This window comes from Granulibacter bethesdensis CGDNIH1 (genome assembly GCF_000014285.2).
GTDB classification, from domain to species: domain Bacteria; phylum Pseudomonadota; class Alphaproteobacteria; order Acetobacterales; family Acetobacteraceae; genus Granulibacter; species Granulibacter bethesdensis.
In genome coordinates this window covers 626820-682761 of the sequence record NC_008343.2, presented here as the reverse complement: position 1 = coordinate 682761, position 55942 = coordinate 626820, and the positions used below count along the sequence as shown (strand labels likewise).

Here is a 55942-nt window from a genome sequence, read left to right as displayed (position 1 = left end):
ATGCACATCACTCCTCACATAGGCATCAGCACGACTGCCGAACTGCTGTTCGATATGTGCGGCCTGGGCAGCATGCGTCTGTGTCATCATAATTCCTGTGCGGAAAGACGGGCGGCCTGATCCTCTGCTGTCAGGGCATCGACGAAATCATCAAGCTCGCCGAGCATGACACGATCAATCTTGTACAGCGTCAGATTGATGCGATGATCCGACACGCGCCCCTGCGGAAAATTATAGGTGCGGATGCGCTCGCTGCGATCCCCCGTTCCCACCTGGGCACGGCGATCAGCGGCCCGGCTGGCATGCAGGGCGGCACGCTGCTGTTCATAAAGACGTGCTTTCAGAATCTTCATCGCCTTGGCGCGGTTTTTATGCTGGCTCTTTTCCTCCTGCATCGCCACGACGATACCGGAGGGAAGATGGGTAATCCGCACGGCGCTTTCGGTTTTATTGACGTGCTGGCCGCCCGCGCCGGATGCACGATACACGTCGATGCGCAGATCGCCTTCATCCACCTGCACATCCACATCCTCCGCCTCCGGCAGCACCGCGACGGTCACGGTGGAGGTGTGGATACGTCCCTGTGATTCCGTGGCCGGAACACGCTGAACACGATGCACACCGCTTTCATATTTCAGCCGCGCAAAAACCGACCGGCCGGTGATTTCCGCCATACCGCCCTTCAATCCACCCAGACCGGTATCGTCATATTCGAGAATCTCGAAGCGCCAGCCTCGGATTTCCGCATAACGCTGATACATGGAAAAAAGCTGTGCCGCGAACAGGCTTGCCTCATCCCCCCCCGCCGCAGGACGAATTTCCAGAATGGCCGAACGCTCATCCGCCTCGTCCTTCGGCAGCAGGGCGATCCGGATTTCCCTTGTCAGGGACGGCAATTTTTCACGCAGGATTTCGGCTTCGCTCTCGGCCAGTTCCCGCATATCGGGATCGGCCAGCATGGCCTCCGCCTCAGCCAGACCGCGTTCCGCCGCCCACAGCTCCTCGATCCGGGCCACAACCGGCTCCAGCTCCGCCAGTTCCCGCGAGGCCGCTGCGAAGCTGTCGCCATTCAGCCCTTCGGACAGGGAAGCCCGCAACTCCTCGGCCCGCGCAACAATCCGGTCGAGATTTGCTGTAAAACTCATGCCACCCCACGCGCCAGCAGCCATGTGGCGAGACCATCCAGCGCCACTTCCTGCTGTTCACCGCTGCGCAGGTCCTTGACCTGCGCCACGCCCCGCGCCCGCTCCTCCGTGCCGAGGATAACCGCGGCCCAGGAACCTGCCTTGTTGGCGCGTTCCATGCGGCGCTTCAGATTGCCGCGATAGGCCATTTCCGCCCGCAATCCAGCCGCCCGCAAGCTCTGCACAACATCCAGCGCCGCTTCTTCTTCCTCACCCACCGGCACCACTGCCACCGGTGCCGGTGCAGCAGGCGGCTCAGCCAGCAGCATGGACAGACGCTCGATCCCGGCAGCCCAGCCCACGGCGGGGGTAGCAGGGCCACCCATCTCCGCCACCAGACCGTCATAACGGCCACCAGCCAGCACAGTGCCCTGTGATCCCAGCGCATCCGTGACGAATTCAAAGGCCGTATGATTGTAGTAATCCAGCCCTCGCACGATGCGCGGATTTTCCCGGAACGGCACGCCAAGCTGCGTCAGATGGCGCTTCAGCCCGACATAAAACGTAGCGGCCTCTTCCGTCAGATGATCGTAAATCACCGGCGCATCAGCAATCAGCGCACGGTCTCCCTCATTCTTGCTGTCCAGAATCCGCAGCGGGTTACGCTCCAGCCGGGTGCGGCTCTCTTCCGACAGAGCCTCCCGATGCGCCGAGAAATAGGCCACCAGCGCCTCGCGATAGGCATCGCGGCTGGCTTTATCGCCCAGCGTGTTCAGTTCCAGCGCCACGCTGCCACCAATGCCCAGCGCGTTCAGGATCTGCCAACCGCAGGCAATCGCCTCCGCATCCGCCAGCGGTTCGGCCGCACCGATCAGTTCCAGCCCGATTTGATGAAACTGGCGATAGCGCCCTTTCTGGGGCCGTTCATAGCGGAACATCGGCCCGGCATAGAACACTTTCTGCGGCAGGGACTGGGTCAAGCCATTGGTGACCAGAGCACGGCAGATAGCCGCCGTGCCCTCCGGCCGCAGGGTCAGCCCTTCTCCGCCGCGATCGGTAAAGGTGTACATCTCCTTCGTCACCACGTCAGACGTTTCACCAAGAGTGCGGCTGAAGACTTTCGTATCTTCGAAAACCGGCGTGGCCCATTCGTCAAAACCATACAGCCCTACGATCCGGCGGGCGGTCTCCACGACATGGCGATAACGACGCTGATCTTCTCCGATCAGATCATGAGTGCCTCTGGGGGGTTGCAAGGCGGCCATATGCGGTCTCGATACACTCGGGTGATGGATAGACACGAAAAAGGCGCGGAGCCTGCGCCCCGCGCCGGAAACAGAACGGAGCCGGACTAAACGGTTTCGTGCTGAAGCGCGGCTTCCTGAGCGGCTTGCTCGGCCGCGGCCTTGGCGGCAGCCTCTTCTTCAACAATGCGGGCGGCTTTTTCTTCCACCAGCGTGACGATGTGATCGACCATACCGTCAGCAGCAATGGTATGATCGGTCTTACCCGCATTGTAGATCATGTGGCGGCCACCGCCGCCGCCGGTCAGGCCGATATCCGTCATCAGCGCCTCACCGGGACCATTGACCACACAACCAATGATCGAGAGCGTCAGCGGCGTCTGGATATGCGCCAGACGTTCCTCCAGCGCAGCCACGGTCTCGATCACGTTGAAACCCTGACGGGCACAGGACGGACAGGAGATGATCTTCACGCCACGATGGCGCAGGCCGAGGCCCTTTAGAATTTCCCAGCCGACATGCACCTCTTCCTCCGGCTCGGCGGAGAGAGAGACACGCATCGTATCGCCCACGCCCGCCCAGAGCAGATTGCCGAGTCCAATGGCGGATTTAACCGTGCCGGTACGGCGGCCACCGGCCTCGGTAATGCCGATATGCAAGGGATGGTCACAGACTTCGGCCAGTTGCTGATAAGCCGCCACCGCCAGAAACACGTCAGAGGCTTTCACGCTGATCTTGAATTCGTGGAAATCGTGATCCTGAAGAATCTTGGCATGTTCCAGCGCGCTTTCCACCAGCGCATCCGGATTGGGTTCGCCGTATTTCTCCAGCAGATGCCGCTCCAGCGAACCGGCATTCACCCCGATACGGATGGCGCAGCCATGATCGCGGGCGGCTTTCACCACTTCCCGAACACGCTCGGCACTGCCGATATTGCCGGGATTGATACGCAGACAGGCTGCACCGGCTTCGGCCGCCTCAATGGCGCGGCGATAATGGAAATGGATATCCGCCACGATGGGCACATTCACCTCGCGCACGATTTCCTTCAGCGCAATGGTGCTTTCCTGATCGGGGCAGGAGACCCGGACGATATCGACGCCCGCGAGTTCGGCACGGCGAATCTGGGCAATCGTCGCTTCCGCATCGGTCGTCAGCGTATTGGTCATGGTCTGCACGCTGATGGGCGCATCTCCACCCACGGCTACCTTGCCGACATGGATCTGCCGGGATTTACGCCGCTCAATCTGCTGATAGGGACGATAGCTCATTGAGCCTGCTCCAATTCACGCCAATACGACAGGATGGCGCCCCAGTGGACGCACCCCCTTAAAATGGGTCACTTCCATGGATTGTGCCACAAAAGCCACGTCATGGCTGCCCCTAATCCGCTGAATTATCCTGATCCTGACCTTGTGGTGCCGGAGAAGACACAGTGGATGATGGATCATGGGCAGGTTCAGGAGGAACAGAGGATCTGCCGGAGGATCTGACGGAAGAACGAGACTGGCCCGGTATGGCTGACGGTGCCGCTTTCTGAAGCGCCTCGGTTTCCAGCGGCACGTTGCGGCGGACGGCACCATTGTTACCCAGAGGAGGCAGATCATGCCCATCCATCACAATCTGAGTGCCCCCGGCATTGCCGGTGGTCAGCAGAAGCGGTCCCTGCCCGGCCTGAGCCTCCGGCACGGCCCAGCTTTCGCCGGCATGCATAACCTTGTTCAACAGGATCGTGCCATTCTGGGATTTTACCTGCATCCATGCATCGGCACTGGCTTTCAGCACAATGCCATGCAGCGTTTTATCCGCCCCCGACGCGACAGGCTTTACCCCGTCCGGCCCAGAGGATTGCCCAGGGGATGGGGTGGTTTGGCCCGCAGCAAGAGAGGGCTGCGATGAAGCAGGGGGCATAGCAGACGGAGACATAATGGGAGCATCCGCTGCCCGCTCCGATGTCTGGTGCCCGGGTGCCTGATGCTCAGCCGGGCGGGATGGCGGTGATGCACCAGCCGTTTCAGCCTGTGCGCCGGCCGGTCCATTCGATGCCGGTCCGTTCGATGGTATCTGGGCCGCATGCGTCTCTGCGCCAGGCACCGGGGCAGGAGACGCAGAGGACGCCGAGAGCGGTGCAGAAGGCTGCGCCTGCGAAGTCGCAGACGCCACTGGGGGGCTGGCGACCGGCGTCTTTGCTTCCTCTTTGCGGGCCAGCGGCGCGAGATGCTCGGGAACTTCCTGCACCGCATCCGGCACAGGATGATTGGCCGATAGTTTGTACCAGCCGATGTAACCTGCGACAGCGATCACGGCCCCAAGCAGCACAACCGCTCCGGCGGGAACACCCCGTTCCGGCACGGGCGCGGGAAAATGAAGCTCCTGCTGATGATGGCCCGCCCCCGCCTCGGTCTTGAAGCGCTGTACCGTCTCATCAGGATCGAGCCCGAGACTGGCGGCATAGGTGCGCACGAAGCCCATCGCATAGGTGGTGCCGGGCAGATCCCCTATCCGGCCTTCCTCAATGGCCAGAAGATAGGCTGTCCGTATACGCAGTGAAGCCGCTATGTCTTCCAGCGCCCAACCCAGATGTTCACGCACAGCGCGCAGTTCGCCGCCAATAGTCTGGGCATTCCCGGTTATGGCGCCACTGGACGGTCCTCTCATACCCATGTCGCAGAGCCTCCGACCTCAGGCATGGAAACAGCCAGCCCCGATGATACCCGATATGATCGCTCGCACGGCTTTGAAAAACTTGGCATCCGGATCAGGCCCAGCATGAGGGAACGGGGAGAGTAGAGCCAGCACGTAAAACGACGCCTCTCCTGGATATCCCCTCGTGGATACTGATGGCGGAGAGACCACCTTCCACAGGCGCTGCATCTAATCCCAGTCCGCGATGCTTGCCAACAGGCTGTCATAATATCGGGCATGCCCGGTCTTTCCCATTATCGCGAGCAGATATCACCAACAATCAAATATCCAGCCCCTGTTCCCGACACCATGAAACCAGAGGTTCGCGATAGGAGGATGCCCCCTTCTCTCCCCCGCGAATAGACATCAGAACGCGCCGCAAGGCCGGAAGATCACACAGCGATACGGCTTCCTTCACCGCGGGGAAAGCAGAAGCAGCCATGGAAAATGTTGATATACCCAGCGCTGCCATGACCAGCACCTCAAGAGGTCGTGATGACGCCTCACCACAGACAGAGAGGCGGCAGCCTGTATTATGGGCAGCAATACTGACTTCTTCCAGCAGATCAAGCATGGCAGGAGACAGAAAATCATATCGTCCGGCCAGCGCCGGAGTACCGCGATCCGCCGCAAACAGAAACTGAAGCAGATCGTTGGTGCCAATGGACAGAAAATCGACCTCTGCCAGAAGATCAGAAAGCTGCCACAGCAGGGATGGCACTTCCAGCATGGAACCGACTTCCAGCGTTGCAGGCGGACTATCGGCCCGCTCTATTTCGGCTTGCAGCAAGGCTCGCGCGGCGCGGAATTCAGCCAGTGTCGCCACCATCGGGAACATGACCGATAAAGGCCGCCCGCGAGCCGCCTGAATCAAAGCACGCAACTGACGCCGCATCACCGCCGGACGATCCAGCCCGACACGCAGGGAGCGCCAGCCCATGGCCGGGTTTTCCTCAACCGACACACCAGACTCGGCCAGCATCTTGTCACCGCCCAGATCCAGAGTACGGAACATGACGGGACGATCCCCCGCCTGTGTCAGGACGCGATCGTAAATCTCCGCCTGTTCCCGCGCATCCAGCATACGGCCATGGGCCAGCATCGCGATTTCGGTCCGAAACAGGCCGATACCAGCAGCGCCGGTAAGGTCAAGCTGATCCAGCTCCAGCGTCAGTCCCATATTCAACATCAGGGTGAACGGCGTACCGTCCTTGCTGCGGGAAGGGCGCTCCCGCAGCTCCGCCCAATGCGCCAGTTTCGCCTGTGATGCCTCCCTTGCCCGCAAATAGGCGATCCGCATTTCCTCCTCGGGCCGGAAGATCAGCAGCCCCTGCTCGGCATCGACAATGGCCGTATCGCCCTCGTCCACCGCATCCATCAGATTGGGCAGATCACCCAGCGCAGGCAGGCCAAGCGCACGGGCGATGATCGCGGCATGACCGCCTGTCGTGCCTTCCTCAATCGCGACCCCCGCAATACCCCTGCCGTGCCAGTTGAGAAGTTCCGCTGGCCCAAGACGCCGTGCCACCAGAATGGCACCGGGTGGTACCGGGCCATGCTCCGCCCCATCCAGCACCGCCAGCAGACGCAGGGCCAGATCCTCCATATCGGCCAGACGCTCCCGCATATACGGGTCGGCGATCTTGCGCATTTTCTCACGGATTTCACCGCTGACCCGATGTACCGCCGCCTCTGCGGTCAGGCCGCTGCCAACTGCATCCCGCACCCTGCGCAGCCAGCCGCTATCCGCAGCCAGCAGCCGATAGGCTTCCAGTACCTCCCGCGAGGCCGCTTTCGCACCCTCGGAAAGAGCGCCTTCATCCAGGGATACGCCATCTTCAGCACTTTCCGCCTCACTGACCGAGGACAGGGATTGCTCGATCAGCTCATCAAGGCCGCTTTGCATACGACGAGCGGCTGCCATCAGCCGTTCCATCTCAGCCTGCGGATCAGACGCCAGAAGATTACGCGGCGGAGGCCCGGCGCCGTGCAAAATCACCGGCCCGACCGCAATTCCCCCCATCAGGCGGGTACCGACAAAGCGACGCTGGACCGTCGTGGTGAAAATCGTCTCCGCACCATCCTGCGTGGTGGCGGCAAACAATTCCGCCAGCACCATGGCGACGGTTTCCAGCACCTCCACCTCATCCTCGGTGTAACGCCGGACCGCCCTGTTCTGCACGGCAAGCACGCCCAGAACCCGGCCTCCCCGACGCACCGGAACCGCCAGCAGGGAGGCATAAAGCTCCTCCCCCGTTTCAGGCCGATAGGCAAAGGCCGGATGATTCTGCGCATCGGGCAGATTGAGCAAGTGACCGGACGCGGCCACGATGCCGACAATGCCTTCGCCCAGCCGCAGCCGGGTGCGCCCGACCGCATCGGGATACAATCCCTCAGTCGCCACCAGTTCCAGAATTTCGCCGGGCCGCAGTGCGTAAATCGAACAGACTTCGCTGACGAGTTCTGACGCGACAAGACGCACCAGCTCTGCCAACGGTGCTTCATCACCAGCCATAAGCGCCCGCAACCGGGCCAGCAGGCGGCGCGGTGCGGCAGGAGGGCGCATCACCATGGCAATATCAGGGGCAATATCAGGCCCGGCCCCAAAGGCCCATAAAGGCGCCGGGCGTGCAGCAGGAGGAACAGGAAGCTGTCGCTCCCCGGCTCCGCCCAGCGCATCCACTGCCGCCCTGTCCCGTCCATCGCCGCGTCCTGTCGCGAATCACGAAAGACAATGTTGCATGACCGATCGGTCAACGAAAGCCATATGGCAGTCTCTCACAGGAGAAGATGCTGCCGAATAGCCCGTATCTGGTGAAAAGCCCCGCCTGGATTACAGGCTGCGCAGCGCGATGGCGGAAACAGCCTGCTCCACCAGTTCTGCGATGACCTCGGGAATGGCCTGCTCACCCGTCACCATACCGACAGACTGCCCGGCCATGACCGAGCCATGCTCCACATCGCCATCAATGACGGCGCGACGCAGCGCCCCGGCCCAGAAATGCTCGATTTCAAGCTGGGCCTGATCCCGCGTCAGTTCCCCGGACAGGAAGCGATCACGGGTTTCCAACTGATGGCGCATGAACTGGCGGGTACCTTCATTGATCAGCCCCCGCACCGGAATGACCGGGAAGCGCTCATCCAGCTGTACGCTCGGCAGGGCATCACGGGCATTGGCGCGGTAGAAAGCCCGCTTGAAATTATCGTGCGCGATGCTTTCACGCGTGGCGGCAAAGCGGGTGCCTAGCTGTGCTCCAGAGGCCCCCATTTCCAGATAGGACAGGATCGCTTCACCCCGTCCCAGACCACCCGCGACAAACACCGGAACATCCCGCAGATGAGGCAGAATTTCCTGCGCCAGAACGGTCAGCGAAACGGGACCGATATGTCCCCCGGCCTCTGCCCCCTCGATCACCAGCGCATCGGCACCAGAGCGGACCAGACGCTTCGCCAGCACCAGGGCAGGCGCAAAGCAGATCAGCTTCGCGCCGCCATCCTTGACCGCTCGCACGGCGCCGCCCGGCGGCAATCCGCCCGCCAGCACGATATGGCCGACTTTCGCCTCCAGACACACGCGGATCAGATCATCCAGCGCCGGATGCATGGTAATGAGGTTGACGCCAAAAGGCTGGTCGGTCAGCGCCTGCGTGGCGGCAATCTCCGCCGCAAGCTGATCCGGCATCATGGAGCCGCAAGCGATCACGCCGAAACCGCCCGCATTGGAAATGGCGGAGACAAGGTGCCGCTCGCTCACCCAGCTCATTGCGCCGCCGAGAATGGCGTACCGGGAACCAAGAAATTCCGTCCCGCAGGACCATAATTCTTCCAGCCTGACATTGGCGGCAGCCAGACTGCGAGGATCGAGAGCGGCTGCGTTACTGGCCTGAGTGATATCCGTCATGCGATCAGGCCGCATCCAGACCATACGCAGTATGCAGGGCACGCACTGCAAGCTCCGCATATTCCTCGGCGATCAGCACACTGACCTTGATCTCGCTGGTGGAGATCACCTGAATGTTGATCCCTTTTTCCGCCAGCGTGCGGAACATGGTGGTTGCCACGCCGACATGGCTGCGCATGCCGACACCCACCACGCTGATTTTGCACACCTGCGGATCAGCACTCATTTCCGCAAAGCCAATCTCCACCTGTGCCGCCGACAGTGCGGCCTGCGCGCGCGGCAGATCTGAAGTGCCAACGGTGAAGGTCATGTCGGTGGTGCCGTCTTCCGCCACGTTCTGGACGATCATGTCCACATTCACATTGGCTTCCGTCAGCGGTCCCAGCACATGGGCCGCCACGCCTGGCCGGTCCGGCACACGCCGGACAGTGATCTTTGCCTCGTCCCGCGAATACGCAATGCCGGACACGATTTCCTTTTCCACGATCTCGTCCTCATCCACTACCAATGTGCCGACATTCTCGCCTTCAGGATCCGCGAAACTGGATAGAACCCTGACGCGTACCCGTTCCTTCATCGCCAGCTCGACACTGCGGGTTTGCAGCACCTTGGAGCCGACAGAAGCCAGCTCCAGCATTTCCTCATACGAAATACGATCCAGCTTTCTGGCGCGGGCAACGATACGCGGATCGGTGGTATAGACCCCATCCACGTCGGTATAAATATCGCAGCGATCCGCCCGCACTGCCGCCGCCACCGCCACCGCCGACGTGTCGGAGCCGCCACGGCCGAGCGTGGTGATACGGTGATCGGGGCCAATCCCCTGAAAGCCCGCCACGACCGGCACCTGACCGGCCTGCATGCGGTTGATCAGTTCTCCGCCCTCAATGCTTTCGATACGGGCCTTGCCATGGGCATTGTCGGTGCGGATCGGCAACTGCCAGCCAAGCCAGGAGCGGGCATCCACCCCTGCCTCCTGCAACGCGATCGACAGCAACCCGGTGGTGACCTGCTCCCCGGTGGCTACGACCGTGTCGTATTCCCGCGCATCATGCAGCGGCGACAGGGACTGGCAGTAGCCGACCAGCTGGTTGGTCACACCAGACATGGCGGAGACGACGACCGAAACTTCATTCCCGGCATCCACCTCGCGTTTGACCAGACGCGCGACATTGCGGATGCGGTCGAGATCACCGACGGATGTGCCGCCGAATTTCATGACAATGCGGGCCATGTTACTTCCAGGAACAAGCGACCAACGGGTGGGAATGCCCCTTTCCCGCTGCGGCGGAGGGCAATCCCGTCACAGGCGGGTTGCCTCCCGGCGCGCGGGCAGACACATAACGAGGACACGCAGCGGGGGCAACCTGTCCCGCACGAAGGAGAGAGTGATGGCCGAGGTCGATTCGCATGACAGACATGCCGCTCATGCTCCGGCAGCGAATGTCTCGGAGGAAGAGGTCTCCCGCTTCGATGCGCTGGCTTCCCGCTGGTGGGATCCGTACGGCCCGATGCGACCACTGCATATGATGAACCCGGCGCGGATCGGCTGGGTGACCAGGCACCTGCCGGATAGGGCCACCATGCAGGATGCCACCATTCTGGATGTGGGGTGTGGCGCAGGCCTCGCCGCCGAAGCGCTGGCCCATCAGGGCTACAGGGTTTTAGGACTGGATGCCGCGGCGGAAGCCGTTGCGGCGGCACAGGAACATGCCGCCCTTTCTTCCGGGCTGATCCTGTCCTACCGCGCCGGAACCGCTGAGGAATTACTGTCCGAGGGGCAGCATTTCCGTGCCATCACCGCGCTGGAAGTGATCGAGCATGTGCCGGATCCTGCCGCCTTCCTGTCACTGCTGCATGATCTGCTGGAACCGGGCGGGCGGGTCTTCATCTCCACCCTGAACCGTACCGCACGATCATGGGCGGTGGCGAAGCTCGGGGCGGAATATCTGCTGCGCTGGCTGCCGGTCGGCACGCATGACTGGCAGCGCTTCATTGCTCCACACAAGCTGACCGGCCTGCTGCGTCAGGCGGGTCTGCGTCCCCTCGACAGTGCCGGGCTGAGCTTCCAGCCATTGCGGGGGTGCTGGACGATCAGCCGGGATCTGTCCATCAACTACATCATCGCCGCGCAAAGAGATCGTTAGCTCAGCTGTCGGAGCGGGGAACCCAGGGAATGGCGGCAAAGGAAACACCTTCATCCTGAAGCATCTCGGCTTCCTCGGCCGTGGCCTGACCGTAAATGCCGCGTGCCTCTGCCTCGCCACGATGGATACGCAGAGCTTCTGCGGCGAATTTCTCCCCCACCGGGTCGCAATGCTTTTCCACCTGCGCCCGCAGCGCCTGCAAGGCCGCCCGCAACTGGGCAGGAACGCCTGCGGCAGAAGCCGTTGCAGGCGTGGGCACGGACACAGCCTGCAACGGATCATCAGAGGCTGAATCAGGGGGCAGGGCGACAGGCGCATGTTCGGATAGCGTATTGCCTTTACGACCCAAGGAAGGCGTCATCAGGCCACGCTCCACCTGCGTATCACCGCAGACAGGACATTCAATCAGACCAGCCTCAACCTGACGGTCAAAGGCGCCGCTGCTGGCGAACCATCCGTCGAAGCTGTGCCCATGCCGGCACCGGACGCTATAATGTATCATTCCGCGTTGTAACCCGGCCACCGCCTGCATTCTTCCCGGTTCCCAGAGGCAGCCATCAAACTGGACCAGGGGTATGAAAAACCAGTTTATGCAACCTCAGGCAGCTTGCAATAACGGGTCCAGCTCTCCGGCCGCTTCCAGCGCCATCATGTCATCACAGCCGCCGATATGGCGCCCCCCTATGAAGATCTGTGGCACGCTGGTACGACCGCCAGAGCGCTGCCTGGCCTCCGCCCGTGCGGGAGAGCCGGGAAGGGCCTGAATTTCCTTGAAAGGCACCTGCTTCCTCTCCAGCAAGGCAAGCGCACGCGAGCAATATGGGCAGTAAGGCTGCGTATAGATTTCGATCAACGGTATTGTCTTCCTTGACTGGATCAGGGGAAACAGGAACAGGCTTCATCACATCGGGGTTTTGACCTGTCCTGACAAGGGTATTTCATCCGGCAACTCCACCCGCGCCGCAGTCAGAACATCAACGGAAGCAGCCCCTGCCGCATAGAGCGCCCTGACACAGGCAGAAATGGTCGCACCGCTGGTCATCACATCATCCACGACGACGATTCGGGCTGCACGCAGCTTCTGTCTTCTGGCGGCGCGTGTCTGAATGGCTCCCCGCATCATCTGTTGCCTTTGCCTGGCGGTCAGTGTGCCGAGGCTCGGCGTGCGGCGAATACGCTGCAATCCGTCCAGCATCACAGGCACGCCGGTCAGACGCGACAGCGCCCGGCACAACAGAGCCGACTGGTTGTAGCGCCTTTGCCGCAGGCGGGAAGGATGCAGCGGAACCGGTACCAGCCAGTCGGCCTGCCGCAGCAGATCGCCCCCGGAATCCGCCATCCAACGTGCCAGCAAGGAGGCATGCGCCATGCGATCAGCATGCTTGAACGGCAGAATGATCCGGCGTGATCCATCATCATACAGCAGCGCCGCACGCGCATGACGGAACCGCGGAGGTTTGATCCGGCAAACCTCGCACACGCCATCCGGTGCAATGCCCTCCGCCGCATCCATCGGACGTCCACAACACTGGCAGACCGGCGGCACGATGAAATTCAGCGTGGCGAAGCAGGAAGCGCAAAGCAGACCGGACAGGCCATCCGGCCCCGTCATGGAAGTTTCGGCATGACAGACCGGGCATGTCGGAGGGATCAGCCAGTTCAGCAGATGCAACCCTGCCGAACGGATCAGGATTGGCATAGCGGTCAGAAACCTGCTCGCTCTCGCGGCATGGATGGAAAAATCAGCCAAGGCACAGTGATGCCGTCAGCAATGTGCCCGGCTCGACACCCAGCGCCTCAGCGATCCGACCCAACACCGTGATGCTCACCGACACGTCCGCGCGCTCGATCGCGCCAATATACCGGGTACTCAGGCCAGCACGGTCTGCCAGCTCTTCCTGCGTCATCTCTCTGGCATGACGCACCCGACGCACATTGACCGCCATGACCTCTTTCAGGTCCATGCCGCACAGAAGCCCACGTCAGAACGATCGCTCCAGGAATAATCGTTCCGATTCGTCGTTTTGGGCGATAAAAGCGGTCATCGTCTGCCACCGACGAATGGCCTGCCGCGTGGAAGGAAATACGCTGCCAATCGTCCATTTCTCCGGGCATTTAAGGACAGGCGTAGACCACCGTCATAGTACCGCACAAACCGAATGATCAAAACATTCGAAAACGGCACTATCCTGTTGATTTTAAAAATTATTTTAAGGGATTTTTATCCTGAAAAAAGTACATTATAACGAAATCGTTATTATTTTTATCATGTGTTTATGAGCACAAAACCAATGCGATATGTAAGGTCTATTCCCTCTCTTCTGCTGGTCACCTTTCTGGCTGCCTGTTCTGCGCCGGGAGCAAACGGGGTCCACGGCTCATCCCCCTCCAGCGCTGAGCGACCGACATCCGCCAATACGGTTTTTGCAACACAACTCGCCGGACCTTCGACCTTTCTTGTGCCGATGCCGACCGCAGTGGTGATTTTGAAACCAGGTGATCTCAACCGTAACCGCAGCTTCTGCCAGGCTTTTACCAGCCGCCTGCCGACGGCCCAGGCCGCCAATGCCGCCTCTGTCGTAGCCCCCAACCTGATTCTGACACGCTGGCTGATACAGATGCCGGAGGTTCCAGCCGACCGCGCCACCGACTGCGATTTCCTGACAGGAACCTATGACTATGCCCGTGCAGCCCGCATCATCAGCGCCCTGAAGCTGACAGAGGGTCATTTGCAGGGTAACGGACCGTTTCTGCTGATGGTCATCCCCGATAATACCGGGCTTCATGTCGTTGGTCTCGATGGCTCCTCGGCCAATCCAGAGGATTTCAACCGCTATATTGATAGCTGGGGCAATCTGCTGACCCAGACTCAGGAACAGATTACGCGCGCACCGGATCAGCCCGGTCTGATCAGAAGCGTTTTCAATCTGGTCTCCGCCATTGCCCGCACAACGGTTGGAGCTATCGGGGGCCTGATTCAGGGAACCGTTTCAACATTCTGAGACAGCGTTTCCTGAACGGCCAACTCGGCTTATGCTGGGCGCCATGTCCGATGACGTCCTTATATTCGACCGCCATGCCGTCCGGCTGCACCGTGATCGGGCCGCACGGCATGGCATCACGTCAGTCGCCGGTGTACTGGATGAGCTGGCCGGTCGTCTGCTGGACCGGCTGGACGATGTCACTCGCCCGTTCAGCCATGCGCTGGACATAGGCGGGCGGGGCCGCATCGCCCCTCTGTTGCGGGCACGCGGGATCCATACCGTCAGCTGCGACCTGTCACCCTCCATGGCGTCCCTGTCCGGCACGCCCTGCGTCGCGGCAGATGAAGAATGGCTGCCTTTCGCCCCGGCCTCGTTCGATCTGATTGTCGCGAGCATGTCGCTGCACTGGATAAATGATCTTCCCGGAGCGCTGGTGCAGATCAGGCAGGCCCTGAAACCGGATGGGCTGTTTTTGGCCAGCATGCCGGTGCTCGGCACGCTCGATACGCTGCGGGAGGCACTGAGCCGTTCGGAAGACAGCCTGACTGGCGGCGCATCGCCGCGCGTCGCCCCTTTCGCCACCCTGCAGGACGGTGCCGCCCTGTTGCAGCGAGCGGGGTTTGCCCTGCCTGTCGCCGATCAGGATGAGGTGACACTCCTCTACAAGACCCCGATGGCGCTGCTGCGCGATCTGCGCGCCGCCGGGGAGACCAATGCGGTGAGGCTGCGTGATCGCAGCATACCGCCGCCTTCACTGTTTCCGCTCGCTTTGTCGCATCTGACGCAGGAAGGGCAGCCTCATATGCAGGCGAGGCTGCGTCTGGCAATGCTGACCGGCTGGGCACCCGCCGACAGTCAGCCGAAACCGGCACGGCGCGGCAGCGGTCAGATCAGTCTGGCCGATATTCTCGGCACACCCCCGATAGAACCGGGCTGAACACCCCGGTTTCAGCCGCCCGTCACACTCATATGCCGCCCGACAGAGGGCGTATGCGTACGGCGGTCAATGATGAAATCATGGCCTTTCGGTTTGCGGGTGATCGCCTCCTGCACCGCCTGACGCAGGGCGGCATCATCCGCCCCCTCCCGCAAGGGACGGCGCAGATCAGCCGCATCATCCTGACCAAGGCACATATAGAGCGTACCGGTGCAGGTCAGCCGCACCCGATTGCAGCTTTCGCAGAAATTATGGGTCATCGGCGTAATAAAGCCGATTCTACGCCCGGTTTCCCGTACCGTGAAATATCGGGCCGGGCCACCGGTGCGATAATCGGTTTCCTGAAGCGTCCAATGCTCCCGCAGCCGGGCGCGTAGCAGAGAAAGCGGCAGATAGCGATCGGTGCGATCCTCGTCGATTTCGCCCATCGGCATGGTTTCGATCAGGCAGAGATCGAAGCCATGCTCACCGCACCATCCCAGCATGCGGTCGAATTCATGATCGTTCAGACCCTTGAGCGCGACCGCGTTGATCTTCACTGCGAGACCCGCAGCCCGAGCAGCGAAAATCCCGTCCAGCACCGTTTCCAGCTGTCCCCGCCTTGTAATCGAGCGGAAGATCTCCGGGTCGAGCGTATCAAGGCTGACATTGATACGCCGCATCCCCGCCGCCGCCAGAGCCTCCGCATGACGGGCCAGCTGTGTCCCGTTGGTGGTCAGGGTCAGCTCCTCCAGCCCCTGCCCGCCACGATGCTCCAGATGCTGGCCGAGGCGGGAAATCAACTGCATGACATCCCGACGCACCAGAGGTTCCCCCCCGGTCAGCCGCAGTTTCCGCACCCCGAGTTCAATGAACACACGGCACAGCCGGTCCAGCTCCTCCAGCGTCAGCACATCCCGCTTGGGGAGGAAGGTCATGTCCTCTGCCATGCAATAGGTACAGCGCAGGTCACAGCGGTCGGTAACGGAAACCCGCAGATAGGTAATAGCGCGTCCGAACGGATCGATCATGGCAGCATGGTCCGGCGCTGGATGGGCGATGCAGTGTTCATCACCCTCTCTAGATCGACCGTCCCCATACAAGCGTCAAGAGAAGCCTGTCACAAAGATGCTCTGTCATGATGCGGCGGAAGGGTCATCCACCACCAGAAGCGAGATGATGCGGGCATTGATCAGCACTTTGCCCGCATGTTCGAAATGCACCGTCACCCGCTCCCCAATGGCGGACTGGACCTGCCCCAGCCCCCAATCAGGCTGCTGCGGATGACGGACATACTGGCCAGGCTCCAGATAGGAGGAAAACGCTCTGCTCATCATGCAGCCCGGCCTGTGTTCAACTCAATGACCGGCATTCTCACCGGAAAAATCCGGTGCCGCGAGTCCGCTCTGCTCAAGCTGGGAAACAAGAGCGGCCTTCAGCCGTTCCAGCCCATCCTCGCTGGTTGCCTCTGCACGCGCCACCAGCACTGCCTGGGTGTTGGAGGCACGCAGCAGCCACCAGCCATCCTCCGTCAGCACCCGCACACCATCGGTTTCCGCGACATTGGCGCCGTCCTGACGCAGACGGGCAGCGACTTCCTCGATCACGCCGAATTTGCGGGTATCGTCGCAGTTGAAGCGCAGCTCCGGCGTGTTGATCACCTGTGGCAATGCACTGCGGACGGCAGACAACTTGCCATCCATCCGCGCGATAATACCCAGCAGACGCACAGCGGCATACAGCGCGTCGTCAAACCCATACCACCGGTCGGCAAAGAAAATATGGCCGGACATCTCACCCGCCAGAGGAGCACCGGTTTCCGCCATTTTCGCCTTGATCAGGGAATGGCCTGTTTTCCACATCAGCGGCATGCCGCCAGCCTTGGCCACCTCGTCGAACAGAACCTGACTCGCCTTCACATCGGCGATGATGGTGCCGCCAGGATGCTGCTTCAGCACATCCCTTGCCAACACCACCAGAAGCTGATCGCCGAACAGGATCTCACCGGTATCATCCACCACGCCGATACGGTCCGCATCCCCATCGAAGGCGATACCAAGATCGGCCCCCTTGCTGCGAACCGCACTGATCAGCTGCTGAAGATTCTTCGGCACGGTGGGGTCGGGATGGTGGGCCGGGAAGGTGCCATCAATCTCGCCATTAAGGATCTCATGATGGCCCGGCAGGCTGGGTACAAGCTTTTGCAGCACCTCGCCCGCGGCACCATTGCCGTTATCCCACACCACATTCAGCAGGTGATCACCGCCATCCCAATCGGAAATCAGGCGGGCCACATAGGCGGCGGACACATCCTCCGCCCGATCGGTGCCGCTGGCTTCTCCGACCACATCGCCACAGGCCGCCATGGCCCCCAGTTCGGCAATCTGCTTGCCGAAAAACGGCTTGCGGCCCAGCATCATCTTGAAGCCGTTATAGTCCGGCGGATTATGGCTGCCGGTCACCATGATGGCACCGTCGGTTTCCAGCGTCGTCGCTGCGAAATACAACATCGGGGTCGGACCACGACCGATGCGGATGACATCCATGCCGCTTTTCTTCAGCCCCTCCACCAGAGCAGGCTCCAGCTCCGGCGAGGAGAGACGACCATCATAGCCGACCGCCACCGTGCTGCCGCCCGCACGCGCGACGATGGTTCCGAAGACCCGCCCGATGGCGAAAGCGTCAGCGGGGTGCAACGTGCGGCCCACGATGCCGCGAATATCGTATTCACGCAAAGAGGTCGGATCGAATTGGTGCGTAAAGGCCATGGTCCGCTCATTCTCCCTGATACGGTGCAGCACGCTGTGTGACAGGACACCGTATCTGCTGGCTGTGTAGGCCGGTAATTCTTCGCCATGAACGCATGATCGTCCAGAGGCGTGATCAGAAAGCACCGCAGAAAAAACCGGCTGGCCTATCAGCGGACCAGCCGGGCAACATCCAGATTACACGTAGTCTTTCAGGAACGCCCTGACTGCCGGCGCAAGGTCTGGGCGCTTCAACGCAAAAGCGATCTGTGCTTCCAGGAATCCTGCCTTGTCGCCGCAATCGAAACGGCGTCCCTCATAACGCAGGCCATGGAACGGCATCCGGCCGATCAGACGCGCCATAGCATCAGTCAATTGCACCTCATTACCAGCCCCGCGCTCCATCCGCGCCAGCTCGGCAATTACCTCCGGGCGCAGCACATAGCGACCGATGATGGAGAGGTTGGATGGCGCTTCCTCCGGCTTCGGCTTCTCGACCAGGCCGGTCACCTCGACCATGCGGCCATCATCCTCGCCAGTCTTGAGAATACCGTAGCGGTTGGTCTGCTCTCTCGGCACTTCCGCCACGGCAACCACGTTACCGCCGGTTTCCTGATAGGCGTCGGCCAACTGCTTCAGGCAGGGCGTCTCGGACAGGACCAGATCATCGGGCAAAAGGATAGCGAACGGATCCTCCCCGATGAAGGCACGCGCACACCAGATCGCATGGCCCAGACCCAACGGCTCCTGCTGGCGCACCGTGACGATGGAGCCGGGCAGAAGCTGGGTATCTTCCAGCAATTTCAGCGCATCATCCTTGTTGCGCTCCCGCAATGTAGACTCAAGCTCATATGCGACATCGAAATGCTCAACGATGGCTGTCTTGCCACGGCCGGTGACCATGCAGAACTGCTCGATCCCGGCGGCCCTCGCCTCGTCCACCGCATATTGAATCAGCGGTTTGTCGACAACGGGCAGCATTTCCTTCGCCGTTGCCTTTGTGGCGGGCAAAAACCGGGTGCCTAATCCGGCCACCGGTAAAACCGCCTTGCGCAACGGTTTATTCATGGCATGTCCCTTCTTTATAGACGCATTTCACGCTGCGTTCGTGACAGCTTCCACATGCCCCAAAAAGAGGGCAAGGATAAGGCACAACCTTATGAAGTGTGTCTGATGGAAGAGGGTTGCATTAAAATACCTCTCATCAGCTGCCCTTCGACGCAACATCCTTCCGCGACAAGCAATCAGCGGTTCTCCTGATGTCCGAAGAAGCCCACCCGCCCACGTAGGGAATCGAATGCAACAGCAAAATAACGATACAGCAGCGTTCCACTATTCGCGTGCTCAACATCTTTGGGGACGATGACCGTAGTGCGGTCAGTACGCACTGCGAAATGCAACACATCCGGCACGTCGAGAACAAAGACATGATCCGGCGGCAGACGATGATGCCGGGTCAAGGGAATATCGCTTGAACCGGGGCTGAAAAGAGTCACTGTACTGCCGGAGTCAAAAACGGTTTCCTGACACCCCACCCTGATGCCATCAATCGCGAAACATGCCGAGACAGATTCTCCGTCCCACGAAGGAAGGTGATCGGGCCCGCTCTGAAACGAGCGAAGGGGGGCGAAGGTGAAGCCGCGTATATTATTCTCCGTCAGCCCTACGGTCAGGACCGGGTTATGCCCGAGTCTGGAATCGATAATATACCCGGTGGAGTAAGGCCCCATTTGTGCCAACGGGCTGACCACATGACGTCGTGTGGCCAGGCTGATACCCATTACCCCCGGCTTATCGATGGAGCCGGGGCAGTTCGGTCTGTCCTGTGCACAATAAACACGGGTAATGACCCCCACCCTGATCGGGGCCGGAGTGGAAAGCGTGCGATCCGCATTCGTAAAACGAACCGTGGCGAGGGCCACATATCCCTCCAGCCTCGTGCCGTCAGCATAGCCCTGATGAACGACCTCCCCCGTCGCAACGGTGCCGGGGCCGATATCCCGCTCAGGCACGTAAAGACCGGCCGAGCCTGTATCAAGCGAGACCGGTGAGGACGGCCCTCCCCCGACGGAGACGCTGGCGATCATGGGCAAATGGTCTGGCCGCAGCGCAAAAAGCGGCACATGGGCAGTCATCCCATCCCCTGCGCAGGCCGGAAAAAATGAATCCGTGGCGGCCAGAAAAATCACGGCCAGAAGCACGCGCAAAAAGAAACGGGAACGCATGGAGACTCCGGCACGGCATGTGGCTGACGGATATAGCAAACCCGCGCAGCAGCACCAAAAGATGCCCGACCACTTCTTCAACGCAAAGGCTCAACAAACAAAAACCGGGCCATTGCCCGGTTTTGAATGGTGCGGTCGAGAAGACTCGAACTTCCACGGGGTTTCCCCCACAAGCACCTCAAGCTTGCGCGTCTACCATTCCGCCACGACCGCATCGGCCACCGACGAAGAAACTGTTTCGTCATGCAGCGGCGGGGGTATAACTGATGCCCGTGAGCACTTCAATGTCTGATCCCCGACTCTTTTCATCATCCGGCGAAAATCTTTCCGCCGTTTCCCCACAATCAGATACTGTGGAGTGGTGCGTGACACCGGGCTTTACCCCTTACGAGGAAGCCCTGACCGCCATGCGCACCCGCGCCGAGGCCATCCAGCGGGGGGAAGCACGCAGTCTGGTCTGGCTGGTCGAACATCCGCCGCTCTACACTGCCGGAACATCGGCCAAAATCGAAGATTTGCGTGATGCCACCCGCTTCCCTACTTTCGAGGCAGGGCGCGGGGGACAGTGGACCTATCACGGCCCCGGACAGCGGATCGCCTATGTGATGCTGGACCTCAACCACCCGCACGGCTTCGTCCCGGCCCGCGATCTGCGGGCCTATATCGCCGCGCTGGAGGATTGGATCATCATCACGCTGGCCAGATTCGGCATCCTCGGGGAAAGACGCGCCGGCAGGGTTGGTATCTGGGTGCAACGCGGCCAGAGAGAGGACAAGATCGCCGCAATCGGTGTGCGCATCACACGCTGGGTCTCATGGCACGGCATCGCCATCAATGTCGCGCCGGATCTGGAGCATTTCACCGGCATCGTTCCCTGCGGGATCAGCGAGCATGGCGTTACCAGCCTCGCCGATCTCGGAGTTCAGGCGGATATGGGCAGCCTTGATGCCGCACTCAGAACAAGCTGGCCATCTGTATTCGGCGGCGGCCCCTATCAAGTCTAACCCGGCGGCTTGATGAGGGTCGGGCTGAACAGGGTCGGATCGACGGGAATCCCCGTCTGGATATTGGACAATTCCACTCTGGTAATCTTGTGCTGGGGATCAACCACGGTCCACTGGATCAGCTTGAGCGGATCAGCGGAAAAGACGATTGCCAGCAGCCCGGCCCCCGGATCGGTCCGTCGTACCACGGAAAGCTGAATCACGCCGGGCGTACGCGAAATTTCCCGCACGGCAGCGGCGCCGTTAAAATCAATATGGTCTGATAGCAAAATGCTCAGCGGGGTGCGGTCCAGTGGAATACGGCTGACCTGATGCACCTGAAAATCCTGAAAAATCACCTCCCCATTCGTGGCCACCAGCAGAAGCGGTGTCGGCGGATCATACTGGAACCGGATATGCCCCGGGCGTTCCAGCCAGACCGTTCCCTGCGTCACCTGCCCATCCGGCGCCGTCTGACGGAAACGCGCCCGCAGCGTATGAATACCATTCAGATAGGCTGCAATCCGGGCCAGCAATGCATCATCACTTTCCTCCGCCCGGGCCGGTACAACGACGGCACCGGCCAGAGAGGCCAGGATACCGCCCAGTATCTGGCGACGCCCGATAAGCCCGTCTCGAAACAGCGGCACAGAATGCTTTGGAGCATGCTCAGCGGGCGACATCGCGCCTCCGGAATAAAAGAGACTTTTCATCAGACAGTCGGATACTGCTCAAAACCCGGTGTGATGGGGTCAGTATCGAGATGTTCCTCGATCCTATCCACCCTTGCGGCAGACGGGCCGGTGCGGCAAGCACGAATCAGTTCCTCGACCGCCGCGATATCCCCGGCAATCAGGGCCTCTACCCGGCCATCAAGGCGATTGCGGACCCATCCCGACAGACCAAGCGCCTCCGCACGGGATCGCAGCCACGCACGATAGCCGACACCCTGCACCACACCGGAGATCAGCACATGCTTTGCGCTCACTGTGCCATTTCTCCATCGTGCTATACCGCACCTGCGCTCAAGCGCAGGAAGCGGATCGCGGTTTCAACATCCGCGGCGAGATGGGTGCGGCGTTTGGCGGCCTCGGCATCCGCACCCCATTTCTCTTCCTGATAGAGGTCATCCAGCAATGCTATTTCGAGTGCCTCCGGCGGATCAAGCCGCCCCTCCGCCAGGGCGAGGCCGATGACGAGACTGCCCAGAGCCGGGACCACAATCCCGAGCGCTGCCAGAGCAGCCGGGGCCAAAGCCGTCAGAGCGGCTCGCAATGCCATCAGCGATGCCTCTGGCTGGGACACATGGATAATCCCCGTCGTCACATGCAGGCGCGCACCATAGCGCTGCTCTGCCCAGTCGAGCAGAGGCTGCCAAAGCCGTTCCTGCCGGGTTGTCAATTCCTCCGGCCCATCGGCACGGTAACAAAGCAGATCACTGCCGCCATAAGAGACCAGCGCCTCCACCGACGCTGCCGGATCAACCGCCACACGCTCCTGCGCGGTTCCTGCCAGACGGGTCATCGGCACCATGTCGAAGCTGAACGGCTCCCCCGGTGCACCCGCCTGCCCCCATTCCACGGCAATCGCCTCTGCCAAAGCCCGATTGGCGAAACGAAGCGAGACACCGCCCGGCAACCGCATCGGGCGGCCATCAAGGGTCACCGCCAGCCCCGCCGCTTCCTGAACCACCGCTGCTTCTTTCCAGAAACGCTTCACCGCAGCAGCCCTTTCAGCAGATCCTGCACCGATAATTTTCCTTTTCCACCCTGAGAAGGGATTGGCGCCGGAGGACCGGCATGCTGCCCCCGTGCCGCAGCCAGTGCCGGCGCGCAATCGCCCTGATCGGCACGGTTCATGATCTCCGACCCCGCATCCGCGGCTCCAGCCAACGCGGGAACACCCAGCGCCGTCAGGGATGTCTGAATTGCCGCCTTGATCGCCGCCGTATCTGACCCGCGCATTTTTGCAGAGGGCCGATCAAACGGCCCCTCCAGTATCAGCGGCAACAGCAGCCCGCTTCCCCCCGAGCGCAGCAGAGGATGCAGAAACAGTTTCAATGTCTGGTCACGAAGATCCACATACCCCGCAGCAGACAGACGCAGCGGATCGGTTTCCAGGGCGAATGCCCTCAGCACGGCGATTCCATCCCGTGCCTCGGCACGGGCGGCAAAGCAGGCAATGCCCGCATCAGCACCCAGACGGGGATGCAATGGCAGACCAGCCTGCCTGACCAATCGGGACAGCACCGGATCAATCGCAGTCCCACTGACCACGCTGCCCACCGACCAGAGACTGGCATGGCCAGTGAGATCATGAGGCCAGCCTGCCTGCTGCATATGCGCCTGCACAGCGGCATCAATCCCGATATCTCCGCGGGCCATACCAGGCTGTTTCATCAGGGCCACAAGTGCCTCAAGCGGGAGCGCACCCGCATCCAGCGCCGCAGAAAGCGTGCCATCCCGTCTCCAGTCCAGCATAGCCGAGACCGGGCCGCGCTGGCCCGGCGCCTGCATATGCAGCGGCTGAACACGGATTCCTGCGGTACCAAGACTCAGGCCGATTGTGGCTTTGCTCCAGTCCATGCCACCTGCATGAAGCATCTCCACATCCCAGTCGATCTGCCCTCCCCACTGCTTCAGCCAGACAGGGAAAAACGGTGAAGGCGGCTCAGATGCCCGCGATGGAGCAACCCCAGAGGATATAGAAGGGGGTACAGAAGGGGCAGAGACGGGCGCAGAAGGCAGTATGGCAGGCCGATCAACGCGGACGGGCTCTCCCTCCGGCTGAATGGATGGAATGGCGGGAAAAGGCTGGCGCAGCCTGTCTACATCCAGACGCGCGGAATGCAGTTTCGCCCCCAGCACCGGGCCTGAACCACTGGTTTTGCCTTCTGCCCCGTGTGCGGGGGCAGACCATGTGGCCGCACCCGAGATATCTCCGGCAGCACTGGTCAGGCTGGCATCCTCCAGCCGCCATGCCCCCGCCTCCGCCGTCACATGTCCCCGGAAACCAACCGGGCCAATTTCCGGCAACGCCGTTCGGGTCAGCCTGGCCAGCAGGGAGACATCCGGCACACGAGCGGTCACGGAGAAAGACGTCCCCTGCCAGCCGGGATGCGCGACCACATCGCCCAGAAAATCCAGATCACCCACTATCGCAGGCTTCTCAGGGGAGGCGGCACGCAGCGACAGCCTCACTGGAACCGACTCACCCTCTATCCCATGCCCGGCCAGCAAAGAGGAGGAGAGTGCCTGAACCTGCCCCACCTGCCCCGATAAGGACAGCGTGGCATTCCGGTACAGACCCTGCGCCGAGAAACGCAGTGCGGCCTCGGCCCCCGGCCAGTCCGCATCCAGCCTCTGCAGCCGCGCCCAATGCCCCGGCAGCACGTCCCCCACATGGAGTCTGACGACGGAGAAAACCGGTGACAGGCCCTGTTGCACCGTAGCATCATCATCAAGCCGGAATGTCAGACTGACATCATGCAGAGCGGCAATTGCCGACCAGATTTCCGGGGGCGGGACGTTTTTCCCAACCAGCTGGTCAAGCGCGGGAATAGCCTGCCTCAATGGCAGCAAACGTGCCCCATCCAGAACCCGAGACACGACCATCAGATGAAAGCCGCGACCGTGACGCGGGTGATCAACCACCCCGCTCACGGATAGATGAGGATTATTCCTGTCCAGCCTGCCATGAAGAGTCGGGAGAAGCTGCGCATTGATCTGTAGCGGCCAGCTATGCTGCTCATCGGGGTCAAGCAGGGCATCCACTGATCCGCCTTCCACCAAGGCACGCATGGGGATACCCTGCACCAGACCGGACAGCATGAGTGCTATCGTGCCCTGTTGGTCAGTGGCATGGAGCCTGAGCTTCTCAGCTGCCCAGACGCTGCCATTGCGCAGGTCATGATAAACCACGCTGGCTTCACCGATTCTGAGCACGCGAACAGGCGGCACAGCCCGCTTCGGGCGAGGTGCAACCGCCTCTCCAGCGGCTGACACGGGTGGCGGCGCGGCAGAAGCGGAGGGGGCCTTGATCCGCTTGATAATCCAGTTCTCTTCACCCGCATGATTGCGGGTCATGCGGATATCAAGCCTTGCCAGAGAAAGGCTGGAAACCGTGATATGGCCATGCAGCAGAGGCCATAACGCTATCCCGGCTGTGATGTCCTGCGCCCTCAGAAACCATGGATCGGGCCAGTCATGCCGGAGGGCGGCGCCTGACGGCTCCTCCGGCTGGGCCAGCGACACCTCTCTGACAAACAGGACAGGCCAGGGATTAAAAGCCAGGCCAAGCGGTCCTTCGATATGGGCGGGATGTCCGGATACCTTGTAAAGGCTGGCCTCTATCCGATGACGGATCACGGCCTGATCGAGCATCAACCAGACCGCACCTGCCGCCACGATGGACAGGACGACCAGACCGGAGACCGCAATCCCGGCATAAAGCAGCCGTCTCAGCACCCGACGCCGGAGCGGAGGCTTCGATTCTCCGGGCGGCACCATGCTCACGCCCGGCCCGGTCACCGTAGCCGGCCCTCTCTGGCTTTCGGTGCGGTAAAGCCCAGTGTTTCGAATGTCTCCGCCATATGCGGCGACAGATCGGCCTCCACCGAGAGCATGCCACCCGCCGGATGCGGCAGGCTCAACCGCCGCGCATGCAGGTGCAGCCGGCGGGACAGTCCTTCCACCAGCGCGGTGTTGCGAACCCCGCGCTCATCGGTGTTACGCCAGCTGCCATAGCGCTCATCGCCCAGAATAGGCGCATCCATCGCCGCGCAATGCACACGCAGTTGATGCATCCTCCCCGTCAAAGGACGCAACTCCAGCCAGGCCAGTTTCCGGGCGGCATGGTCAAGCGTGCGGTAATCGGTGATCGCCGTTACCTTGTCGCGGTCTTTGCGATCGGCCAGCACAACCGGCTCGTTGCGGTCGTTCTGGCGCAGCAAAGGACGGTCGATACGCCCCTCTACCGGCACCGGGCGGCCTGCCACCACGGCCCAATAGACCTTCTCCGTCTCGCGCGTGCGGAACAAAGCCGCGAGCTTGGCCGCCACGCCGGGGGAACGGGCAATGACGATGACACCAGACGTGTCACGATCCAGCCGATGCACCAGACGCGGCCGGTCATCTCGCCCGAAACGCAGCCCGTCGAGCAAACCATCCAGATGGCGGGTAATGCCGGGGCCACCCTGACTGGGCAGGCCGGAGGGCTTGTTCAGGACAATCAGATGGTCGTCCTTATATAGAATCCAGGACTCCAGTTCCTTCTGCTGGATCGGATCGAGGGCGCGTGGCCCTTCCCCCTCCTGCTCGGCAGCGGAGGGCACTTTCAGCGGCGGAATCCGCACCGACTGGCCGGGCTGTAGTCTCGTGGCCGCTTCGGCCCGTGCCCCATCGACCCTGATCTGGCCAGTACGGCACATTTTCTGGATCGCAACCTGCGTCAGGCTCGGATAATGGCGGCGAAACCAGCGATCAAGGCGGATATCCGCTTCATCATCCGTTACCTGCCGTGTCGTCACACTCATGATCGTCGTATTCCTGATCGGGCTGACGACCGCGGAAACACGGCGCAGCGCGCATAAGCGGTTGTGCCCCCGGAGCACCTGTTCCCGCAACATGCTCTGTTCATGAACCTGCTATCAGCCGCCGCGCTGAATTCGCAAACCGGCCCAGTATTCCAGCCGCTTGCGAATATCGCGTTCGAATCCACGCTGATGCGGACGATAGAGTTCAGGGCGGCGCGCCCCGGAAAGAGGCTCGGGGAAGAACTCCTGCCCTGAAAACGCATCCGGTGCATCGTGATCATACTGATACCCGGCATGGTAGCCCAGTTCCTTCATCATCCGCGTCGGCGCATTGAGAATATGCAGGGGCGGCGGCATATGCGCCGTCTTTTCCGCCAGTGCCAGAGCCTCATTGAACGAGGCATAGGACGCATTGGATTTCGGGGCCGTCGCCACGTAATTGATGGCCTGCGCCAGAAACAACCGCCCCTCCGGCCAGCCGATCCGCTCGAAAGCCTGCCAGGCGCTGACCACCTGCACCATGGCCTGAGGATCGGCCATGCCGACATCCTCCGAGGCCGCACAGGCCAGCCGCCGGAACACGGTTTCAGCCGCCTCGCCCGCCACCATCATCCGCGCCGCATAATACAGCGCCGCCTGCGGGTCGGAACCGCGCAGGGATTTATGGAAACAGCTCAGCAGATCGTAATGACCGTCTCCGGCCTTGTCATGGACCGGCGGGCGGCGTTGCAGCGCATGCCCCAGTGTCTGCATGTCCAGAACCTGATCGCCACCGGCAAAAGTATAAACCTGCTCGACCAGATTGAGCATATACCGCCCATCACCACTGGCCATGGCAACCAGAGCCTCCCGCGCTTCCGCGGAAACCGGGAGGGGGCGTTCCATCCTTTCCTCAGCCCGCACAAGCAGCCTCTCCAGCGCGGCCTCATCCAGCCGACGCAGCACCATCACCCGGCAACGTGACAGCAAAGCGCTGTTCAGTTCGAAAGACGGATTCTCGGTGGTCGCCCCGACCAGTGTAACCGTTCCATCCTCCACCACTGGCAGGAAAGCGTCCTGCTGACCACGATTGAAGCGATGAATTTCATCACAGAACAGCAGCGTGCCCTTTCCGGCGGCACGGCGCTGACGGGCCGCCTCGAACACCTTGCGCAGATCGGCCACACCACTCTGAATTGCCGAAATAGCCTCGAAATGCAGATCGGTGGAGCGCGCCAGCAGGCGGGCGATGGTCGTCTTTCCGGTACCCGGAGGCCCCCACAAAATAATCGAGGACAAGACCCTGCTCTCGGTCATGCGCCGTAACGGCCCCTCTGCCCCCAGCAGATGATCCTGCCCCACGACATCATCGAGAGAAGCAGGACGCAACCTGTCGGCCAGAGGACGCGCCGGATCATCCGCTTCCGGCAAAAACTGTGCTGCCCCGCCCCCGAACAGATCGGAGGATGATGAGGTATTGGCGCGTGATACCATGATCAGACTCTCGCCCTTTCCGGTTATCAGGACAACAGCAGGATGAACAGCGGCAGGGTGACGGCCGACAGGATGGTCGAAATCAGAATGGCGCGTGAAATCATCCCGGCCTCCCGATCATACAGCCGCGCCAGCATAAACGCACCGGTTCCATTCGGTGTTGCCGCCAGCAGCACACAGGCTCTCGCCCAGAGCGGATCGGCCCGGAACACCCAGAACGCCAGCACGAAAGCAATCAGCGGCTGCAGGATCAGTTTGATAAAGGTCAGCACCGCCAGCAACAGCCCATCCCCTGAGCGTGCCGACGCAGCATCGCCCTGACGAGACGCCAGAAACAGGCCGATCACCACCAGTGCACAGGGGCTGGAGGAATTGCCAAGCATGGTCAAGGTTGTCTCGGCCATCTGCGGCAAATGAAAGCCACCTATATTTCCAGCCAGTGCAAAAGCGCCCCCGGCCAAGGGCGAGGCAACCAGCGGATTGCACAACACGGTCCATATCAGACGCCACCGGGAAAGCAGCGCCCCACCCTTCAACGCCCGTTCCTTTTCCATCAGCAGAATGGAACCTGCGAACTGGATACCGACCGTCATCACCGTAGCAATTGCCATAGGCATCATGGAGCGCGGCCCCAGCACCGCCATCAACACCGGAATCCCCATATAGGAGGTGTTGGCGTAGCTGCCGGTCAGGGAATCCACCGTAGCCTGTCCGATTCCCCGTCCGGCCCGTCTGGCCCAAAAATAAATTGCCAGGAAAGGCAGCATCTGCGCGCCGAGAAAGCTGAGCACAAACGGCAAATGGGAGAGATCCTTGCCGGTCAGATGCGCCATCACCAGAAACAGCATCGCGGGCAATGCCAGCCAGACCACATACAGGTTGAGCGCATCCAGCGCACCCACCCCCAGCAACTGACGCCTGCCACTCAGATACCCCGCGCCGATCAACGCCACGACCGGACATACCGCGTTGACAATCATGTTTATCATCGGCTGCCCGGCTTAAGCTTTCATGACAGGGATCAACAAAACGAAAAACCCCCGGATTGCTCCAGGGGCCTGTCGTCTATCCAGATCAGCGCATCGTTTCTAAAAAACGAAAGGCTTATTCCTCGGTTTCGTCGCGTTCCGGGCGGGGGCCGCTATCCTGCCCTTTGGCGGAAACATCACGATCAACCAGCTCAATGACCGCCATGGAAGCGGCATCGCCATAGCGAACGCCGGCCTTCAGAACACGGGTGTAACCACCCTGACGGGCCTTGTAGCGCTCAGCGATCGCGCTGAAGAGCTTGGTAACGATCACTTCGTCACGCAGCTGGGCATAAGCCTGACGGCGTGCATGCAGACCGCCGCGCTTGCCAAGAGTGATCAGCTTTTCGGCGACCGGACGAAGTTCCTTCGCCTTCGGCAGCGTCGTCGTGATCTGCTCGTGCTTGATAAGGGCAACGGCCATGTTGCGGAACATGGCCTGCCTGTGGCTGGACGTAACGCCGAGCTTCCGGCCGGCAATACCATGGCGCATAGTCTTCGATCTCCTGAGAACGCTCCCCGCTACCGCTCATCGCGGCTACGGGGGACGCCCTATATCTCTGTTGGGCGCCTCGGCGCACCTGTTTTTTGACCCCTGTTTTTGCAGGGCAGAAAACCGGAACCGGACGCGGTCTTGTCAAAAGGCGGTTATCAGAAGGGTTCTTCCAACCGCTTGGCCAGGTCCTCAATATTTTCCGGCGGCCAGCCCGACACACTCATGCCGAGGGAAAGCCCCATATTGGCGAGGACTTCCTTGATCTCGTTCAGCGACTTGCGCCCGAAATTCGGGGTGCGCAGCATTTCCTGTTCGGATTTCTGCACCAGATCGCCGATATAGACGATATTGTCGTTCTTCAGGCAGTTAGCGCTGCGAACCGAGAGTTCCAGCTCATCCACCTTCCGCAGAAGATTGCGGTTGAACGGCAGATCGTCTTGCGGTTCATCGTGGCGGACCTGCTGCGGCTCTTCGAAGTTGATGAAGAGTTGAAGCTGATCCTGAAGAATACGAGCGGCCAAAGCCACCGAATCTTCCGGAGTCACCGCACCATTGGTTTCAACCGTCAGCAGCAGCTTGTCATAATCGGTGACCTGACCGACGCGTGTCGGCTCCACCTTGTAGGACACGCGGCGAACGGGGGAATAGATAGCGTCGATCGGGATCAGACCGATCGGGCTGTCTTCCTGCCGGTTCTGGCTGGCGGGGACATAGCCCTTGCCGAGATTGACCGTGAACTCCATGCCCAGCTTCACGCCGTCATCCAGCGTGCAGAGGACGAGATCGGGGTTCATGATCTCAATGTCATGACCGGCCTGAATCTGGCCAGCCGTGACTTCACCCGGTCCAGTTGCCGTCAGCATCATGCGCTTCGGGCCTTCGCCATGCATGCGAAGGGCCAGCTGCTTGATGTTCAGGACGATATCCGTCACGTCTTCACGCACACCGGCGACAGACGAGAATTCATGCAGCACGCCGTCGATCTGCACCGCTGTCACCGCAGCACCCTGCAGGGATGACAGCAATATACGACGGATGGCGTTGCCGAGCGTCATGCCGAAGCCGCGCTCCAGCGGCTCCGCCACAATGGTCGCAATGCGCGACGGCTCGTTGCCGGGCTCCACATCGAGCTTTTCCGGCTTGATCAGAGACTGCCAGTTCCTCTGGATGACCACGCTTCGCCTCTTGTCAAAAGGTTAGGCCGACACTGACGGGAACATCGTCCCTCACGCCAATGCCGGCTGGATCCACCCCGGATCGTATTGTCCGGGACAATTGTCGCTCGCGTCTCAGACGCGGCGACGCTTCCGAGGACGGCAACCGTTATGCGGGATCGGCGTGGTATCGCGGATCGCGGTGATCGCGAAACCGACCGCCTGCAGCGCACGGAGAGCGCTTTCACGTCCGGAGCCAGGACCACTCACCTCGATCTCCAGCGTTTCCATGCCGTGTTCGCGCGCTTTGCGGCCTGCGTCTTCCGCCGCGACCTGCGCCGCATACGGGGTGGACTTACGGCTTCCCTTGAAGCCCTGCGCACCGGCCGAGGACCAGGCGATCGCGTTGCCCTGGGCATCGCTGATCGTGATCATCGTGTTGTTGAAGGTCGCGGCAACATGCGCCACGCCGGAAGAGATATTCTTGCGTTCCTTTTTACGGGGACGCGAAGAGGTGGCATTACGAGCCATAATGAGGTGATCCTGAGCTGTCTGTCGAACGGGAACGCGCCGGAAAGGCCGAAGCCTTAACGGGTGACCTTCTTCTTGCCGGCAATCGCCACGGCCTTGCCCTTACGGGTACGGGCATTCGTGTGCGTGCGCTGACCGCGCACCGGCAGGCCACGACGATGACGCAGGCCACGATAGCAGCCCAGATCCATCAGCCGCTTGATGTTCATCGCAACTTCGCGACGGAGGTCACCCTCCACGCGATATTCACGATCAATCAGCTCGCGGATACGCAGGATCTCGTCATCGCTCAACTGGTTCACCCGGCGCTCGTCCGGGATCGACAGCTCGGTGCAGATTTTCTGCGCCTGAGCAGGACCAATGCCATAGATATAACGCAGGCTGATCGCCACGCGCTTGTTGGTCGGAATGTTTACGCCGGCAATACGCGCCACGCTACGCCTCTCCATGTTAGCCGCCGCCCCTTCCACGGATAGTCAGGAAGGAACAGTGAACGATGCGCCGGGTGATCCGCCATGCGGGCCGCGTCGCGTCATGAAATGATTCGATTAGGCGCGCCCGATCCCTCGAGCACGGCCAGAGGCGGGACTTATAGCGACCCTGCCGAATGAGTCAACGATAACAGATCAACTTCGCGTGAGCCGCATGCTCATATGTCAAGCGGCAACTATGCGCATTCTGCATGCCGTCGGACAAAGCCTGATCCAATCACTCCAGGCATTGCTGTGCATATAATAAGAGCGCCAGCCCCACCTCTCAAGGGGCTAACGCTCCTGTTGCAGTATCAAAAAATGCAGGGATCAGGCGCGCGCAGGCTGCGCCACATCATCAAGAATCGATTCGATATCCTTGGTGACAGTGTCCATATCCGCCATGCCATCAACAGAACGCAGGCGACCCTGTGCCTTATAATAAGGGAGAATCGGTGCTGTCTGACGGTGATATGCTTCAAGACGGGCGACAACCGTCTCCCTGTTATCATCCGCCCGACGAACGAACTCTGTGCTCCCACACTGATCGCACACGCCCGCTTCCGCCGTCGGCTTGAACGTATCGTGGTAACCAGTGCCGCATTTGCTGCATGTGAAGCGCCCGGCGATGCGATCGACCAGAGCCGCGTCATCCACCGCGAGTTCAATGACGGCTGACAACTCAAGCGCTTTACGGGTCAACATCTCATCAAGCGCTTCCGCCTGCGGAACCGTGCGCGGAAAACCGTCCAGAATAAAGCCGTTCGCGCAATCAGACTGGCCGATCCGTCCGGCCAACATGTCGATGATGACATCGTCCGGCATCAGGGCACCGCTTTCCATAATAGCCTTGGCACGCTGGCCGATCTCACTGCCAGCCGCAACCTCAGCACGGAGCATGTCCCCTGTGCTGATCTGCGCAATGCCGTGCTTATCCTGCAAACGCTTTGCCTGCGTCCCTTTGCCGGCACCCGGCGGACCGAGCAGGATCAGGTTGAGACGTTTGCTCATCGGCCTTTTCCTTTTGTACGTGCGCGACGAATCAGACCTTCGTACTGATGCGCCAGCAAATGAGATTGAACCTGGGTCACTGTATCCATTGTAACGGACACCACGATCATCAGGCTGGTGCCGCCGAAATAGAACGGTACACCAAACTTGCTGATTAGAAATTCCGGCAGCAGACAAACAATCACCAGATAAATCGCACCCACCGTCGTCAGCCTGGTCAGAATACGATCGAAATAATCGGCCGTCGCCTTACCCGGACGGATACCAGGAATGAAGCCGCCATTTTTCTTCAGATTATCTGCCGTCTCCTGCGGATTGAACACAACCGCCGTATAGAAATAGGAGAAGAAGATGATCAGCCCGGCATAGAGCAGCATATAGATGGGCTGCCCATGTCCCAGCTGACCGGACAGCCAGCTCAGCCAGCTATTGCCCGAATTCTTTGAGAAACCGGCAATTGTCGCTGGAATCAGCAGCAGGGAACTGGCGAAAATCGGGGGTATCACATTCGCGGTATTGACCTTCAGCGGCATATGCGTGCTGTCGCCACCGAACATGCGATTTCCGACCTGACGCTTGGGGTACTGCACCACCACACGCCGCTGGGCACGCTCCATAAAGACAACAAAGGCAATCACTGCGACGGCAATGACCATCACGGCCAGCAAAGACGGCAGAGACAGCGCATTATTGCGGCTCATCTGAAGCAGATTGCCCAGAGCATGCGGCAGATTGGCGACGATACCCGCAAAAATAATCAGCGAAATACCATTCCCCACGCCGCGAGCCGTAATCTGCTCGCCCAGCCACATCAGGAACATTGTTCCACCGACCAGCGTCACCACACATGACAGGCGGAAAAACCAGCCTGGATCGATCACGGCAGCGCCATGTGGCCCCTGCATTCCCTCCAACCCCGCGGCAATGCCATAGGATTGCAGCAATGCGATCAGAACAGTGAGGTAACGGGTATATTCGTTCATCTTGCGCCGACCGCTCTCACCCTCTTTCTTGAGGGCCTCAAGCGAAGGGACCGCCGCTGTCAGCAACTGAACGATGATGCTGGCGCTGATATAAGGCATGATGTTCAGCGCAAACACGGTCATGCGGCTGAGCGCACCACCCGAGAACATGTCGAACATGCCCAGGATGCCGCCGCCTTGCTGGTTGAACATATCACCGATGACAGAGGCATCGACCCCCGGCACTGGAACATAGGTGCCGATGCGATAGACGATCAGCGCCGCAAGGGTAAACCATATCCGCTTTTTAAGCTCGGTCGCCTTGGAGAAGGTGCTGAGATTGAAATTAGAAGCGAGCTGCTCGGCCGCCGAGGCCATGAGACTTTCCCCCTGTGGTCAGGCGATCAATAAGCACGCTGGCTGATCAGTTCCTGGCTCCAGCGCGCTGTAACAGGCCCCTTTTCAGGACTGTGGCGCCAACCGCAGGGCGGAAGGCGCCACATATATCGTTCGATCAGCGTTTGCTGACAAGCGAGTCATCCATCAGAGATATCTCCTCTTTTACCATTCCCGTTGGCTGGGGGAAAAAGAGGAGACCGATCCTGATCAGGCTTCCGCAGCTTCCGCCACCACGGTTGTGGTGATGCTGCCGCCTGCCTGCTCCACCGCGGCGCGCGCCGCAGCAGAGGCACCGGCCACAGTGATCTTCACCGCACGGGTGATCTCACCACGGGCCAGCAGACGAACACCCGCAACCTTGCCACCACGAACCAGACCGGCGGCGCGCAGGGCGTCCTCGGTGATTTCCTGGCTGGCATCGACGCGACCGGCTTCGATCGCATCATTCAGGGTGCCGATATTCAGCGGCGCATATTCCTTGCGGAAGATGTTGACGAAGCCACGCTTCGGCAAACGACGATAGATCGGGAGCTGACCGCCCTCGAACCCGTTCAGCGAAACGCCTTCACGTGCCTTCTGACCCTTCACGCCTTTACCGGAGGTTTTACCCTTACCGGAGCCGATACCACGGCCAAGACGCTTGGATTTCGGACGTGCGCCATGGTTATCGCGCAGTTCATTCAGCTTCATTGGTTTCCTCCACCTGGATAAGGTGGGCCACCTTGCGGGTCATACCACGGATGGAGGGAGTATCCTCCAGAACGCGGGTGCGCCCGATCTTGTTCAGGCCGAGACCGATCAATGTCTCCTTCTGGCCCGGCTTGCGCCCGGCCACGGAGGCGATCTGCGTAACGCGGAGCTTAGGCATGAGCCTCTTCCCCTTCCTGCCCGGCGACCGGTTCACGGCGACCGAGGATATCGGAGACTTTCTTGCCACGACGGGACGCAACAGAGCGCGGGCTCGAGCAGCGTTCCAGGGCGGCAAACGTCGCCTTTACCATGTTATGCGGGTTACGGCTGCCGAGGCTCTTGGCCACGACGTCGCCGATGCCGAGGCTTTCGAAGACGGCACGCATCGGGCCGCCTGCGATGATGCCGGTACCGGCTGTGGCGCTGCGAAGCACCACCTTACCCGCGCCAAAATGACCATACACGTCATGATGCAGCGTGCGGCCTTCCTTCATCGGAACGCGGATCATGCTGCGCTTCGCGCGCTCGGTCGCCTTACGGATGGCTTCCGGCACTTCACGTGCCTTGCCCGCCCCATAACCGACCCGGCCTTTCTGGTCACCCACGACAACCAGAGCGGCGAAAGCGAAACGACGGCCGCCCTTCACCACTTTGGCGACGCGGTTGATCGTCACCAGTTTATCAATGATATCGTCGGCCTCGCGCTCGCGACCGCCACGACCTTCCCTGGGTTCACGTGCCATAGTTGGTCCCCTTAGAAGGCCAGCCCGCCTTCGCGGGCGGCTTCGGCCAGCGCCTTGACGCGACCGTGATACAGATAGGAGCCACGGTCGAAGACCACGGCAGACACCCCGGCGGCCTGGGCACGCTCGGCGATCAGCTTGCCAACGGCGGACGCGGCCTCACGGTCGGCACCGGTGCGCAGCTGCTCACGCAGCGGCTTCTCCAGGGAAGACGCAGCGGCCAGCGTACGGCCGGCAGCATCGTCGATCACCTGAGCATAAATATGCCGGCCAGAACGGAACACGGACAAGCGCGGGCGGCCATTGGCCTTGGCGCGGAGCTGGAAACGCAAACGCTGTTTCCGACGCTCCTGAAGATCGATGCTCGGCATCTTACTTCTTCTTACCTTCCTTGCGACGGATCTCTTCATTGTCGTAGCGGACGCCCTTGCCCTTATACGGCTCAGGCAGACGCAGCTGACGAAGCTCAGAAGCGACCTGTCCAACCAGACGCTTGTCGACACCCTCGATCGTCACGGCCGTTGGACGCGGCGTGGTGATCTTGATACCGGCCGGAACCGGATAAGTGATGTCGTGCGAGTAACCCAGATTCAGAACCAGTGCATTGCCCTGAACGGCGGCGCGATAACCGGTGCCGTTGATTTCCAGGGAACGGACATAGCCCGTGGAAACCCCCTTCACCATATTCGCGACCAGCGCACGGGTGGTGCCCCACATCATACGGGCACGGCGATCATTACCCCGGGGGGCGACTTTCACCTGATTGCCTTCGACGGTGGTATCCACCAGATCGGTCAGAGGCAGGGAGAGTTCCCCCAGCTTGCCCTTCGCCGTCAGAACGTTGTTGGCGATTGCCACCTGCACGCCCTGCGGGATCTCGACGGGATATTTGCCAACGCGTGACATGTCTCGCCCTCCCCCTTAGAACACGCGGCAGAGGACTTCGCCGCCAACATTGGCAGCGCGGGCCTCATTGTCGCTCAACACACCACGCGGTGTGGACAGGATGGAAACACCCAGCCCTGCATAGACGCGCGGCAATTCCTTGATCTTGGAATACACACGGCGGCCAGGCTTGGACACGCGCGTGATCTCCTTGATCACCGGTTCGCCATCATTGTATTTCAGCTCAACGCGGAGCTGGGAAATACCCGGGCGAAGTTCTTCCGAGGTATAACCACGGATGTAACCCTCACGCTTCAGGGCTTCGAGCACATTGGCACGAAGCTTGGAAGCGGGGGACACGCAGGTGGCGTGACGGCTACGCTGCGCGTTGCGGATACGTGTGAGCAGATCGCCCAACGGATCAGAAAGCTGCATGATCCGGCTCCTTACCAGCTCGCCTTGACCAGGCCGGGGATCTGCCCGGAGCTGGCCAGGTCACGCAGCGCCACGCGGCACAGCTTGAACTTGCGATAGTTCGCACGGGGACGGCCCGTCAGCTCGCAGCGCAAACGCACGCGATTAGCGGCGCCATTGCGCGGCAGCTGAGCCAGCCGCAGAGTTGCCTCGAACCGATCTTCCACCGGCAGCGAGCGATCCATGACGATCGCTTTCAGCGCAGCACGCTTCGCCTTGTCGCGGGAAGCCATACGCTCCCGCATTTTATTCCGGTTGACCGCAGACGTCTTGGCCATGCCTTGTTTCACCCTCCGGAACCTGTCGGGCTTCCCCGACGGTTTTCCAACAAACTTTTAGATGACCGGCACCCCGCAGAGTGCCAGCCGCTCACGCCGCGAACGGCAGATCGAACGCCTTCAGCAGTGCTTTGGCTTCCGCATCAGTCTCGGCGGTCGTCACGAAGACGATGTCCATACCACGCACCGCGTCTACCTTGTCGTAGACGATTTCCGGAAACACGATCTGTTCCTTCAGGCCCATGGCGAAGTTCCCACGCCCGTCGAAGCCCTTACCCGTGATTCCGCGGAAGTCGCGGACACGCGGCAGAGCAATCGTCACAAGACGATCAAGGAACTCGTACATACGCGCCTTACGCAGTGTGACCTTCGCACCGATCGGCAGGCCTTTACGGATCTTGAAGCCGGCAATCGCCTTCTTCGCCACCGTCTTGACCGGCTTCTGACCAGCAATAAGGGTCAGATCAGCAACAGCGGAATCAAGCTTCTTCTGATCTGCCGCGGCTTCACCGACACCCATATTGATGACGATCTTCTGAAGCCGGGGCACCCGCATCCGGTTGTTATAGCCGAACTCTTTCAGCAGAGCCTCACGCACTACATCATTGTAGCGCTGCTGCATCCGCGGCAGCGGCTTGGACTGGTTTTCGCTCACCGCTCCCTCCCTCAGCTCTCGATGACCTGGCCGGTGACTTTCGCCACACGAACCTTGTTACCATTATCCAGAATGCGGAAACCCACGCGGGTGGGTTTGTCGCTCTTCGGGTCGACCAGCATCAGGTTGGAAATCGCCACCGGCGCTTCCTGTTCCTGAATACCACCGGGCTGCCCCATACCGCGCGGCTTCAGATGCCGCTTGGCAACCGCAACACCACGCACAACGGCCCGATTCTCGCGAGGAATGACGCGCAGCACTTCGCCGCGCTTGCCCTTGTCCTCGCCAGAGATGACGACCACCTGGTCGCCCTTGCGAATTTTCGCAGCCATTATAGCACCTCAGGCGCGAGCGAGATGATCTTCATGAACTTACGACCGCGCAGCTCGCGCACAACCGGCCCAAAGATACGGGTGCCGATCGGCTCCTGCTGCTTGTTGATCAGCACGGCCGCGTTCCGGTCGAAACGGATCGCGCTGCCATCAGCGCGGCGCACGGGAAAGCTGGTACGAACGATCACCGCCTGATGAACGTCGCCCTTCTTCACCTTGCCACGGGGAATGGCTTCCTTGACGGAGACGACGATAACATCGCCGACCGAGGCGGTCTTCCGCTTGGAACCGCCCAGCACCTTGATGCACTGCACCCGGCGCGCGCCGCTGTTATCGGCGACTTCCAGGTTGGTCTCGGGATGAATCATCGATCAGGCTCCCTGATGCTCGGCCGCCGCAGCGGCTGCCTCACCGGAGGCCTCAGCATGCGCGATCTGGGTCGCGGCAGCGTCAATGGCTTCCTTATGGGCGGTGCTCAGCACATGCCCATTACGCCAGACCACTTCCCAGGTCTTGCGCTTGCTGATCGGCGGGCACTCAACGATACGAACGATATCGCCTTCACGGCACTCATTCGCCTCGTCATGCGCGGCATACTTCTTGGATTTACGAATAAACTTCTTGTACAGCGGATGAATAATGCGCCGATCAACAAGAACCGTAACGGTCTTGTCCATCTTGTCGCTGGTCACCCGCCCGGTCAGGACCCGCCTGGGCATTGCCCTACTCCTTTCAGGCCTTGGGAGCGGCAGCGCGCTGACGCTCCGCCAGAATCGTCTTCACGCGTGCGATGTCACGACGGACCTGCACAGCGCGGCCCGTCTTTTCAAGCTGACCCGTCGCCTGCTGAAAGCGCAGATTAAACTGCTCCTTCCGCAGATCGATCAGCAGCGCACCCAGTTCGTCCGCGCTTTTCACACGGATATCGGCTGGCTTCGTCATCACACCCTCACGCGTCAACCGAGCGGACGATAAACTTCGTCTTGATCGGCAACTTCGCTGCACCCAGTGCCAGCGCCTCACGGGCCAGCTCCGGCGCAACGCCGTCGATTTCAAACATAACACGGCCGGGATGAACCCGGGCCACCCAGTATTCGGGGCTACCCTTACCGGAACCCATGCGGACTTCCGCAGGCTTCGTGCTGACCGGCAGGTCAGGGAAGATGCGGATCCACACGCGCCCGGCACGCTTCATCGCACGGGTAATCGCACGACGGGCGGCTTCGATTTGGCGGGCTGTAATACGCTCAGGTTCGAGCGCTTTCAAGCCAAATGTTCCGAAATTCAGCGTTGTTCCGCCTTTGGCGTTGCCGTGGATCCGGCCTTTATGCGCCTTGCGGTATTTTGTGCGCTTCGGGGACAGCATATTCGTGATTCCTTACCGCTGCGGGGCCTGCTCGGCCGCGCGACGATCCTGCGCCATCGGGTCCTGGGCCAGGATCTCACCTTTGAAGATCCAAACCTTGACGCCGCATGTGCCATAGGTCGTCTTGGCGGTAGCAACACCATAATCAATGTCTGCGCGAAGCGTGTGCAGAGGCACGCGGCCTTCACGATACCACTCGATACGCGCAATTTCAGCACCGCCGAGGCGGCCGCTGCAATTGATCCGGATGCCCTGGGCGCCCAGACGCATGGCAGACTGCACAGCGCGCTTCATCGCACGACGGAATGCAACGCGACGTTCCAGCTGCTGGGCGATGTTCTCGGCCACCAGAGTCGCATCGATTTCCGGCTTGCGGATTTCAACAATGTTCAGGGCCACATCGGTCCCGGCCATGCCGGTCAGACCCTTGCGCAGCGCCTCGATGTCCTGGCCCTTCTTGCCGATCACCACACCCGGACGGGCGGCATAGATTGTCACGCGGGGCTTCTTCGCCGGACGCTCGATCACAACGCGGGACACGCCAGCGCCGGAGAGCTTCTTGCGCAAATGGCCACGCAGCTTCAGATCGTCATGCAGCAGACGGGAATAATCCCCACCGGCATACCAACGGCTATCCCAGGTGCGGTTGATGCCCAGCCGCAATCCGATGGGGTTTACTTTGTGACCCATATTACGCGGCCTCCGCTTTCGTCTCGGTTTCCTGGGACCGTTCGGCAACGACGATCTTGAGGTGGCTGAACCACTTCTCGACCCGCGCCGCACGGCCACGGCCACGCGCATGGAAGCGGCGCATCACGATGGAGCGACCCACTTCAGCGCGCGAGACGACCAGGCGATCGACATCGAGCTGATGATTGTTCTCGGCATTGGCGATGGCGCTCTCAAGCGCCTTCTTCACCGCTTGGGCGATGCGGCGCTTGCTGAAAGTCAGAGTCGCGACAGCATCAGATGCCTTGCGGTTCCGGATCAGCTGAGCGACCAGATTGAGCTTGCGTGGGCTGACACGCAAATTGCTGACGATCGCTTGTGCTTCGTTCTCAGCGATGGAACGAGGGGTTTTCGGCTTGCTCATCTTAACCCCGCTTCGCCTTCTTATCGGCCGCATGACCCGGGAAGGTACGGGTGGGGGAGAATTCGCCGAACTTGTGTCCGACCATGTTCTCCGTCACCTGCACCGGCAGGAATTTGTGACCGTTGTAAACACCGAAAGTCAGGCCAACGAACTGCGGCAGAATCGTCGAGCGACGCGACCAGATCTTGATGATCTCGTTGCGGCCCGACGCGCGCGCCGCGTCGGCCTTGTTCAGGAGGTATCCGTCGACAAACGGACCTTTCCAGACAGAGCGTGCCATCTTACTTGCCCTTGTTCCGACGGCGGATAATCAGGCTATCCGTGCGCTTGTTGGTACGCGTCTTGTAGCCCTTGGTCGGCTTGCCCCACGGGGTAACCGGATGACGGCCACCCGAAGTACGGCCTTCACCACCACCATGCGGATGGTCGACAGGGTTCATCACGACGCCGCGGTTATGCGGACGGCGACCCAGCCAGCGGCTGCGGCCTGCCTTGCCGATATGAATGTTCGAGTTATCCGGGTTCGACACCGCGCCAACCGTCGCATAGCATTCCGCGCGGACGACGCGCAGTTCGCCGGACATCAGCTTGATCTGCGCATAACCGGCATCCTTGCCGACCAGCTGCGCATAGGTGCCAGCGGAGCGTGCAATCTTGCCACCCGCACCCGGCTTCATCTCGATATTGTGGATAATCGTTCCGACCGGGATTGCTCCCAGCGGCATCGCATTGCCCGGCTTGATATCAGCCCGCGCGCCGCTGACCACGACATCGCCAGCCTTCAAACGCTGAGGTGCAAGGATGTAGGACAACTCGCCGTCCTGATACTTGATCAGAGCGATGAAAGCGGTGCGGTTCGGATCATATTCCAGACGCTCAACCGTCGCGGGAACATCGGCCTTACGGCGCTTGAAGTCCACATAACGATAGGTCTGCTTATGTCCGCCGCCACGGAACCGGCTGGTAATCCGGCCATGGTTATTACGACCGCCCGTGGAGTGCTTGCCTTCGGTCAAAGTCTTGACCGGCTTGCCCTTCCACAATTCGCTGCGATCTACCAGAACCGTGCCGCGCAAAGACGCAGTCACGGGATTGAAATGCTTCAGTGCCATGGTCCGTGCCTCAGGCCAGCTTGGCGGTCAGGTCGATAGCCTGACCGGCGACCAGCTGGACATACGCCTTCTTCACATCGCTCCGCTGGCCGGGGCGGCCGCGAAAACGTTTCGTCTTGCCCTTGTTCACCAAGGTATTGACGCCAATCACCTTCACCCCGAACAGGCCTTCAACAGCGGCCTTGATCTCCGGCTTGGTCGCATCGATCGCCACGCGGAACACAACCTGGCTGCGCTCGCTGAGCAGCGTCGCCTTTTCGGTGATCAGCGGGCTACGGATGACTTCATACATCGCCTCGCGGGACATACGCTCAGCGCGACGACGCGCAGCGAGCGATGTTTTCTGCGGAGAGCTCATGCCGCGCTCCTTTCTTCAGCCGCACCGAAACCGAGGCGGGCCTTGAGAGCCTCGACACCGGCAACCGTAATCGCCAGCACGTCGTGGTTCAGAATGTCATATACGTTGGCACCGATGGTCGGCAGAACGTCAACCGCAAGCAGCGAGCGGCTTGCGCGGGCAAAGCCCTCGTCAACGCTGGCACCATCGACGATCAACGCGGAGCGCCAGCCAAGGGCGCGCAGCTTCGCAGCAAGGTCGCGCGTCTTTTCCATACCAGCGGCCGTGTCGATGACGACGAGCTTGCCTTCCGCCTGCTTCTGGGACAGAGCGGAAATCAGGCCGAGACGACGCACCTTCTTCGGCAGATCATAGCCATGGTCGCGAACGACCGGACCATGAACGGCACCACCGGTGCGAAACTGCGGAGCGCGCAGGCTGCCCTGACGAGCGTTACCTGTGCCTTTCTGGCGATACGGCTTCTTGGTCGTGCCGCTTACCTCGCCCATGCCCTTCACCTTGTGGGTGCCGGCACGGCGGCAGGCGAGCTGCCAGTGAACCACGCGCGCCATAATATCGGCACGCGGGGTGGCCGCAAAAATCTCGTCCGGCAGCTCGGCCGTACCGGCACTGCCGTTATCGAGGGTCTTGATCTCGATCTGCATGTCTTAGCCCTCGCTCGCCGCGGCGTCTGCCTGCAGCGCCGCCGGATAGGCAACGCCTTCCGGACGCTTGCGCTTCACGGCGTCACGCACCAGCACATAACCACCTTTGGCACCGGGAATGGAGCCACGGATCATGAGCAGTCCGCGCGCCGCATCGACATGCGCGACTTCCACATTCTGAGTGGTCACCCGCTCGTCACCGAGATGGCCAGCCATTTTCTTGTTTTTAAAAGTCTTACCCGGATCCTGGCGATTACCGGTCGAACCGTGGCTACGATGGCTGATGGACACGCCGTGGCTGGCTTCCAGACCGGCGAAATTCCAACGCTTCATCGCACCGGCAAAGCCCTTACCCTTGGACGTACCGGTCACGTCGACCTTCTGGCCAACCAGAAAGTGCTCGGCCGACAAAGTCGCACCGGGCTCCAGAATGGCGTCTTCCGCCACCCGGAATTCCACGAGCTTCTTCTTCGGTTCCACCTTAACACGGGCGAAATGACCTTTATTGGCCTTCGACACATGCTTCGGCTTTGCCTGACCGAACCCGAGCTGCACCGCCGTGTAACCATCCCGCTCCTTGGTGCGGGTGTCCACGACCTGGACCTGGTCCAGATGCAGAACGGTGACGGGAACATGAGTCCCGTCTTCCTTGAACAGCCGGGTCATACCCAGCTTACGTGCAATTAATCCTGTGCGCATGGCTGGCTCTTACAGCTTAATCTCGACGTCGACACCGGCAGCCAGGTCGAGCTTCATCAGCGCGTCCACGGTCTGGGGTGTCGGCTCGACGATATCGAGGAGCCGGCGATGCGTCCGGATTTCGAACTGCTCGCGGCTTTTCTTATCCACGTGCGGAGAACGGTTCACTGTGAACCGTTCGATATGCGTCGGCAGCGGGATAGGGCCCCGAACCCGCGCACCCGTACGCTTCGCCGTATTCACGATCTCCTTCGTGCTGTTATCGAGCACTCGATGATCGTACGCCTTGAGGCGAATGCGGATGTTCTGGTTATCCATTTGTACTAAGTCCGAATTCGGGGCCGTTGATTACTGCGAAATCTTCGCGACGACGCCTGCACCAACGGTGCGGCCGCCTTCACGAATAGCAAAACGCAGACCTTCATCCATCGCGATCGGCGCAATCAGCTCAACCTGCATGGACACGTTGTCGCCCGGCATCACCATTTCCGTGCCTTCCGGCAGGCTCACAACGCCAGTGACGTCGGTCGTGCGGAAGTAGAACTGCGGACGGTAATTGGTGAAGAACGGCGTATGACGGCCACCCTCTTCTTTCGTGAGGATGTACGCCTCAGCGGCGAACTTCGTATGCGGGGTGATGGAGCCCGGCTTGGCCAGAACCTGACCACGCTCGACGTCTTCACGCTTGGTGCCACGCAGCAGCGCACCGATGTTGTCGCCAGCTTCACCGCGATCGAGCAGCTTGCGGAACATTTCAACGCCGGTCACGGTCGTCTTGGAGGTCGCCTTCAGGCCGACGATTTCGACTTCGTCACCAACCTTGACTTCACCGCGCTCGATACGACCGGTCACCACGGTGCCACGGCCGGAGATCGAGAACACGTCTTCGATCGGCATCAGGAACGGACGGTCCAGCGGACGCTCCGGCTGCGGGATGTAGGCATCCACCGCTTCCATCAGCTTCAGGATCGCATCACGGCCGATTTCCGGGTTCTTGTCTTCAAGGGCGCACAGAGCGGAACCCTTGATGATCGGAATATCGTCGCCCGGGAACTGGTAGGAAGAAAGCAGCTCGCGCACTTCCATTTCGACCAGATCCAGCAGCTCCGGATCGTCGACCATATCGACCTTGTTCAGGAACACGACCAGGGCCGGAACGCCAACCTGACGGGCGAGCAGAATGTGCTCACGGGTCTGCGGCATCGGACCGTCAGCAGCGGAGACGACGAGAATGCCGCCATCCATCTGGGCCGCGCCGGTGATCATGTTCTTCACATAGTCGGCGTGACCGGGGCAATCCACGTGCGCGTAGTGACGGTTGCCGGTTTCATATTCCACGTGCGCCGTGGAAATCGTGATACCACGGGCGCGTTCTTCCGGCGCCTTGTCGATCTGGTCATACGCGGTGAAAGTTGCGCCGCCGGTTTCGGCAAGCACCTTCGTGATAGCTGCTGTCAGCGACGTCTTGCCATGATCAACATGTCCGATCGTGCCGATGTTGCAGTGCGGTTTGTTCCGCTCAAATTTCGCCTTGGCCATGGTCTTCTCCGTGCCCGCTTTTCGGTCCGGTGTTTCTACTGAATATTACCAACGGTAATGGCTGAAGGCCTTGTTGGCCTCTGCCATCCGGTGGGTATCTTCGCGCTTCTTCACCGCGGAACCGCGGTTATGAACGGCGTCAAGCAACTCGTTTGAAAGCCGCTCTTCCATCGTGTGCTCGCCGCGCTTGCGGGAGGCATCGATGATCCAGCGGATCGCCAGCGCCTGCCGACGGTCCGCGCGCACTTCCACCGGCACCTGATAGGTCGCACCGCCTACGCGGCGAGACCGGACTTCCACGGCCGGTTTCACGTTGTCCAGCGCTTCATGGAACATACGGACCGGATCGGCCTGATTTCCACCACGCTTTTTCAACACGTCGAGTGCACCATAAACAATGCCCTCGGCAACGGATTTCTTACCATCATACATCAGCGCGTTCATGAAACGTGTGATGACGATATCGCCGAACTTGGGGTCCGGCAGGATCTCGCGCTTAACGGCGCGGCGGCGGCGGCTCATATCAGCCCTCTCCTTACTTCGGACGCTTCGCGCCGTAGAGCGAACGGCGCTGACGCCGCTTCGCAATACCCTGCGTGTCGAGCACGCCGCGCAGAATGTGATAACGCACGCCAGGAAGATCCTTCACGCGTCCGCCACGGATCAGAACGACGCTATGTTCTTGCAGGTTGTGGCCCTCACCTGGGATGTAGCTCACCACCTCATAGCCGTTCGTCAGGCGCACCTTGGCCACCTTACGAAGAGCCGAGTTCGGCTTCTTCGGAGTGGTTGTGTACACGCGGGTGCAAACGCCACGCTTCTGCGGGCACCCCTGCAGCGCCGGGACCTTGTTGCGCGCCTTGTTGGGCTCACGCCCCTTGGCGATCAGCTGGTTAATGGTCGGCATCGGGCCTCTTTCCGAACTCTCTGTCTATCCACCTCACCCGGATGGGCGAGCCACCGTCAACGCCATAACCCCGCGACGGGCCGAATCAGATTCGGCCTGCAGGGTATAACCGTGTCATTGGCCTAAGCCTAAGCCAGTAACCCGGCTATCATCGGCGGCACCAAAGACGTGGCTAGCGAAAACGAGGCCTTCCCTGCCCTGTCGGTGGGGGTCGGCCGAGGGCGCGGAACCTACGTGGGGTACGCCCTCAAGTCAAGCGTCACAGCGACATGCAGGGCCAGATTCCAGCAAATGAGTGCTGCATTCCCCGCGTAGCTGCCTCCCATAACCGACCCCATCGAAAGACTCGACAGTGATTCCGGTGGAGTCGGCAGCCTGTCAGACGCCGGTTTTCACCAGCCAAAAAGAAACGCCGGCCCTTTTCAAGGCCAGCGTTCCCATTCCTCAACAGAAACAGCCTTATTCAGCCGCTTCCTGACCAGAGAGTCGGGGCGTTTCCTGCCCGACTCCCTTGGCCTCGTCCTGACCGGAGGCAATCCGGCGCAGACGGTTCATTACGGACCCCGTGCCGGCCGGGATCAGACGCCCGACAATCACGTTTTCCTTCAGACCATTCAGGGTATCGACCTTGCCTGCCGTCGCAGCCTCGGTCAGCACGCGTGTGGTCTCCTGGAAGGAGGCTGCGCTGATGAAGCTCTGCGTCTGCAAGGACGCTTTGGTGATTCCCTGAAGAACCGGCATGGCCACCGCAGGACGCTCGCCCTCACGCTCACGCTTGCGATTCTCTGCCTCGAACTCCAGCCGGTCCACCTGCTCGCCGATCAGATACATCGTATCGCCCGGATCGAGAATTTCGACCTTCTGCAGCATCTGGCGAACGATCACCTCAATGTGCTTGTCGTTGATCTTCACACCCTGGAGTCGATAGACGTCCTGGATTTCGTTCACCAGATAATCCGACAGCGCCTCGACACCCAGCACCTTCAGGATATCATGGGGCACGCGCGGACCGTCCACCAGCGGATCGCCAAGACGCACGAAGTCGCCCTCCTGCACCGAGACGTGCTTGCCCTTCGGGATCAGATACTCGGTTTCCTCGCCGGTTTCGTCGTTCTTCACGATGATACGGCGCTTGGCCTTGTAATCCTTGCCGAATTCAACCCGACCATCGGTCTCGGCGATGACCGCGTGATCCTTGGGACGACGGGCTTCGAACAGCTCCGCCACGCGCGGCAGACCACCCGTAATGTCGCGGGTCTTGCTGCCTTCACGCGGAATACGGGCCAGCACATCGCCGGCATTCACCTCGGCACCGTTCTCCACCGACAGAATCGAGTCAGGAGAGAGGAAGTAACGAGCATCCGTATTGTTGGAGAGACGCACGACATCGCCGCTCTCGTCCTTCAACTGGAGTCGCGGACGCAGATCAACACCACGCGCGTTCTGCTTGTAGTCCACCACCACCTTGGAAGTCAGGCCGGTTACTTCGTCCATCCGCTCAACCAGCGTCACGCCATCCAGCAGGTCCAGATATTCGACCTTACCAGCACGCTCCGTAATGATCGGCAGAGTGTAGGGATCCCATTCCGCCAGCTTCTGGGCACGGGTCACCTGGGCGCCTTCATCCGTCAGCAGACGGGCACCATACGGCACACGGTAACGCGCCCGTTCACGGCCTTTTTCATCCGCCAGCACGATTTCGCAGTTACGCGACATCACGATGGCGACGTTCTGGCTGTTCAGCACCACGTTCCGGTTCTTCACCGTCACGATGCCATCATGGCTGGCTTCGACGCTGGACTGCTCGGCACCACGCTGCGCGGCGCCACCGATATGGAAGGTGCGCATCGTCAGCTGCGTACCAGGTTCACCGATGGACTGGGCGGCAATCACGCCGACCGCCTCACCGATATTCACCGGCGTGCCACGGGCCAGATCGCGGCCATAGCAGTGACCACAGACGCCGACCGTACTCTCGCAGGTCAGAACCGAGCGGATTTTCACCACCTCGATCCCGGCCTTCTCGATCTTCTCGGCGTGTTCTTCCTCGATCAGCGTATTGCGCGGATACAGGATCTTGTTGGTGGTCGGATCGAGCACATCCTCGCTGAGGGTGCGACCGAGAATACGCTCGGACAGGCTGGAGACCACCTCACCGCCATCCATCACCGCACGCACGGTCAGGCCGCGTTCAGTGCCGCAATCGTTCTCGACGATGATGCAGTCCTGCGCCACGTCCACCAGACGGCGGGTCAGATAGCCGGAGTTCGCGGTCTTCAGCGCCGTATCGGCCAACCCCTTACGGGCACCGTGGGTGGAGTTGAAATACTCCAGAACCGACAGGCCTTCCTTGAAGTTCGCGATAATCGGCTGCTCGATGATTTCACCGGACGGCTTCGCCATCAGGCCACGCATACCGGCAAGCTGACGCATCTGGGCCGGAGACCCACGCGCACCGGAATGGCTCATCATCCACACGGAATTGATGGGACGACCGAGTTCCTGCTTGGAAATCTCTTTCATCATCGCGCCCGCCACCTCATCGGTGCAGCGCGACCAGGCATCGACCACCTTGTTATAGCGTTCGCCAGCGGTAATCAGACCATCCTGATACTGCTGTTCGAATTCCTTCACCTCTCCGGCGGTCTTTTCGATCATCTCCTGCTTTTCCGCCGGGATGATCAGATCATCCTTGCCGAAGGAAATGCCGGCCTTCGCGGCCTGGCCGAAACCGAGTCCCATCAGACGATCGGCGAAGATCACGCACTCTTTCTGGCCGCAATGGCGATAGACCGCGTCGATCACGTCGGAGACGTTCTTCTTGGTCAACTGCTTGTTGATCAGCGCGAAAGGCACGTTGGGATGGCGCGGCAGAATCTGGGCGATCAACATGCGGCCCGGAGTGGTCACCACGCGCACGCGGATCGGGCTGCCCTGATCGTCTACTGTATGCAGACGCGCACGGATCTTGGTGTGCAGGGTCACGGTTCTGGCATGCAGCGCCGCCTCGATCTCGCCCAGCGTGCCGAAAGCCTGCGCCTTGTCATCCGGCGTATTGCGGAACTCCGGCGTTTCCAGCGACAGATAGTACAGACCCAGCACGATATCCTGACTCGGCACGATGATCGGCTTGCCGTTGGCGGGGCTGAGGATGTTGTTGGTGGACATCATCAGCACGCGCGCTTCCAGCTGAGCCTCAAGGCTCAGCGGCACGTGCACAGCCATCTGGTCACCGTCGAAGTCGGCATTGAACGCGGTGGTCACCAGAGGGTGCAGCTGGATCGCCTTGCCTTCGATCAGCACCGGCTCGAACGCTTGAATACCAAGACGATGCAGGGTCGGCGCACGGTTCAACATGACCGGATGCTCGCGGATCACCTCTTCGAGGATATCCCACACTTCCGGACGCTCTTTTTCCACCATGCGCTTGGCAGCCTTGATGGTGGTGGCGTGACCGTATTTTTCCAGCTTCGAGTAGATGAACGGCTTGAACAGTTCCAGAGCCATCTTCTTCGGCAGGCCGCACTGATGGAGCTTCATCTCCGGCCCCACGACGATCACCGAACGACCGGAATAGTCGACGCGCTTGCCGAGCAGGTTCTGACGGAACCGGCCCTGCTTGCCCTTCAGCATATCGGACAGCGACTTCAGCGGACGCTTGTTGGCACCGGTAATGGCGCGACCACGGCGACCGTTATCGAACAGCGCATCCACGCTTTCCTGCAACATGCGCTTTTCATTGCGGACGATAATGTCCGGCGCGCGCAGCTCGATCAGGCGCTTCAGGCGGTTATTACGGTTGATGACACGGCGATACAGATCGTTCAGGTCAGAGGTCGCGAAACGGCCTCCATCCAGTGGCACCAGCGGACGCAGCTCCGGCGGAATAACCGGCACTACATCCAGAATCATCCATTCCGGCTTGGCACCGCTTTCCGCAAACGCCTCGATCAGCTTGAGGCGCTTGACCAGCTTCTTGCGCTTGGTTTCGGAGGTCGTCTCTTTCAGCTCGGCGCGCAGGCGGACCTTGTCCTCGTCGATATCGATCCCTTCCAGAACCGACTTGATCGCCTCCGCCCCGATCCCGGCGCGGAACGCATCGTCGCCGAACTCATCCTGTTTGTTCAGCAACTGCTCTTCGGTCAGAAGCTGATGCAGCTTCAGATCGGTCAAACCGGGTTCGAGAACAACGTAGTTCTCGAAATACAGGATTTTTTCCAGCTCTTTCAGAGTCAGATCGACCATCAGGCCAATACGGCTGGGCAGGCTTTTGAGGAACCAGATATGGGCAACCGGGGAGGCCAGCTCGATATGGCCCATACGCTCGCGGCGCACCTTGGCGAGCGTCACTTCAACGCCGCACTTCTCGCACACGATGCCGCGGAACTTCATCCGCTTGTACTTGCCGCACAGGCATTCATAGTCCTTGATCGGACCGAAAATACGTGCACAGAACAGACCGTCCCGCTCCGGCTTGAAGGTGCGGTAGTTGATCGTTTCCGGCTTCTTGATTTCGCCATAGGACCAGGAGCGAATCTGCTCCGGGCTGGCCATCTGAATCTTGATCTGGTCGAAGCTCAGCGACTGGCCGCCCTGACCCAGGATCTTCATCAGCTCGTTCATACGGTCACCTCATGAGAGAGGATAGACAGGGATCAATCCCCGCATCCTGGTCCGGAGAGGCGGAAGCCCCTCCGGAACATCCATTAATCAGGCAGAGCGGTTTTCAAGGTCGACATTCAGACCCAGTGACTTCAACTCCTTCATCAGAACGTTGAAGCTTTCAGGAATGCCGGCCTCGAAGCTATCCTGGTCACGCACGATCGCCTCATACACCTTGGTGCGGCCCGACACGTCATCGGACTTCACCGTCAGCATTTCCTGCAGGGTGTAGGCGGCGCCGTAGGCTTCCAGCGCCCACACTTCCATTTCACCGAAGCGCTGGCCACCGAACTGCGCCTTACCACCCAGCGGCTGCTGGGTCACAAGGCTGTAAGGACCGATCGAGCGGGCATGGATCTTGTCGTCAACCAGGTGGTGCAGCTTCAGCATATAGATATAACCGACCGTCACCTTACGTTCGAACGGCTCGCCGGTGCGGCCATCGGTCAGGACCACCTGACCGGAGGTATCAAGACCAGCCCGGCTCAGCATGTTTTCAATATCTGACGGACGGGCGCCATCGAAAACAGGCGTTGCGATCGGCACGCCCTTGCGCAGGTTCTCCGCCAGTTCGATCAACTGGTCGTTGTTCATATCGGCAATGACGTCGTTATAGACGTTTTCGCCGTAGATCTCCCGCAGGCGGGACAACAGCTCATCCCGCTGCTGACCATTGCGGCGATAGTCCTCCACCAGCTCACCGATCTGACGACCGAGATTGGCGCAGGCCCAGCCCAGATGGGTCTCCAGAATCTGACCCACATTCATACGGCTCGGCACGCCCAGCGGGTTCAGCACGAGATCGACCGGGGTGCCATCCTCTAGGAACGGCATATCCTCGACCGGAACCACGCGGCTGACCACACCTTTGTTGCCGTGACGGCCCGCCATCTTGTCGCCCGGCTGAAGCTTGCGCTTCACGGCCACGAAGACCTTGACCATCTTCATCACGCCCGGCGGCAGTTCATCACCACGCTGAAGCTTCTCGACCTTGCCTTCAAAACGAGCCTGAATCTTGGCCACGGCGGCGTCGAACTCACGCTTCAGCAATTCGATGTCGGCGACCACCGCATCATCCTGCACGGAGATGTTGCGCCATGCGCCACGCGGATGCTCGGCCAGGACCTCATCGGTGATGATTGTGCCAGCCTTGATGCCCTTGAAGCCACCAGAAGCCGGATGGCCCATCAGTTTCTCACGCAGACGGTTCAGGAATGCGCGCTCCTGAATGCCCCGCTCGTCATCACGGTCCTTGGCCAGACGTTCGATCTCGGCGCGCTCGATCGCCATGGCGCGCTCATCCTTATCGACGCCTCGACGGCTGAACACACGCACATCTACGATGGTGCCGGTCGTGCCGGGTGGCAGCTTCAACGAGGTGTCGCGTACGTCACTCGCCTTCTCGCCGAAAATGGCGCGCAGCAGTTTTTCTTCCGGCGTCATCGGGCTTTCGCCCTTCGGCGTGACCTTACCGACGAGAATGTCACCCGGATTCACCTCGGCACCAATATAGACGATACCGGCTTCGTCGAGGTTGCGCAGAGCTTCTTCACCCACATTCGGAATGTCGCGGGTGATTTCTTCCTGACCCAGCTTGGTGTCACGGGCCATCACTTCGAATTCCTCGATATGGATCGAGGTAAAGACGTCATCCCGCGCAATCCGCTCGCTGATCAGGATGGAGTCTTCGAAGTTGTAGCCATTCCATGGCATAAACGCGCAGAGCACATTACGGCCCAGCGCCAGTTCACCCAGCTCCGTCGACGGACCATCAGCGATGATATCGCCGGAAATCACATGGTCACCAACCTTCACCAGCGGACGCTGGTTGATGCAGGTGCTCTGGTTGGAGCGCATAAACTTGCGCAGACGATAAATATCGACGCCCTGAGTGGCTCCATCCTCACCGCTGGCACGGACCACAATGCGGGCACCGTCGATCTGATCGACCACACCGGCACGGCGGGCAACGATGGTAGCGCCAGAGTCACGCGCCACAGCAGCTTCCATGCCGGTACCGACCAGAGGTGCATCGGCGCGGATCAGAGGCACGGCCTGACGCTGCATGTTCGATCCCATCAGCGCGCGGTTGGCGTCATCGTTCTCAAGGAACGGGATCAGCGCCGCAGCCACTGAAACGAGCTGCTTCGGCGAAACGTCCATCGAGGTAACGTCTTCCGGCTTCACCAGACGGAAATCGCCCTGGCGACGCACGGAGATCAGTTCCTCGGTCAGCTTGCCTGTGCTGTCACGCGGCGCATCGGCCTGCGCCACAACCAGACGGTCTTCTTCCATAGCTGAAAGATAGCGCCACTGATCGCTGACCTTGCCATCCTCGACCATGCGGTACGGCGTTTCGATGAAGCCGTACTTGTTGACCTTGGCATAGGTGGCCAGCGAGTTGATCAGACCGATATTCGGGCCTTCCGGCGTTTCAATCGGGCAGATACGGCCATAATGGGTCGGATGAACGTCACGGACCTCGAAGCCTGCACGCTCACGGGTCAGACCGCCCGGACCAAGCGCGGAGAGGCGACGCTTATGCGTCACTTCAGAGAGCGGATTGGTCTGGTCCATGAACTGGCTGAGCTGTGAGGAGCCGAAGAACTCACGCACCGCAGCGGCAGCCGGCTTCGCATTGATCAGATCATGCGGCATGACCGTGTCGATATCGACCGAGCCCATGCGCTCGCGGATCGCCCGCTCCATACGCAGCAGGCCAAGACGATACTGATTTTCCATCAGCTCGCCGACAGAACGCACGCGACGATTGCCGAGATTGTCGATATCGTCGATCGCGCCACGACCATCCTTCAGATCACACAGAATCTTGACGGTGCGAAGAATATCTTCCTTGCGCAGGGTGCGGACAGTATCCGGGGCATCCACGCCCAGACGCATGTTCATCTTCACACGACCGACCGAAGACAGGTCATACCGGTCCATATCGAAGAACAGGCCACGGAACAGGGCTTCCGCCGTTTCCGGGGTCGGCGGCTCACCGGGGCGCATCACACGATAGATGTCGATCAGCGCATCATCACGAGTAGAGTTTTTGTCGATCGCCAGAGTATTGCGAATCCATGGACCGGTGGTCTGGTCGACCGCCAAAGTCGGCAGGCTGGTGACGCCCAGAGTCTCCAGAGCGGCCAGACGGGCCTCGGTCAGTTCTTCGCCGGCTTCGGCATAAATCTCACCGGTCTGGTCGTTAACCAGATCCTCGGCCATATAACGGCCCAGCAGATCGGCGCGGCCAACCAGAACAGTCTTGGCCTGCTCGGCGATCTTACGGGCGCTACGGGCGGTCAGCTTGGTGCCGGCCTCGGCCACGACAGTGCCGGTATCGGCGTCGATCAGGGCTTCGGCCAGAGTAATGCCACGGAACGCTTCCGGATCGAAAGGACGCGCCCAACCCTTCGGCGTGCTGGTGAACACAACCTGCGTATAGAAATAAGACAGGATTTCCTCGGCGGTCATGCCGTGGATTTCGGGCAGATCCTGCGGATCGGTACCGGATGCGATCGCCGCTTCGGTCCGCTGGCCTTCCAGCGCATAGAGCAGCGTCGTGACAGGCAGCTTACGACGACGGTCGATGCGGACATAGACCAGATCTTTGCTGTCGAATTCGAAATCGAGCCACGAGCCGCGATAGGGAATAACGCGCGCAGCAAACAGGAACTTGCCGCTTGAATGGGTCTTGCCCTTGTCGTGATCGAAGAACACGCCGGGAGAGCGATGCATCTGGCTCACGATGACGCGCTCGGTGCCATTGATGATGAAGGTGCCGTTATCGGTCATGAGCGGCATATCGCCCATATAAACCGGCTGTTCCTTGATGTCGCGGATAGAGCGGGAACCGGTATCTTCGTCCACATCCCACACGATCAGACGGAGAATGACCTTCAGGGGAGCGGCAAAGGTCATGCCGCGCTGAATGCATTCCTCAACATCGTATTTCGGCTCTTCCAACTCGTAATTGACGAATTCCAGACGGCCACGACCCGCGAAATCGTCAATCGGAAAGACGGAACGAAAAACTTCCTGCAAGCCCGTCGGCGTCCGGTTATCCGGATGCACGTTCATCTGGAGGAACGCTTCATAACTGGCGCGCTGCACATCAATCAGATTGGGCATCGGCACAACATCGCCAATACGGGCGAAACTTTTGCGTATGCGCTTGCGGCCGGTGAAAGATTTGCTGTCCCGCTGGGTGATTGCGTTCATGCCCTGCCCTTAGATCCCGAAATCTCACTCCGCCGGGTCCGCAGCGAAGGAGGATACCTTCGCCCGATAGTCCGGCGTCAAGCCCGGCCAATAACGTCGCCCTGAATCTTCCCATGGCCGCCCGGGAAGAGGCGTTTGCAAACAGAGCTCTGCCGAACCCCGATGCGACAGAAACAGCCGGACTATCCGGCTGCAACGACTGATGGGGCGGAAACGATATACATTTCCGCCCACACCGTATTCAACATCCAGGGCAAGCCCCGGAAACTGCCTTATTTGATCTCGACAGCGGCGCCCTGCTCTTCCAGCACCTTCTTGATCTTCTCGGCCTCGTCCTTGTTCACGCCTTCCTTCACGGTCTTCGGCGCGCCTTCGACCAGATCCTTGGCTTCCTTCAGGCCCAGGCCGGTGATGGTGCGGATTTCCTTGATGACGTTGATCTTCTTGTCGCCGGCCTTCGCCAGGATGACAGTGAACTCGGTCTGCTCTTCAGCCGGGGCAGCAGCAGCGCCAGCAGCCGGGGCAGCAGCCACGGCGACCGGAGCGGCGGCGGAGACGCCCCACTTTTCTTCCAACAGCTTGGACAGCTCAGCCGCCTCGAGGACGGTCAGGCTGGACAGCTGCTCAACCAGGTTTGACAGATCAGCCATTTGTTTATGCCTTTAGTTTAGTCGTTGTTCCGGTCCGTTCAAGCCTCTGCCTGAACAGTTGATCACTTTTCCGATGAGAATCGGGCCGATCAGGCCGCCTCTTCCTTCTTGGAATAAGCCCCGAAGACCCGTGCCAGCTGGCCAGCCGGTGCCTGGAGGACGCCAGCGATACGCGTCGCGGGGGTCGAGATGAGACCCACCAGCTGCGCGCGCAGCGTGTCCAGAGACGGCAGATCGGCAAGCGCCTTGACGCCGGACGCATCAAGCGTCTGGCTGCCAAGAGAACCACCGAGAATAGCCAGCTTGTCATTGGTCTTGGCGAAGTCGACGACAACCTTTGCCGCAGCGACCGGATCCTCAGACCACGCGAGCGCGGTCGGACCTTTCAGCAGCGGCTTGATGCCTTCGAACTGGGACCCTTCCAGGGCGAGGTTGGCCAGACGGTTCTTGGCGACCTTGTAATTCGCACCTGCCGCCCTGACCCGCCGACGCAGCTCGGTCACCTCTGCCACCGTCAGACCCTTGTTCTGGGTGACGACAACAATCGAGGTTTCCGCGAACACGGCGGCGAGGGAGGCAACGAATTCTCGCTTCTCCGTACGCTCCAACGCACTCACT

General features: G+C 60.6%; 61 protein-coding genes, 1 tRNA gene and 1 pseudogene (1 of these 63 running past the window's edge). 4 read left to right on the top strand and 59 right to left on the bottom strand.

From position 1 onward, the window contains the following. The 8 genes from GBCGDNIH1_RS15460 to GBCGDNIH1_RS15425 all read right to left on the bottom strand — a co-directional run. Positions 1-90: the 5' portion of a class I SAM-dependent methyltransferase gene (locus GBCGDNIH1_RS15460; RefSeq protein WP_011631314.1), read on the bottom strand. It extends 696 nt beyond the left edge of the window; 90 of the gene's 786 nt are visible here — the first part of the coding sequence; it begins with the start codon at positions 88-90; its stop codon lies off the left edge, out of view. Continuing rightward, on the bottom strand, positions 87-1145 hold the full coding sequence (gene prfA / locus GBCGDNIH1_RS15455; RefSeq protein ID WP_011631313.1) for a peptide chain release factor 1: 1059 nt from the start codon (positions 1143-1145) through the stop codon (positions 87-89). Before prfA ends, GBCGDNIH1_RS15460 begins: the two co-directional genes overlap by 4 nt. Further along, positions 1142-2389 carry a histidine--tRNA ligase gene (gene hisS, locus GBCGDNIH1_RS15450; RefSeq protein ID WP_043452699.1) on the bottom strand — a complete coding sequence of 416 codons (1248 nt, stop codon included), beginning with the start codon at positions 2387-2389 and terminating at the stop codon, positions 1142-1144. The genes prfA and hisS overlap by 4 nt, the downstream gene beginning before the upstream one ends. Before the next feature lie 86 nt (positions 2390-2475). Further along, positions 2476-3639: a flavodoxin-dependent (E)-4-hydroxy-3-methylbut-2-enyl-diphosphate synthase gene (gene ispG, locus GBCGDNIH1_RS15445; protein ID WP_011631311.1), complete on the bottom strand. Its 1164-nt coding sequence runs from the start codon at positions 3637-3639 to the stop codon at positions 2476-2478. Between the two features lie 112 nt (positions 3640-3751). Beyond that, positions 3752-5026: a RodZ domain-containing protein gene (locus GBCGDNIH1_RS15440; RefSeq protein ID WP_162288468.1), complete on the bottom strand. Its 1275-nt coding sequence runs from the start codon at positions 5024-5026 to the stop codon at positions 3752-3754. A 307-nt stretch (positions 5027-5333) separates the two neighbouring features. After that, on the bottom strand, positions 5334-7736 hold the full coding sequence (locus GBCGDNIH1_RS15435; RefSeq protein WP_011631309.1) for a phosphoenolpyruvate--protein phosphotransferase: 2403 nt from the start codon (positions 7734-7736) through the stop codon (positions 5334-5336). Positions 7737-7886: 150 nt separating this feature from the next. Then, positions 7887-8954: an NAD(P)H-dependent flavin oxidoreductase gene (locus tag GBCGDNIH1_RS15430; protein WP_011631308.1), complete on the bottom strand. Its 1068-nt coding sequence runs from the start codon at positions 8952-8954 to the stop codon at positions 7887-7889. Between the two features lie 4 nt (positions 8955-8958). After that, complete coding sequence (locus tag GBCGDNIH1_RS15425) at positions 8959-10188, bottom strand: aspartate kinase (protein ID WP_011631307.1); 1230 nt, start codon at positions 10186-10188, stop codon at positions 8959-8961. 157 nt (positions 10189-10345) lie between these two features. On the opposite strand from GBCGDNIH1_RS15425, the gene ubiG reads away from it, so the two are divergent. Then, positions 10346-11101: a bifunctional 2-polyprenyl-6-hydroxyphenol methylase/3-demethylubiquinol 3-O-methyltransferase UbiG gene (gene ubiG, locus GBCGDNIH1_RS15420; protein WP_011631306.1), complete on the top strand. Its 756-nt coding sequence runs from the start codon at positions 10346-10348 to the stop codon at positions 11099-11101. A gap of 1 nt (position 11102) precedes the next feature. Here ubiG and GBCGDNIH1_RS15415 read toward each other — a convergent pair whose 3' ends face one another. The 4 genes from GBCGDNIH1_RS15415 to GBCGDNIH1_RS15400 all read right to left on the bottom strand — a co-directional run bounded on the left by GBCGDNIH1_RS15415 (position 11103) and on the right by GBCGDNIH1_RS15400 (position 13065). Next, positions 11103-11603, bottom strand: a complete 501-nt coding sequence (locus GBCGDNIH1_RS15415) for a DUF1178 family protein (RefSeq protein ID WP_025318268.1) — start codon at positions 11601-11603, stop codon at positions 11103-11105. A gap of 96 nt (positions 11604-11699) precedes the next feature. Continuing rightward, a complete protein-coding gene (gene grxC / locus GBCGDNIH1_RS15410) occupies positions 11700-11960 on the bottom strand; it encodes a glutaredoxin 3 (protein ID WP_025318267.1) in 261 nt (86 codons plus the stop codon). Between the two features lie 42 nt (positions 11961-12002). After that, positions 12003-12800, bottom strand: coding sequence for a ComF family protein (locus GBCGDNIH1_RS15405; RefSeq protein WP_043453585.1), 798 nt, complete (start codon positions 12798-12800; stop codon positions 12003-12005). Positions 12801-12843: 43 nt separating this feature from the next. Then, positions 12844-13065: a helix-turn-helix domain-containing protein gene (locus GBCGDNIH1_RS15400; RefSeq protein ID WP_011631302.1), complete on the bottom strand. Its 222-nt coding sequence runs from the start codon at positions 13063-13065 to the stop codon at positions 12844-12846. A gap of 312 nt (positions 13066-13377) precedes the next feature. Between GBCGDNIH1_RS15400 and GBCGDNIH1_RS15395 the strand changes: the two genes are divergently transcribed. Then, positions 13378-14103, top strand: coding sequence for a hypothetical protein (locus GBCGDNIH1_RS15395; RefSeq protein ID WP_157691972.1), 726 nt, complete (start codon positions 13378-13380; stop codon positions 14101-14103). A gap of 43 nt (positions 14104-14146) precedes the next feature. Beyond that, a complete protein-coding gene (locus GBCGDNIH1_RS15390; RefSeq protein WP_025318264.1) occupies positions 14147-15022 on the top strand; it encodes a methyltransferase domain-containing protein in 876 nt (291 codons plus the stop codon). A gap of 11 nt (positions 15023-15033) precedes the next feature. Here the strand turns inward: GBCGDNIH1_RS15390 and moaA are convergent, their stop codons facing one another. The 6 genes from moaA to GBCGDNIH1_RS15360 all read right to left on the bottom strand — a co-directional run bounded on the left by moaA (position 15034) and on the right by GBCGDNIH1_RS15360 (position 20186). Then, the gene (moaA, locus tag GBCGDNIH1_RS15385) at positions 15034-16032 is read right to left on the bottom strand and encodes a GTP 3',8-cyclase MoaA (protein ID WP_025318263.1); all 999 of its coding nucleotides are present in this window, start codon (positions 16030-16032) and stop codon (positions 15034-15036) included. A gap of 105 nt (positions 16033-16137) precedes the next feature. Then, the gene (locus GBCGDNIH1_RS15380) at positions 16138-16338 is read right to left on the bottom strand and encodes a DUF3553 domain-containing protein (protein WP_011631298.1); all 201 of its coding nucleotides are present in this window, start codon (positions 16336-16338) and stop codon (positions 16138-16140) included. 21 nt (positions 16339-16359) lie between these two features. Further along, on the bottom strand, positions 16360-17769 hold the full coding sequence (pgmG, locus tag GBCGDNIH1_RS15375; RefSeq protein WP_043452695.1) for a phosphoglucomutase/phosphomannomutase PgmG: 1410 nt from the start codon (positions 17767-17769) through the stop codon (positions 16360-16362). 177 nt (positions 17770-17946) lie between these two features. Beyond that, positions 17947-18816, bottom strand: coding sequence for a UTP--glucose-1-phosphate uridylyltransferase GalU (gene galU, locus GBCGDNIH1_RS15370; protein ID WP_011631296.1), 870 nt, complete (start codon positions 18814-18816; stop codon positions 17947-17949). A 176-nt stretch (positions 18817-18992) separates the two neighbouring features. Continuing rightward, positions 18993-19973: a hypothetical protein gene (locus tag GBCGDNIH1_RS15365; protein WP_043452694.1), complete on the bottom strand. Its 981-nt coding sequence runs from the start codon at positions 19971-19973 to the stop codon at positions 18993-18995. Between the two features lie 127 nt (positions 19974-20100). Next, positions 20101-20186, bottom strand: a tRNA-Leu gene (locus tag GBCGDNIH1_RS15360). A gap of 71 nt (positions 20187-20257) precedes the next feature. Between GBCGDNIH1_RS15360 and lipB the strand changes: the two genes are divergently transcribed. Continuing rightward, a complete protein-coding gene (gene lipB / locus GBCGDNIH1_RS15355; protein ID WP_072563876.1) occupies positions 20258-20977 on the top strand; it encodes a lipoyl(octanoyl) transferase LipB in 720 nt (239 codons plus the stop codon). On the opposite strand, the gene GBCGDNIH1_RS15350 is transcribed toward lipB, so the two are convergent. The 41 genes and pseudogenes from GBCGDNIH1_RS15350 to rplJ form a co-directional block, all read right to left on the bottom strand. Beyond that, positions 20974-21639: a LolA family protein gene (locus GBCGDNIH1_RS15350; protein WP_050748390.1), complete on the bottom strand. Its 666-nt coding sequence runs from the start codon at positions 21637-21639 to the stop codon at positions 20974-20976. The two genes, lipB and GBCGDNIH1_RS15350, sit on opposite strands and share 4 nt — an antisense overlap. 29 nt (positions 21640-21668) lie before the next feature. Further along, on the bottom strand, positions 21669-21944 hold the full coding sequence (locus tag GBCGDNIH1_RS15345; protein WP_011631292.1) for an acylphosphatase: 276 nt from the start codon (positions 21942-21944) through the stop codon (positions 21669-21671). 20 nt (positions 21945-21964) lie between these two features. After that, positions 21965-22675, bottom strand: coding sequence for an ATP12 family chaperone protein (locus GBCGDNIH1_RS15340; RefSeq protein ID WP_011631291.1), 711 nt, complete (start codon positions 22673-22675; stop codon positions 21965-21967). After that, the gene (locus GBCGDNIH1_RS15335) at positions 22672-25464 is read right to left on the bottom strand and encodes an AsmA family protein (protein WP_072563874.1); all 2793 of its coding nucleotides are present in this window, start codon (positions 25462-25464) and stop codon (positions 22672-22674) included. The genes GBCGDNIH1_RS15340 and GBCGDNIH1_RS15335 overlap by 4 nt, the downstream gene beginning before the upstream one ends. A gap of 17 nt (positions 25465-25481) precedes the next feature. Continuing rightward, the gene (locus tag GBCGDNIH1_RS15330; protein WP_025318255.1) at positions 25482-26489 is read right to left on the bottom strand and encodes an RluA family pseudouridine synthase; all 1008 of its coding nucleotides are present in this window, start codon (positions 26487-26489) and stop codon (positions 25482-25484) included. A 114-nt stretch (positions 26490-26603) separates the two neighbouring features. Continuing rightward, positions 26604-27962, bottom strand: a complete 1359-nt coding sequence (locus GBCGDNIH1_RS15325) for a replication-associated recombination protein A (protein WP_011631288.1) — start codon at positions 27960-27962, stop codon at positions 26604-26606. Between the two features lie 26 nt (positions 27963-27988). After that, on the bottom strand, positions 27989-28942 hold the full coding sequence (locus GBCGDNIH1_RS15320) for an AEC family transporter (protein ID WP_050748389.1): 954 nt from the start codon (positions 28940-28942) through the stop codon (positions 27989-27991). A 124-nt stretch (positions 28943-29066) separates the two neighbouring features. Further along, positions 29067-29483, bottom strand: coding sequence for a 50S ribosomal protein L17 (rplQ, locus tag GBCGDNIH1_RS15315; protein ID WP_011631286.1), 417 nt, complete (start codon positions 29481-29483; stop codon positions 29067-29069). Between the two features lie 158 nt (positions 29484-29641). Next, positions 29642-30661, bottom strand: coding sequence for a DNA-directed RNA polymerase subunit alpha (locus tag GBCGDNIH1_RS15310; RefSeq protein ID WP_011631285.1), 1020 nt, complete (start codon positions 30659-30661; stop codon positions 29642-29644). A gap of 114 nt (positions 30662-30775) precedes the next feature. After that, positions 30776-31171, bottom strand: a complete 396-nt coding sequence (gene rpsK / locus GBCGDNIH1_RS15305; RefSeq protein WP_011631284.1) for a 30S ribosomal protein S11 — start codon at positions 31169-31171, stop codon at positions 30776-30778. Positions 31172-31227: 56 nt separating this feature from the next. After that, entirely contained in the window at positions 31228-31605 is a 378-nt protein-coding gene (gene rpsM / locus GBCGDNIH1_RS15300) for a 30S ribosomal protein S13 (RefSeq protein WP_011631283.1), read from the bottom strand. Positions 31606-31971: 366 nt separating this feature from the next. Then, complete coding sequence (locus GBCGDNIH1_RS15295) at positions 31972-32652, bottom strand: adenylate kinase (protein WP_011631282.1); 681 nt, start codon at positions 32650-32652, stop codon at positions 31972-31974. Beyond that, the gene (gene secY / locus GBCGDNIH1_RS15290; protein ID WP_011631281.1) at positions 32649-33992 is read right to left on the bottom strand and encodes a preprotein translocase subunit SecY; all 1344 of its coding nucleotides are present in this window, start codon (positions 33990-33992) and stop codon (positions 32649-32651) included. Before secY ends, GBCGDNIH1_RS15295 begins: the two co-directional genes overlap by 4 nt. Positions 33993-34220: 228 nt before the next feature. Continuing rightward, positions 34221-34703, bottom strand: a complete 483-nt coding sequence (rplO, locus tag GBCGDNIH1_RS15285; RefSeq protein WP_011631280.1) for a 50S ribosomal protein L15 — start codon at positions 34701-34703, stop codon at positions 34221-34223. After that, entirely contained in the window at positions 34690-34881 is a 192-nt protein-coding gene (gene rpmD, locus GBCGDNIH1_RS15280; protein WP_011631279.1) for a 50S ribosomal protein L30, read from the bottom strand. The genes rplO and rpmD overlap by 14 nt, the downstream gene beginning before the upstream one ends. Continuing rightward, positions 34874-35446, bottom strand: coding sequence for a 30S ribosomal protein S5 (rpsE, locus tag GBCGDNIH1_RS15275; protein WP_011631278.1), 573 nt, complete (start codon positions 35444-35446; stop codon positions 34874-34876). Before rpsE ends, rpmD begins: the two co-directional genes overlap by 8 nt. Positions 35447-35457: 11 nt before the next feature. Beyond that, positions 35458-35817 (bottom strand): 50S ribosomal protein L18, encoded by a 360-nt coding sequence (rplR, locus tag GBCGDNIH1_RS15270; RefSeq protein ID WP_011631277.1) that lies wholly within the window; start codon positions 35815-35817, stop codon positions 35458-35460. A 1-nt stretch (position 35818) separates the two neighbouring features. Then, positions 35819-36352 (bottom strand): 50S ribosomal protein L6, encoded by a 534-nt coding sequence (gene rplF, locus GBCGDNIH1_RS15265; protein WP_011633138.1) that lies wholly within the window; start codon positions 36350-36352, stop codon positions 35819-35821. Between the two features lie 15 nt (positions 36353-36367). After that, complete coding sequence (rpsH, locus tag GBCGDNIH1_RS15260; protein ID WP_011631275.1) at positions 36368-36766, bottom strand: 30S ribosomal protein S8; 399 nt, start codon at positions 36764-36766, stop codon at positions 36368-36370. Between the two features lie 11 nt (positions 36767-36777). Then, positions 36778-37083, bottom strand: coding sequence for a 30S ribosomal protein S14 (gene rpsN / locus GBCGDNIH1_RS15255; protein WP_025286096.1), 306 nt, complete (start codon positions 37081-37083; stop codon positions 36778-36780). Positions 37084-37174: 91 nt separating this feature from the next. Then, positions 37175-37705: a 50S ribosomal protein L5 gene (gene rplE, locus GBCGDNIH1_RS15250; RefSeq protein WP_408606541.1), complete on the bottom strand. Its 531-nt coding sequence runs from the start codon at positions 37703-37705 to the stop codon at positions 37175-37177. A gap of 44 nt (positions 37706-37749) precedes the next feature. Then, positions 37750-38070 carry a 50S ribosomal protein L24 gene (rplX, locus tag GBCGDNIH1_RS15245; protein ID WP_011631272.1) on the bottom strand — a complete coding sequence of 107 codons (321 nt, stop codon included), beginning with the start codon at positions 38068-38070 and terminating at the stop codon, positions 37750-37752. Continuing rightward, positions 38070-38438, bottom strand: a complete 369-nt coding sequence (gene rplN / locus GBCGDNIH1_RS15240) for a 50S ribosomal protein L14 (RefSeq protein ID WP_011631271.1) — start codon at positions 38436-38438, stop codon at positions 38070-38072. The genes rplX and rplN overlap by 1 nt, the downstream gene beginning before the upstream one ends. A 99-nt stretch (positions 38439-38537) precedes the next feature. Further along, a pseudogene (rpsQ, locus tag GBCGDNIH1_RS15235) lies at positions 38538-38789 on the bottom strand (30S ribosomal protein S17); the annotation flags it as partial. Positions 38790-38802: 13 nt separating this feature from the next. Further along, positions 38803-39012 carry a 50S ribosomal protein L29 gene (gene rpmC, locus GBCGDNIH1_RS15230; protein ID WP_011631269.1) on the bottom strand — a complete coding sequence of 70 codons (210 nt, stop codon included), beginning with the start codon at positions 39010-39012 and terminating at the stop codon, positions 38803-38805. Positions 39013-39019: 7 nt separating this feature from the next. After that, positions 39020-39436, bottom strand: a complete 417-nt coding sequence (gene rplP / locus GBCGDNIH1_RS15225) for a 50S ribosomal protein L16 (RefSeq protein WP_011631268.1) — start codon at positions 39434-39436, stop codon at positions 39020-39022. Between the two features lie 12 nt (positions 39437-39448). Then, positions 39449-40126, bottom strand: a complete 678-nt coding sequence (rpsC, locus tag GBCGDNIH1_RS15220) for a 30S ribosomal protein S3 (RefSeq protein ID WP_011631267.1) — start codon at positions 40124-40126, stop codon at positions 39449-39451. Between the two features lies 1 nt (position 40127). Beyond that, positions 40128-40529, bottom strand: coding sequence for a 50S ribosomal protein L22 (gene rplV / locus GBCGDNIH1_RS15215; RefSeq protein WP_011631266.1), 402 nt, complete (start codon positions 40527-40529; stop codon positions 40128-40130). 1 nt (position 40530) lies between these two features. After that, entirely contained in the window at positions 40531-40809 is a 279-nt protein-coding gene (rpsS, locus tag GBCGDNIH1_RS15210) for a 30S ribosomal protein S19 (protein ID WP_011631265.1), read from the bottom strand. Position 40810: 1 nt separating this feature from the next. Then, positions 40811-41641, bottom strand: a complete 831-nt coding sequence (rplB, locus tag GBCGDNIH1_RS15205; protein ID WP_011631264.1) for a 50S ribosomal protein L2 — start codon at positions 41639-41641, stop codon at positions 40811-40813. A gap of 10 nt (positions 41642-41651) precedes the next feature. Then, the gene (locus GBCGDNIH1_RS15200; protein WP_080504533.1) at positions 41652-41948 is read right to left on the bottom strand and encodes a 50S ribosomal protein L23; all 297 of its coding nucleotides are present in this window, start codon (positions 41946-41948) and stop codon (positions 41652-41654) included. Between the two features lie 47 nt (positions 41949-41995). Next, positions 41996-42643: a 50S ribosomal protein L4 gene (gene rplD, locus GBCGDNIH1_RS15195; RefSeq protein WP_011631262.1), complete on the bottom strand. Its 648-nt coding sequence runs from the start codon at positions 42641-42643 to the stop codon at positions 41996-41998. A 3-nt stretch (positions 42644-42646) separates the two neighbouring features. Next, positions 42647-43342, bottom strand: coding sequence for a 50S ribosomal protein L3 (gene rplC, locus GBCGDNIH1_RS15190; RefSeq protein WP_011631261.1), 696 nt, complete (start codon positions 43340-43342; stop codon positions 42647-42649). 9 nt (positions 43343-43351) lie between these two features. Beyond that, positions 43352-43660, bottom strand: coding sequence for a 30S ribosomal protein S10 (gene rpsJ / locus GBCGDNIH1_RS15185; protein ID WP_007282720.1), 309 nt, complete (start codon positions 43658-43660; stop codon positions 43352-43354). Between the two features lie 30 nt (positions 43661-43690). Beyond that, complete coding sequence (gene tuf, locus GBCGDNIH1_RS15180; RefSeq protein ID WP_011631260.1) at positions 43691-44881, bottom strand: elongation factor Tu; 1191 nt, start codon at positions 44879-44881, stop codon at positions 43691-43693. 45 nt (positions 44882-44926) lie between these two features. Then, on the bottom strand, positions 44927-45403 hold the full coding sequence (gene rpsG, locus GBCGDNIH1_RS15175) for a 30S ribosomal protein S7 (protein ID WP_011631259.1): 477 nt from the start codon (positions 45401-45403) through the stop codon (positions 44927-44929). 13 nt (positions 45404-45416) lie between these two features. Further along, a complete protein-coding gene (gene rpsL, locus GBCGDNIH1_RS15170; protein WP_011631258.1) occupies positions 45417-45788 on the bottom strand; it encodes a 30S ribosomal protein S12 in 372 nt (123 codons plus the stop codon). Positions 45789-46247: 459 nt separating this feature from the next. Continuing rightward, positions 46248-50411 (bottom strand): DNA-directed RNA polymerase subunit beta', encoded by a 4164-nt coding sequence (gene rpoC / locus GBCGDNIH1_RS15165; protein WP_011631257.1) that lies wholly within the window; start codon positions 50409-50411, stop codon positions 46248-46250. A gap of 87 nt (positions 50412-50498) precedes the next feature. Next, entirely contained in the window at positions 50499-54674 is a 4176-nt protein-coding gene (gene rpoB / locus GBCGDNIH1_RS15160; protein WP_011631256.1) for a DNA-directed RNA polymerase subunit beta, read from the bottom strand. A gap of 272 nt (positions 54675-54946) precedes the next feature. Beyond that, positions 54947-55324 (bottom strand): 50S ribosomal protein L7/L12, encoded by a 378-nt coding sequence (gene rplL / locus GBCGDNIH1_RS15155; RefSeq protein WP_011631254.1) that lies wholly within the window; start codon positions 55322-55324, stop codon positions 54947-54949. Between the two features lie 89 nt (positions 55325-55413). Further along, the gene (gene rplJ, locus GBCGDNIH1_RS15150) at positions 55414-55932 is read right to left on the bottom strand and encodes a 50S ribosomal protein L10 (RefSeq protein WP_025286091.1); all 519 of its coding nucleotides are present in this window, start codon (positions 55930-55932) and stop codon (positions 55414-55416) included. Between the last annotated feature and the right edge of the window lie 10 nt (positions 55933-55942).

What these genes read in the sequence shown, in the direction of transcription:
- rplO (WP_011631280.1), bottom strand. Translation starts at nt 34,703, where the DNA reads ATGAAGCTGAATGAACTGCGCGATAACCATGGCGCACGTCCGAAATCC.
- GBCGDNIH1_RS15390 (WP_025318264.1), top strand. Translation starts at nt 14,147, where the DNA reads ATGTCCGATGACGTCCTTATATTCGACCGCCATGCCGTCCGGCTGCAC.
- GBCGDNIH1_RS15320 (WP_050748389.1), bottom strand. Translation starts at nt 28,942, where the DNA reads ATGATTGTCAACGCGGTATGTCCGGTCGTGGCGTTGATCGGCGCGGGG.
- rplP (WP_011631268.1), bottom strand. Translation starts at nt 39,436, where the DNA reads ATGCTGTCCCCGAAGCGCACAAAATACCGCAAGGCGCATAAAGGCCGG.
- rplD (WP_011631262.1), bottom strand. Translation starts at nt 42,643, where the DNA reads ATGCAGATCGAGATCAAGACCCTCGATAACGGCAGTGCCGGTACGGCC.
- rpmC (WP_011631269.1), bottom strand. Translation starts at nt 39,012, where the DNA reads ATGACGAAGCCAGCCGATATCCGTGTGAAAAGCGCGGACGAACTGGGT.
- rpoC (WP_011631257.1), bottom strand. Translation starts at nt 50,411, where the DNA reads ATGAACGAGCTGATGAAGATCCTGGGTCAGGGCGGCCAGTCGCTGAGC.
- GBCGDNIH1_RS15200 (WP_080504533.1), bottom strand. Translation starts at nt 41,948, where the DNA reads ATGTCCCGCGAGGCGATGTATGAAGTCATCCGTAGCCCGCTGATCACC.
- rplC (WP_011631261.1), bottom strand. Translation starts at nt 43,342, where the DNA reads ATGCGCACAGGATTAATTGCACGTAAGCTGGGTATGACCCGGCTGTTC.
- GBCGDNIH1_RS15395 (WP_157691972.1), top strand. Translation starts at nt 13,378, where the DNA reads ATGAGCACAAAACCAATGCGATATGTAAGGTCTATTCCCTCTCTTCTG.
- lipB (WP_072563876.1), top strand. Translation starts at nt 20,258, where the DNA reads ATGTCTGATCCCCGACTCTTTTCATCATCCGGCGAAAATCTTTCCGCC.
- galU (WP_011631296.1), bottom strand. Translation starts at nt 18,816, where the DNA reads ATGAATAAACCGTTGCGCAAGGCGGTTTTACCGGTGGCCGGATTAGGC.
- ubiG (WP_011631306.1), top strand. Translation starts at nt 10,346, where the DNA reads ATGGCCGAGGTCGATTCGCATGACAGACATGCCGCTCATGCTCCGGCA.
- GBCGDNIH1_RS15330 (WP_025318255.1), bottom strand. Translation starts at nt 26,489, where the DNA reads ATGAGTGTGACGACACGGCAGGTAACGGATGATGAAGCGGATATCCGC.
- rplB (WP_011631264.1), bottom strand. Translation starts at nt 41,641, where the DNA reads ATGGCACTGAAGCATTTCAATCCCGTGACTGCGTCTTTGCGCGGCACG.
- rpsC (WP_011631267.1), bottom strand. Translation starts at nt 40,126, where the DNA reads ATGGGTCACAAAGTAAACCCCATCGGATTGCGGCTGGGCATCAACCGC.
- GBCGDNIH1_RS15350 (WP_050748390.1), bottom strand. Translation starts at nt 21,639, where the DNA reads ATGTCGCCCGCTGAGCATGCTCCAAAGCATTCTGTGCCGCTGTTTCGA.
- tuf (WP_011631260.1), bottom strand. Translation starts at nt 44,881, where the DNA reads ATGGCCAAGGCGAAATTTGAGCGGAACAAACCGCACTGCAACATCGGC.
- GBCGDNIH1_RS15440 (WP_162288468.1), bottom strand. Translation starts at nt 5,026, where the DNA reads ATGAGAGGACCGTCCAGTGGCGCCATAACCGGGAATGCCCAGACTATT.
- ispG (WP_011631311.1), bottom strand. Translation starts at nt 3,639, where the DNA reads ATGAGCTATCGTCCCTATCAGCAGATTGAGCGGCGTAAATCCCGGCAG.
- pgmG (WP_043452695.1), bottom strand. Translation starts at nt 17,769, where the DNA reads ATGGCCTTTACGCACCAATTCGATCCGACCTCTTTGCGTGAATACGAT.
- GBCGDNIH1_RS15425 (WP_011631307.1), bottom strand. Translation starts at nt 10,188, where the DNA reads ATGGCCCGCATTGTCATGAAATTCGGCGGCACATCCGTCGGTGATCTC.
- rpoB (WP_011631256.1), bottom strand. Translation starts at nt 54,674, where the DNA reads ATGAACGCAATCACCCAGCGGGACAGCAAATCTTTCACCGGCCGCAAG.
- GBCGDNIH1_RS15295 (WP_011631282.1), bottom strand. Translation starts at nt 32,652, where the DNA reads ATGAGCAAACGTCTCAACCTGATCCTGCTCGGTCCGCCGGGTGCCGGC.
- rplR (WP_011631277.1), bottom strand. Translation starts at nt 35,817, where the DNA reads ATGCCGAGCATCGATCTTCAGGAGCGTCGGAAACAGCGTTTGCGTTTC.
- rplX (WP_011631272.1), bottom strand. Translation starts at nt 38,070, where the DNA reads ATGGCTGCGAAAATTCGCAAGGGCGACCAGGTGGTCGTCATCTCTGGC.
- rplL (WP_011631254.1), bottom strand. Translation starts at nt 55,324, where the DNA reads ATGGCTGATCTGTCAAACCTGGTTGAGCAGCTGTCCAGCCTGACCGTC.
- rpsE (WP_011631278.1), bottom strand. Translation starts at nt 35,446, where the DNA reads ATGGCACGTGAACCCAGGGAAGGTCGTGGCGGTCGCGAGCGCGAGGCC.
- rpsH (WP_011631275.1), bottom strand. Translation starts at nt 36,766, where the DNA reads ATGCAGCTTTCTGATCCGTTGGGCGATCTGCTCACACGTATCCGCAAC.
- secY (WP_011631281.1), bottom strand. Translation starts at nt 33,992, where the DNA reads ATGGCCTCGGCGGCCGAGCAGCTCGCTTCTAATTTCAATCTCAGCACC.
- GBCGDNIH1_RS15325 (WP_011631288.1), bottom strand. Translation starts at nt 27,962, where the DNA reads ATGGTATCACGCGCCAATACCTCATCATCCTCCGATCTGTTCGGGGGC.
- rplQ (WP_011631286.1), bottom strand. Translation starts at nt 29,483, where the DNA reads ATGCGCCATGGTATTGCCGGCCGGAAGCTCGGCGTTACGTCCAGCCAC.
- rplF (WP_011633138.1), bottom strand. Translation starts at nt 36,352, where the DNA reads ATGTCACGCGTTGGCAAATATCCCGTCGAGATCCCGCAGGGCGTGCAG.
- moaA (WP_025318263.1), bottom strand. Translation starts at nt 16,032, where the DNA reads ATGATCGATCCGTTCGGACGCGCTATTACCTATCTGCGGGTTTCCGTT.
- rpsK (WP_011631284.1), bottom strand. Translation starts at nt 31,171, where the DNA reads ATGGCTCGTAATGCCACCTCTTCGCGTCCCCGTAAAAAGGAACGCAAG.
- rplE (WP_408606541.1), bottom strand. Translation starts at nt 37,705, where the DNA reads ATGCAGCAGCGCTACAATGATGTAGTGCGTGAGGCTCTGCTGAAAGAG.
- rpsJ (WP_007282720.1), bottom strand. Translation starts at nt 43,660, where the DNA reads ATGGATAACCAGAACATCCGCATTCGCCTCAAGGCGTACGATCATCGA.
- rplN (WP_011631271.1), bottom strand. Translation starts at nt 38,438, where the DNA reads ATGATTCATCCCGAGACCAACCTGGAAGTCGCCGATAACAGCGGCGCG.
- rpsS (WP_011631265.1), bottom strand. Translation starts at nt 40,809, where the DNA reads ATGGCACGCTCTGTCTGGAAAGGTCCGTTTGTCGACGGATACCTCCTG.
- GBCGDNIH1_RS15415 (WP_025318268.1), bottom strand. Translation starts at nt 11,603, where the DNA reads ATGATACATTATAGCGTCCGGTGCCGGCATGGGCACAGCTTCGACGGA.
- GBCGDNIH1_RS15380 (WP_011631298.1), bottom strand. Translation starts at nt 16,338, where the DNA reads ATGATGAGCAGAGCGTTTTCCTCCTATCTGGAGCCTGGCCAGTATGTC.
- hisS (WP_043452699.1), bottom strand. Translation starts at nt 2,389, where the DNA reads ATGGCCGCCTTGCAACCCCCCAGAGGCACTCATGATCTGATCGGAGAA.
- rpsG (WP_011631259.1), bottom strand. Translation starts at nt 45,403, where the DNA reads ATGAGCCGCCGCCGCCGCGCCGTTAAGCGCGAGATCCTGCCGGACCCC.
- rpsN (WP_025286096.1), bottom strand. Translation starts at nt 37,083, where the DNA reads ATGGCCAAGACGTCTGCGGTCAACCGGAATAAAATGCGGGAGCGTATG.
- GBCGDNIH1_RS15430 (WP_011631308.1), bottom strand. Translation starts at nt 8,954, where the DNA reads ATGACGGATATCACTCAGGCCAGTAACGCAGCCGCTCTCGATCCTCGC.
- GBCGDNIH1_RS15335 (WP_072563874.1), bottom strand. Translation starts at nt 25,464, where the DNA reads ATGGTGCCGCCCGGAGAATCGAAGCCTCCGCTCCGGCGTCGGGTGCTG.
- GBCGDNIH1_RS15365 (WP_043452694.1), bottom strand. Translation starts at nt 19,973, where the DNA reads ATGCGTTCCCGTTTCTTTTTGCGCGTGCTTCTGGCCGTGATTTTTCTG.
- rpsL (WP_011631258.1), bottom strand. Translation starts at nt 45,788, where the DNA reads ATGCCGACCATTAACCAGCTGATCGCCAAGGGGCGTGAGCCCAACAAG.
- GBCGDNIH1_RS15405 (WP_043453585.1), bottom strand. Translation starts at nt 12,800, where the DNA reads ATGCCAATCCTGATCCGTTCGGCAGGGTTGCATCTGCTGAACTGGCTG.
- rplV (WP_011631266.1), bottom strand. Translation starts at nt 40,529, where the DNA reads ATGAGCAAGCCGAAAACCCCTCGTTCCATCGCTGAGAACGAAGCACAA.
- rpmD (WP_011631279.1), bottom strand. Translation starts at nt 34,881, where the DNA reads ATGCCTAAGCTCCGCGTTACGCAGATCGCCTCCGTGGCCGGGCGCAAG.
- prfA (WP_011631313.1), bottom strand. Translation starts at nt 1,145, where the DNA reads ATGAGTTTTACAGCAAATCTCGACCGGATTGTTGCGCGGGCCGAGGAG.
- GBCGDNIH1_RS15400 (WP_011631302.1), bottom strand. Translation starts at nt 13,065, where the DNA reads ATGGACCTGAAAGAGGTCATGGCGGTCAATGTGCGTCGGGTGCGTCAT.